The sequence below is a fragment of the Nonomuraea sp. NPDC049655 genome, assembly GCF_044465465.1.
GTDB lineage: Bacteria > Actinomycetota > Actinomycetes > Streptosporangiales > Streptosporangiaceae > Nonomuraea.
Genome location: NZ_JBITLS010000003.1, coordinates 365,996 through 422,949, shown reverse-complemented (window position 1 = coordinate 422,949; position 56,954 = coordinate 365,996). Strand labels below are relative to the sequence as shown.

The 56,954-nt window shown below is 70.9% G+C and carries 53 protein-coding genes (1 of these 53 cut by a window edge); 20 read left to right on the top strand and 33 right to left on the bottom strand.

What is annotated here, in order from left to right; all coding sequences use genetic code 11:
• A protein-coding gene (locus tag ACIBQ6_RS11670) for a LysR family transcriptional regulator (RefSeq protein ID WP_397211429.1) crosses the window boundary here: on the top strand, position 1 shows a 1-nt sliver of it. The gene continues 896 nt to the left of window position 1, outside the view; only 1 of the gene's 897 nt is visible here; the start codon falls outside the window, past its left edge; only part of the stop codon is in view: it crosses the left edge, with 1 base visible at position 1.
• Between the two features lie 44 nt (positions 2-45).
• Here ACIBQ6_RS11670 and ACIBQ6_RS11665 read toward each other — a convergent pair whose 3' ends face one another.
• The 3 genes from ACIBQ6_RS11665 to ACIBQ6_RS11655 all read right to left on the bottom strand — a co-directional run bounded on the left by ACIBQ6_RS11665 (position 46) and on the right by ACIBQ6_RS11655 (position 3,337).
• Positions 46-1,377, bottom strand: coding sequence for a serine hydrolase domain-containing protein (locus tag ACIBQ6_RS11665; protein WP_397211427.1), 1,332 nt, complete (start codon positions 1,375-1,377; stop codon positions 46-48).
• Positions 1,378-1,457: 80 nt separating this feature from the next.
• Positions 1,458-2,120 (bottom strand): response regulator, encoded by a 663-nt coding sequence (locus tag ACIBQ6_RS11660; RefSeq protein WP_397211425.1) that lies wholly within the window; start codon positions 2,118-2,120, stop codon positions 1,458-1,460.
• The gene (locus ACIBQ6_RS11655; protein WP_397211423.1) at positions 2,117-3,337 is read right to left on the bottom strand and encodes a sensor histidine kinase; all 1,221 of its coding nucleotides are present in this window, start codon (positions 3,335-3,337) and stop codon (positions 2,117-2,119) included. The genes ACIBQ6_RS11660 and ACIBQ6_RS11655 overlap by 4 nt, the downstream gene beginning before the upstream one ends.
• A 202-nt stretch (positions 3,338-3,539) precedes the next feature.
• Between ACIBQ6_RS11655 and ACIBQ6_RS11650 the strand changes: the two genes are divergently transcribed.
• The 3 genes from ACIBQ6_RS11650 to ACIBQ6_RS11640 are packed head-to-tail and all read left to right on the top strand — an operon-like array spanning position 3,540 to position 6,516.
• Positions 3,540-4,511 carry an ABC transporter ATP-binding protein gene (locus ACIBQ6_RS11650; protein ID WP_397211421.1) on the top strand — a complete coding sequence of 324 codons (972 nt, stop codon included), beginning with the start codon at positions 3,540-3,542 and terminating at the stop codon, positions 4,509-4,511.
• Positions 4,508-5,305, top strand: coding sequence for a hypothetical protein (locus ACIBQ6_RS11645; protein ID WP_397211419.1), 798 nt, complete (start codon positions 4,508-4,510; stop codon positions 5,303-5,305). The genes ACIBQ6_RS11650 and ACIBQ6_RS11645 overlap by 4 nt, the downstream gene beginning before the upstream one ends.
• 20 nt (positions 5,306-5,325) lie before the next feature.
• Positions 5,326-6,516, top strand: coding sequence for an alpha/beta hydrolase family protein (locus tag ACIBQ6_RS11640; RefSeq protein ID WP_397211417.1), 1,191 nt, complete (start codon positions 5,326-5,328; stop codon positions 6,514-6,516).
• Between the two features lie 69 nt (positions 6,517-6,585).
• Here the strand turns inward: ACIBQ6_RS11640 and ACIBQ6_RS11635 are convergent, their stop codons facing one another.
• The 8 genes from ACIBQ6_RS11635 to ACIBQ6_RS11600 all read right to left on the bottom strand — a co-directional run bounded on the left by ACIBQ6_RS11635 (position 6,586) and on the right by ACIBQ6_RS11600 (position 14,819).
• On the bottom strand, positions 6,586-7,752 hold the full coding sequence (locus ACIBQ6_RS11635; RefSeq protein WP_397211415.1) for an alpha/beta hydrolase family esterase: 1,167 nt from the start codon (positions 7,750-7,752) through the stop codon (positions 6,586-6,588).
• Between the two features lie 122 nt (positions 7,753-7,874).
• Positions 7,875-8,183, bottom strand: a complete 309-nt coding sequence (locus ACIBQ6_RS11630) for a MiAMP1 family antimicrobial peptide (RefSeq protein ID WP_352329610.1) — start codon at positions 8,181-8,183, stop codon at positions 7,875-7,877.
• Between the two features lie 225 nt (positions 8,184-8,408).
• A complete protein-coding gene (locus tag ACIBQ6_RS11625; protein ID WP_397211413.1) occupies positions 8,409-9,602 on the bottom strand; it encodes an Ig-like domain-containing protein in 1,194 nt (397 codons plus the stop codon).
• Between the two features lie 169 nt (positions 9,603-9,771).
• A complete protein-coding gene (locus ACIBQ6_RS11620) occupies positions 9,772-11,985 on the bottom strand; it encodes an ATP-dependent RecD-like DNA helicase (protein ID WP_358286724.1) in 2,214 nt (737 codons plus the stop codon).
• 569 nt (positions 11,986-12,554) lie between these two features.
• On the bottom strand, positions 12,555-13,076 hold the full coding sequence (locus ACIBQ6_RS11615) for a hypothetical protein (RefSeq protein WP_397211411.1): 522 nt from the start codon (positions 13,074-13,076) through the stop codon (positions 12,555-12,557).
• Between the two features lie 559 nt (positions 13,077-13,635).
• A complete protein-coding gene (locus ACIBQ6_RS11610; protein ID WP_397211409.1) occupies positions 13,636-13,878 on the bottom strand; it encodes a hypothetical protein in 243 nt (80 codons plus the stop codon).
• Positions 13,879-14,094: 216 nt separating this feature from the next.
• Positions 14,095-14,472, bottom strand: a complete 378-nt coding sequence (locus ACIBQ6_RS11605; protein WP_397211407.1) for a hypothetical protein — start codon at positions 14,470-14,472, stop codon at positions 14,095-14,097.
• Complete coding sequence (locus ACIBQ6_RS11600) at positions 14,472-14,819, bottom strand: hypothetical protein (protein WP_397211405.1); 348 nt, start codon at positions 14,817-14,819, stop codon at positions 14,472-14,474. Before ACIBQ6_RS11600 ends, ACIBQ6_RS11605 begins: the two co-directional genes overlap by 1 nt.
• A 191-nt stretch (positions 14,820-15,010) precedes the next feature.
• On the opposite strand from ACIBQ6_RS11600, the gene ACIBQ6_RS11595 reads away from it, so the two are divergent.
• A complete protein-coding gene (locus ACIBQ6_RS11595; protein ID WP_397211403.1) occupies positions 15,011-15,508 on the top strand; it encodes a GNAT family N-acetyltransferase in 498 nt (165 codons plus the stop codon).
• A 9-nt stretch (positions 15,509-15,517) separates the two neighbouring features.
• On the opposite strand, the gene ACIBQ6_RS11590 is transcribed toward ACIBQ6_RS11595, so the two are convergent.
• The gene (locus ACIBQ6_RS11590) at positions 15,518-16,471 is read right to left on the bottom strand and encodes a radical SAM protein (RefSeq protein ID WP_397211401.1); all 954 of its coding nucleotides are present in this window, start codon (positions 16,469-16,471) and stop codon (positions 15,518-15,520) included.
• Positions 16,472-16,545: 74 nt separating this feature from the next.
• On the opposite strand from ACIBQ6_RS11590, the gene ACIBQ6_RS11585 reads away from it, so the two are divergent.
• Genes ACIBQ6_RS11585 through ACIBQ6_RS11575 form a run of 3 tightly spaced genes read left to right on the top strand, consistent with a single transcriptional unit; the run spans position 16,546 to position 17,772 of the window.
• Positions 16,546-16,869, top strand: a complete 324-nt coding sequence (locus tag ACIBQ6_RS11585; RefSeq protein WP_397211399.1) for a DMT family transporter — start codon at positions 16,546-16,548, stop codon at positions 16,867-16,869.
• A gap of 52 nt (positions 16,870-16,921) precedes the next feature.
• Positions 16,922-17,476: a GNAT family N-acetyltransferase gene (locus tag ACIBQ6_RS11580; protein WP_397211397.1), complete on the top strand. Its 555-nt coding sequence runs from the start codon at positions 16,922-16,924 to the stop codon at positions 17,474-17,476.
• Positions 17,473-17,772: a DUF952 domain-containing protein gene (locus tag ACIBQ6_RS11575; RefSeq protein ID WP_358286707.1), complete on the top strand. Its 300-nt coding sequence runs from the start codon at positions 17,473-17,475 to the stop codon at positions 17,770-17,772. Before ACIBQ6_RS11580 ends, ACIBQ6_RS11575 begins: the two co-directional genes overlap by 4 nt.
• On the opposite strand, the gene ACIBQ6_RS11570 is transcribed toward ACIBQ6_RS11575, so the two are convergent.
• Positions 17,760-18,062 (bottom strand): STAS domain-containing protein, encoded by a 303-nt coding sequence (locus ACIBQ6_RS11570; RefSeq protein ID WP_397211395.1) that lies wholly within the window; start codon positions 18,060-18,062, stop codon positions 17,760-17,762. The two genes, ACIBQ6_RS11575 and ACIBQ6_RS11570, sit on opposite strands and share 13 nt — an antisense overlap.
• Before the next feature lie 345 nt (positions 18,063-18,407).
• Positions 18,408-18,698 (bottom strand): hypothetical protein, encoded by a 291-nt coding sequence (locus ACIBQ6_RS11565; RefSeq protein ID WP_358286705.1) that lies wholly within the window; start codon positions 18,696-18,698, stop codon positions 18,408-18,410.
• Between the two features lie 456 nt (positions 18,699-19,154).
• Here ACIBQ6_RS11565 and ACIBQ6_RS11560 point away from each other — a divergent pair, with 456 nt between their 5' ends.
• Positions 19,155-19,727: an SGNH/GDSL hydrolase family protein gene (locus ACIBQ6_RS11560; RefSeq protein ID WP_397211393.1), complete on the top strand. Its 573-nt coding sequence runs from the start codon at positions 19,155-19,157 to the stop codon at positions 19,725-19,727.
• 45 nt (positions 19,728-19,772) lie between these two features.
• On the opposite strand, the gene ACIBQ6_RS11555 is transcribed toward ACIBQ6_RS11560, so the two are convergent.
• From ACIBQ6_RS11555 to ACIBQ6_RS11545, 3 genes are all read right to left on the bottom strand, one after another.
• The gene (locus ACIBQ6_RS11555; RefSeq protein ID WP_397211391.1) at positions 19,773-19,973 is read right to left on the bottom strand and encodes a hypothetical protein; all 201 of its coding nucleotides are present in this window, start codon (positions 19,971-19,973) and stop codon (positions 19,773-19,775) included.
• Between the two features lie 34 nt (positions 19,974-20,007).
• Positions 20,008-20,523 carry an SET domain-containing protein gene (locus ACIBQ6_RS11550; protein WP_397211389.1) on the bottom strand — a complete coding sequence of 172 codons (516 nt, stop codon included), beginning with the start codon at positions 20,521-20,523 and terminating at the stop codon, positions 20,008-20,010.
• Positions 20,524-21,010: 487 nt separating this feature from the next.
• Positions 21,011-21,385: a nuclear transport factor 2 family protein gene (locus ACIBQ6_RS11545; RefSeq protein ID WP_352326029.1), complete on the bottom strand. Its 375-nt coding sequence runs from the start codon at positions 21,383-21,385 to the stop codon at positions 21,011-21,013.
• 298 nt (positions 21,386-21,683) lie between these two features.
• Here ACIBQ6_RS11545 and ACIBQ6_RS11540 point away from each other — a divergent pair, with 298 nt between their 5' ends.
• The 4 genes from ACIBQ6_RS11540 to ACIBQ6_RS11525 all read left to right on the top strand — a co-directional run bounded on the left by ACIBQ6_RS11540 (position 21,684) and on the right by ACIBQ6_RS11525 (position 27,048).
• Positions 21,684-23,432 (top strand): enoyl-CoA hydratase-related protein, encoded by a 1,749-nt coding sequence (locus ACIBQ6_RS11540; RefSeq protein WP_397211387.1) that lies wholly within the window; start codon positions 21,684-21,686, stop codon positions 23,430-23,432.
• A gap of 16 nt (positions 23,433-23,448) precedes the next feature.
• Positions 23,449-24,978 carry a UDP-N-acetylglucosamine 1-carboxyvinyltransferase gene (locus ACIBQ6_RS11535; protein WP_352326032.1) on the top strand — a complete coding sequence of 510 codons (1,530 nt, stop codon included), beginning with the start codon at positions 23,449-23,451 and terminating at the stop codon, positions 24,976-24,978.
• Positions 24,979-25,090: 112 nt separating this feature from the next.
• Positions 25,091-26,119 (top strand): tyrosine-type recombinase/integrase, encoded by a 1,029-nt coding sequence (locus tag ACIBQ6_RS11530; RefSeq protein WP_397211385.1) that lies wholly within the window; start codon positions 25,091-25,093, stop codon positions 26,117-26,119.
• 92 nt (positions 26,120-26,211) lie between these two features.
• Positions 26,212-27,048 (top strand): dienelactone hydrolase family protein, encoded by an 837-nt coding sequence (locus ACIBQ6_RS11525; RefSeq protein ID WP_397211383.1) that lies wholly within the window; start codon positions 26,212-26,214, stop codon positions 27,046-27,048.
• A gap of 43 nt (positions 27,049-27,091) precedes the next feature.
• Here ACIBQ6_RS11525 and ACIBQ6_RS11520 read toward each other — a convergent pair whose 3' ends face one another.
• Complete coding sequence (locus tag ACIBQ6_RS11520) at positions 27,092-27,343, bottom strand: helix-turn-helix transcriptional regulator (RefSeq protein ID WP_358286695.1); 252 nt, start codon at positions 27,341-27,343, stop codon at positions 27,092-27,094.
• A gap of 79 nt (positions 27,344-27,422) precedes the next feature.
• Entirely contained in the window at positions 27,423-28,676 is a 1,254-nt protein-coding gene (locus ACIBQ6_RS11515) for an alpha/beta hydrolase family protein (RefSeq protein ID WP_397211381.1), read from the bottom strand.
• Positions 28,677-29,036: 360 nt separating this feature from the next.
• Here ACIBQ6_RS11515 and ACIBQ6_RS11510 point away from each other — a divergent pair, with 360 nt between their 5' ends.
• A complete protein-coding gene (locus tag ACIBQ6_RS11510) occupies positions 29,037-30,275 on the top strand; it encodes a sensor histidine kinase (RefSeq protein ID WP_397211379.1) in 1,239 nt (412 codons plus the stop codon).
• A gap of 75 nt (positions 30,276-30,350) precedes the next feature.
• On the top strand, positions 30,351-31,013 hold the full coding sequence (locus ACIBQ6_RS11505; protein WP_397211377.1) for a response regulator: 663 nt from the start codon (positions 30,351-30,353) through the stop codon (positions 31,011-31,013).
• On the opposite strand, the gene ACIBQ6_RS11500 is transcribed toward ACIBQ6_RS11505, so the two are convergent.
• Positions 30,980-31,909, bottom strand: coding sequence for an alpha/beta fold hydrolase (locus ACIBQ6_RS11500; RefSeq protein WP_397211375.1), 930 nt, complete (start codon positions 31,907-31,909; stop codon positions 30,980-30,982). The two genes, ACIBQ6_RS11505 and ACIBQ6_RS11500, sit on opposite strands and share 34 nt — an antisense overlap.
• Positions 31,910-31,979: 70 nt before the next feature.
• On the opposite strand from ACIBQ6_RS11500, the gene ACIBQ6_RS11495 reads away from it, so the two are divergent.
• Positions 31,980-34,226: an ATP-binding cassette domain-containing protein gene (locus ACIBQ6_RS11495; RefSeq protein ID WP_397211373.1), complete on the top strand. Its 2,247-nt coding sequence runs from the start codon at positions 31,980-31,982 to the stop codon at positions 34,224-34,226.
• Between the two features lie 103 nt (positions 34,227-34,329).
• Here ACIBQ6_RS11495 and ACIBQ6_RS11490 read toward each other — a convergent pair whose 3' ends face one another.
• The 8 genes from ACIBQ6_RS11490 to ACIBQ6_RS11455 all read right to left on the bottom strand — a co-directional run bounded on the left by ACIBQ6_RS11490 (position 34,330) and on the right by ACIBQ6_RS11455 (position 44,082).
• Positions 34,330-35,820 carry an alpha/beta fold hydrolase gene (locus tag ACIBQ6_RS11490; RefSeq protein ID WP_358286681.1) on the bottom strand — a complete coding sequence of 497 codons (1,491 nt, stop codon included), beginning with the start codon at positions 35,818-35,820 and terminating at the stop codon, positions 34,330-34,332.
• 373 nt (positions 35,821-36,193) lie between these two features.
• Positions 36,194-37,795: a CotH kinase family protein gene (locus ACIBQ6_RS11485; protein WP_397211371.1), complete on the bottom strand. Its 1,602-nt coding sequence runs from the start codon at positions 37,793-37,795 to the stop codon at positions 36,194-36,196.
• 9 nt (positions 37,796-37,804) lie between these two features.
• Entirely contained in the window at positions 37,805-38,491 is a 687-nt protein-coding gene (locus ACIBQ6_RS11480) for a DUF4956 domain-containing protein (RefSeq protein ID WP_358286677.1), read from the bottom strand.
• Positions 38,488-39,369, bottom strand: a complete 882-nt coding sequence (locus ACIBQ6_RS11475) for a polyphosphate polymerase domain-containing protein (protein WP_358286675.1) — start codon at positions 39,367-39,369, stop codon at positions 38,488-38,490. Before ACIBQ6_RS11475 ends, ACIBQ6_RS11480 begins: the two co-directional genes overlap by 4 nt.
• Positions 39,370-39,460: 91 nt before the next feature.
• A complete protein-coding gene (locus tag ACIBQ6_RS11470) occupies positions 39,461-40,924 on the bottom strand; it encodes a sensor histidine kinase (protein WP_397211369.1) in 1,464 nt (487 codons plus the stop codon).
• A complete protein-coding gene (locus ACIBQ6_RS11465) occupies positions 40,921-41,622 on the bottom strand; it encodes a response regulator transcription factor (protein ID WP_397211367.1) in 702 nt (233 codons plus the stop codon). The genes ACIBQ6_RS11470 and ACIBQ6_RS11465 overlap by 4 nt, the downstream gene beginning before the upstream one ends.
• A gap of 107 nt (positions 41,623-41,729) precedes the next feature.
• Positions 41,730-43,184, bottom strand: a complete 1,455-nt coding sequence (locus ACIBQ6_RS11460; protein ID WP_397211365.1) for an alpha/beta hydrolase — start codon at positions 43,182-43,184, stop codon at positions 41,730-41,732.
• Positions 43,185-43,278: 94 nt separating this feature from the next.
• Positions 43,279-44,082: a MerR family transcriptional regulator gene (locus ACIBQ6_RS11455; RefSeq protein ID WP_397211363.1), complete on the bottom strand. Its 804-nt coding sequence runs from the start codon at positions 44,080-44,082 to the stop codon at positions 43,279-43,281.
• Positions 44,083-44,111: 29 nt separating this feature from the next.
• On the opposite strand from ACIBQ6_RS11455, the gene ACIBQ6_RS11450 reads away from it, so the two are divergent.
• Positions 44,112-44,867: a MerR family transcriptional regulator gene (locus tag ACIBQ6_RS11450; RefSeq protein WP_397211361.1), complete on the top strand. Its 756-nt coding sequence runs from the start codon at positions 44,112-44,114 to the stop codon at positions 44,865-44,867.
• A gap of 72 nt (positions 44,868-44,939) precedes the next feature.
• Here ACIBQ6_RS11450 and ACIBQ6_RS11445 read toward each other — a convergent pair whose 3' ends face one another.
• The gene (locus ACIBQ6_RS11445) at positions 44,940-45,968 is read right to left on the bottom strand and encodes a DUF4037 domain-containing protein (RefSeq protein WP_397211359.1); all 1,029 of its coding nucleotides are present in this window, start codon (positions 45,966-45,968) and stop codon (positions 44,940-44,942) included.
• Between the two features lie 114 nt (positions 45,969-46,082).
• Between ACIBQ6_RS11445 and ACIBQ6_RS11440 the strand changes: the two genes are divergently transcribed.
• Positions 46,083-46,679 carry a dihydrofolate reductase family protein gene (locus tag ACIBQ6_RS11440; RefSeq protein ID WP_397211357.1) on the top strand — a complete coding sequence of 199 codons (597 nt, stop codon included), beginning with the start codon at positions 46,083-46,085 and terminating at the stop codon, positions 46,677-46,679.
• Positions 46,680-46,701: 22 nt separating this feature from the next.
• Here ACIBQ6_RS11440 and ACIBQ6_RS11435 read toward each other — a convergent pair whose 3' ends face one another.
• Positions 46,702-47,490: a GNAT family N-acetyltransferase gene (locus tag ACIBQ6_RS11435; protein WP_397211355.1), complete on the bottom strand. Its 789-nt coding sequence runs from the start codon at positions 47,488-47,490 to the stop codon at positions 46,702-46,704.
• Entirely contained in the window at positions 47,487-48,917 is a 1,431-nt protein-coding gene (purB, locus tag ACIBQ6_RS11430; protein ID WP_387675298.1) for an adenylosuccinate lyase, read from the bottom strand. Before purB ends, ACIBQ6_RS11435 begins: the two co-directional genes overlap by 4 nt.
• Before the next feature lie 194 nt (positions 48,918-49,111).
• Here purB and ACIBQ6_RS11425 point away from each other — a divergent pair, with 194 nt between their 5' ends.
• Complete coding sequence (locus tag ACIBQ6_RS11425; protein ID WP_352350685.1) at positions 49,112-49,306, top strand: CsbD family protein; 195 nt, start codon at positions 49,112-49,114, stop codon at positions 49,304-49,306.
• A gap of 132 nt (positions 49,307-49,438) precedes the next feature.
• On the opposite strand, the gene ACIBQ6_RS11420 is transcribed toward ACIBQ6_RS11425, so the two are convergent.
• Positions 49,439-49,813: a hypothetical protein gene (locus tag ACIBQ6_RS11420; protein ID WP_397211353.1), complete on the bottom strand. Its 375-nt coding sequence runs from the start codon at positions 49,811-49,813 to the stop codon at positions 49,439-49,441.
• Between the two features lie 371 nt (positions 49,814-50,184).
• Positions 50,185-55,956, bottom strand: a complete 5,772-nt coding sequence (locus tag ACIBQ6_RS11415; protein ID WP_397211351.1) for a LamG-like jellyroll fold domain-containing protein — start codon at positions 55,954-55,956, stop codon at positions 50,185-50,187.
• 448 nt (positions 55,957-56,404) lie between these two features.
• Here ACIBQ6_RS11415 and ACIBQ6_RS11410 point away from each other — a divergent pair, with 448 nt between their 5' ends.
• Entirely contained in the window at positions 56,405-56,836 is a 432-nt protein-coding gene (locus tag ACIBQ6_RS11410; protein WP_397211350.1) for a hypothetical protein, read from the top strand.
• Positions 56,837-56,954 lie beyond the last annotated feature (118 nt).

Genomic DNA, 56,954 nt, shown 5'->3' with positions numbered 1-56,954 from the left:
ACGCCGTCGGCGTCCGGCCCGGTCCGGGTGGGACGGCTGGGCGGGTCAGGCGTGCCAGCCGGCCACCCCGCCCGGCACCGGCGCGGCCGGGTCGTAGGGCTCGCGGGTGAAGACGAAGGTGTTGAGGTCGAGGTGGTCGGCGGCCACGCGCAGCCTCTCGCCGGCGTAGTAGCCGTCCAGCCCGAGCCAGGTGCCGTCGTCCTGGGGCACGAACCGGGAGGCGCGCCCGCTGCCGTCGACGGGCGCCAGCGACAGCCCGCGGTCGGGCAGCAGCCGCAGCGCGTACGGCTTGGGCCCCCAGTGCCACAGCCCGGTCAGCGCCAGCAGGTCGGGGTCGGCGGGGGCGGGCCGCCATTCCTCGGGCAGGCGCGGCTCGTGCTCGTCGAGGATGTCGAGCAGGTCGGTGGGCAGGGAGCCGGTCATGCCGCTGGTGGTGTTGGCCATGAACAGCACGCCGACGCGTTCGGCCGGGTCGGCCCACACGGTGGCCAGGAAGCCGGGCATGGACCCGGTGTGCCCGGCCAGGCGGCGCCCGCCGACGCGGGCCAGTTGCAGGCCGAGCCCGTAGCCGGCGGTCCAGGAGTCGCCGTCGGCGACGCCGGCCGGTTCGCGCATCTCGGCCAGGGTGTCGGGCGACAGCACGCCGCCGGTGTCGCCGCCGACGAAGGCGGCCCAGCGGGCCAGGTCGTGCGGGGTGGACCACAGCTGCCCGGCCGGCCCCATGGCCACGGCGTCGTGCTCGGGCTCGGTGAGCACCGTGTCGGCCCACGGGTGGACGGCATAGCCGGTGGCGTGCGGGGCGCGGGGGCGGGCGGTGGTGGCGCTCATCTCCAGCGGCGCCAGCACCTCCTGCCGCACGGCCTGCTGCCAGTCGGTGCCGCGCAGCCGGGCCACCAGCTCGCCCAGCAGCGCGAACCCGACGTTGGAGTAGTGGTAGAGGCGGCCGGGCCGGTGCCTGACCTGGTCGGGGCCCACCCGCTTGAGCAGGTCGGGCAGCTCCAGGCCGGGGGTGCGCTCCCACCAGTCGGTCGGCGGTTCGGCGGTCAGGCCGGAGGTGTGCGACAGCAGCTGGGCGATGGTGGCCTGCCCGGCGGCGGTGCCGGGCAGGTGACGCTCCAGCGGGTCGGTCAGCGCGATCCTGCCCTCGTCGCGCAGCCGCATGACGGCCACGGCCACGATCGACTTGGTGATCGATCCCAGCCGGTACTGGGTGGCCGGGGTCGGCGGGCCGTCGCCGACGCGGCCGCGGCCGCCGAACCACACCGTCCGCCCGTCGCGGACGATCGCCGCCGTCAGCGACGGCACCCTGCACTCGGCCTGCTCGACGGCCAGCCTGCGCAGCAGCGCGCGGGCCGTCACCTGTCCCACCTGACTCATGGGCGACAACACTAGCGGCGTCGGGTGGCCGCCAGGTGCGTACCTGCCGCCTCGCCGCGGCCGGCCGGGCCGCCGGGCTGTCATCGATCGTGGTGCGGGGTGACCAGGCCGGCGTCGTAGGCGGCGATGACGAGCTGGACCCGGTCGCGGGCGCCGAGTTTGGTGAGCAGGCTGGCGATGTGGGCCTTGGCGGTGCCGGGGCTGATGTGCAGCTGGGCGGCGATCTCGGCGTTGGACAGGCCGCGCCCGGCCAGGGTCAGCACCTCGCGTTCGCGCGCGGTGACGCCCAGCGGCTCGCGCGGCAGCGGGCGGGGTTCGGGGCGGCCGGCGAACTCGGCGATGAGGCGGCGGGTGACGCTGGGCGCGATCAGCGCGTCACCGGCCGCGACCACGTGGACGGCGGACAGGATGTCCTCCAGCGCCATGTCCTTGACCAGGAACCCGCTGGCTCCGGCCCGCAGCGCGGCGTGGACGTTGGCGTCGTCGTCGAACGTGGTGAGCATGATCACGCGGGTGGCGGGGGATTCGGCGGTGATGGTCTGGGTGGCCTCGATGCCGTCCATGCCGGGCATGCGGATGTCCATCACGACGACGTCGGGGCACAGCTGCCGGGTGAGCTGGACGGCTTGGGCCCCCGTCCCGGCCTCCCCGGCGACGACGACGTCGGCGGTGCCGTCGATGACCATGCGCAGACCGGCGCGGATCAGCGGCTGGTCGTCGGCGAGCAGGACGCGGACGGTCACCGTGCCTCCACGTGCGTGCTGCGGCCGCTCTCGCCCACCGGGGCGTGCCGCGGCAGCGGCAGGGCGGCGGTGACGCGGAAGCCGCCCTGCGGGCGCGGCCCGACGCTGAGGCGGCCGTCGAGCAGGACGGCTCGCTCGCGCATGCCGGCGATCCCGTACCCGCCGCCGGTTGAGCCCGCGCCGGTTGAGGCGGTGCCGGGTCCGTCGTCGGTGATGTCGAGGCGTAGTTCGCCGGGCGCGTAGTCGAGGACGACCTGGCAGTGGCGGGCGCCGGAGTGGCGGACGACGTTGGTCAGCGACTCCTGGACGATGCGGAAGGCGCACCGGTCGACGGCCGGGGGCAGCTCGCGTGGCGTGCCTCGGCGGCGCACGTCCACGTGGAGGCCGGCGGCCGTGGTCGTCGCGGCGAGCCGGTCGAGGTCCGCCAGCCCCGCCGGCAACCCCGACCCCGACCCCGCCCTCGTTTCCGACCCCGACCCCGACCCCGGCCCTGGCCTCGCCCACGTTTCCGGCTCTCCGGCGGCCGGGGGCTCGCGGAGCACGCCGAGCATGTGCCGCAGCCCTTGCAAGGTCTGCCGGCCGGCGGCCTCGATCGCGCCGAGCGCCTGGCGCGCCTGGTCCGGCCGGGTGTCGATCACCCGGGCGCCCGCGCCGGCCTGGATGGCGATGACGCCGATGCTGTGGGCGACCATGTCGTGCAGCTCTCGCGCGATGCGCAGCCGGTCGGCCGTGACCGCCTGAAGCTCGGCCTGCGCACGCAGCGCCTGCCCGTACTCGCGTCGTTGCCGGAGCGTCGTGCCCGCCGTCCAGGCGACCACGACGCCCAGGCCGAGCAGCAGCGACAGCGCGAGGAAGCCCGGCGCGGCGGCGCGCAGCCCCTGGGCCAGCAGGGTCCCGTGCCAGACCGCCTGCTGCACGATCAGCGTGGCGGCCGCCGCCACCAGCCCCCTCCGGCGCGTACGGGTGGCCGTGATGAGGCAGACCAGCAGGTCGGCCGCCGGCAGCAGCGGCCAGATCCGCTCGGCGGGCTGCGCCGAGGCCACGGCCACGACCAGTTCGGCCAGCAGCACCGCCAGCACCGCGCACGGCCGCCGCCGGGCCCACACCATCGGGACCGCCATCGCGGCGGCGAACCCGATGTGTGCCGCGCCCACCGGCAGCGGGCTCTCGCCGTCGGTCAGCGTCACGACGTACAGCAGCGGCAGGCAGGCCACCACGACAGCGCCGTCCGCACGCCGTGCGGCAGCCGCTGCGTCAAGGGTGGCCTGGGCGTTGGTTCGCGCACCCGGCCGATCGTAGTCACCGGTCGCCGCCGCGGGCATCGGCCCGCCGGCCTATGCCCGCGGGCCACCCCACCGGCAGGCGAACCGGCCTGCGGCCAGATGTGCCGCCTGCCCGGCCTGCGACACCGTTGGCCGGGTGATCGAAGTCAACCAACTGACCAAGCGTTACGGCGCGGTGAGGGCCGTCAACGCGCTGACCTTCACCGTGCGGCCGGGCTGCGTCACCGGGTTCCTCGGCCCGAACGGCGCCGGCAAGAGCACCACGATGCGGATGATCCTCGGGCTGAACAGGCCCACCAGCGGCACCGCCACCATCGGCGGCCGCCCGTTCGCCCGTCACCGCGCCGGCCTGCGGCACGCCGGCGCGCTGCTGGACGCCGGTGACGTGCACGGCGGGCGCACCGCGGCGGCGCACCTGTCGGCGCTGGCCCGCGGCAACGGCCTGCCGCGCCGCCGGGTGGGCGAAGTGCTGCGGGAGGTGGGCCTGGAGGGCGTGGCCCGCCGCCGGGTGGGCGGTTTCTCCCTGGGCATGCGCCAGCGGCTCGGCATCGCCGCCGCCTTGCTGGGCGACCCGCCGGTGCTGCTGTTCGACGAGCCGGTCAACGGCCTGGACCCCGAGGGCGTGCGCTGGGTGCGCGGCCTGTTCCGCCGCCTGGCCGCCGAAGGACGCACCGTGCTGGTCTCCAGCCACCTGATGAGCGAGATGGAGCACACCGCCGACCGGCTCGTCGTCATCGGCCGGGGCGAGTTGATCGCCGAGGAGAGCGTGGCCGAGTTCGCCGCCCGCGGCACCGGCTCGTCGGTGACCGTACGCTGCGGCGACCCCGCCGAACTGGCCGCCGTGCTGGCCCAGGCAGGCGCCCGCGCGCAGCAGAGCGACGACGGCGCGCTGACCGTCACCGGGCTGAGCGCCGCCCGCATCGGCGAGCTCGCCTTCGAGCGGCGCATCGTGCTGCGGGAACTCGCTCCGCACCGGGCCTCGCTGGAGCAGGCGTTCATGGAGCTGACCGCCGACCGCGTCGACCACCGCGTCGACCACCGCGTCGACTCCCGCGTCGACTCCCGCGCCGACTCCCATGCCGACTCCCTGGCAGGTGACCGGCGATGACGGCCGCCCGCTTGCGTGACCTGCTGGCCGCCGAGTGGATCAAACTGTGGTCGTTGCGCTCCACCCGCTGGCTGCTCGGCCTCGGCCCGCTGGCCATCGTCGCCTTCGCCGCCCAGAGCAGCCTGAACGCCTACCGTGAGTGGCCGAGCTTCCCGCCGATGCAGAAGGCCACGTTCAGCCCCTTGAACGAGGCGTTCAGCGGGCTGTCGGCCACCATGTTCATGATCGGGGCGGGCGGCCTGGGCGCGCTGACGATCGTCGGCGAGTACGCAACCGGCCTCATCCGCACCACCCTGACCGCCGTCCCGGCCCGTCACCGCGTCGTGGCCGCCAAGCTCGCCGTCGTCGGCGGCGTGCTGCTGGCCATCGGCGTGCTCGTCTCGGCCGCCACCTTCGGCGTCAGCCAGGCCATCCTGTCCGGCCGCGGCGTCGCCGTCGCCCTCGGCGATCCCGGCGTGCTGCGCGTGCTGGCCGCCAACGCGCTCCTGGCTCCGGTGTCAGGGCTGGTCGGCATGGGGATCGGCGCGCTGGTTCGGCACACCGCGGCCGCCGTCGTGTCCGTCTGCGCGGTGCTGGTCATCGTGCCGACGTTCTTCCGGCCGACCGTCCACCAGTGGCTCAACGACCTCTACGCCCTGGTGCCCTTCTACGTCTGGCGTACCTGCCTGGGGCTGCCCCAGCTCCGTGACGATCCCGCCCTGCCCACGGTGGCCGGATCCTGGGCCGTGTTCGCGGCCTGGCCGCTGGCCGCCGCCGTCCTGGCCGTGCTCCTCGTGCACCGCCGCGACGTCTGACCGCTCCTGAGAGGAATCCGATGAACTCCCTGCTGTTCCGGCCGCTGGCGGCCTGCCTGGCCCTGGCCGTCACGGCCTGCGCCACGCCGACCGCCTCGGCCACTCCCTCCGGCCCCTCCACCCCCGCCGGCCCGGCCGCCACCGCGTCCCCGGCCGTTCCCCGGCTGGAACTGCCGCGCCCCACCGGCCCCGATCCGGTCGGCCGCGACGTGCTGTACCTGGTCGACACCAGCCGTAAGGACCCGTGGGTCCCGCGATCGGGCCCGCGCCGGCTGATGGTCTCGATGTACTACCCCGCTCGCTCGGCCACCGGCGCCCCGGCGCCCTTCATGACGGTGGAGGAGGCCGCGTCCCTGCTGCGGCGCAAGGCCCCCGGCTCCGACCTGCCCGCCGAGATCGTCAGCGGCATCCGCACCTACGCCCACACCGGCACGCCTCCCAGGCGCGGCCGCCGCCCGCTGGTGGTGCTCTCGCCCGGCCTCGGCCTGCCGCGGGCCAGCCTCACCTCCCTGGCCGAGGACCTGGCCAGCCGCGGCTACGTCGTCGCCTCGCTCGACCACGCCTACGAATCGTCGGGGACCGTCTTCCCCGGAGTCGGCCTGCTCACCTGCGCACCCCTGTGCGACCAGCCCAAACCCCCCGAAGGCGGCAAGGCCGCCATCGCCCGGAACCGCGCCAAGGACGTCTCCTTCGTCCTGGACCGGCTGACCGGCCGCCACCCGGCCTGGAAACGCGCCGACCTGATCGACTCCAGGCGCGTCGGCATGGCCGGCCACTCCCTCGGCGGCGAGGCCGCCTCCACCACCATGGCGACCGACAAGCGCGTCAAGGCCGGGATCGACCTCGACGGCACCATCAGCGCGACCCTCCCCGCCACCGGCCTGGGTGATCGCCCGTTCCTGCTGATGGGCAGCCAGAGCGACCACAGCCCCGGCAAGGACGACACCTGGGACAGCGCCTGGCGGACCCTGCGCGGCTGGAAGCGCTGGCTCACCCTCGCCCAGGCCCAGCACGGCAGCTTCACCGACCTGGCCATCCCGCAGAGCAGGATCGGCCCGCCGGCTTCCGGCGTCATCGCCGCCGAACGCGGCCTGGCGCTCACCCGCGCCTACGTCGCCGCCTTCTTCGACCAGCACCTGAGGAACATCAGACGGCCCCTGCTCGACGGGCCCACCCCGGACAACCCCGAAGTCGGCTTCCACAACCCGTGACCCGGCACCGGGAGACGCACGCGCCGGCTTTCCTGTCCGCCGCCTCCCCCTGATCGCGTCCGGGGCCGGTCAGCGGGTGGGGGCGCGGTCGAAGGCGTCGAGGATGAGGCGGCTGGCGTCCAGGTCGCGGGCGGTGTCGCCGAGGCCGGGCACCTCGATGGGGCCGGGCCAGGTGTGGCCGCCGCCGTCCACCGTGTACAGGCGCAGCGTGGCTCCCCGCGCGCAGGACGTCCACAGGCGCAGGCGGACGCGGCGCAGGGGGTGGCTGGTGGCGGGGGAGGAGCAGTGCTGGGCGGCGGCCCAGGCGTCCATGGTCTGCTCGACCGGGGGCAGCACGACGAGCGCGGCCAGGTGCCGCAATTGGCCGCCGGGCTCGGGGTGGCCGCCGTCGTAGGGGACCAGGCGGTCGGCGGTGCCGTGGAAGGCGACGATCGTGGTGGGGACGGGCTGGGCGCAGGGCTGGGCGATGGGGATGCCGGCCACGGCGGCCACGCCGCTCAGGCGTCCGTCCAGGGCGCAGACGAGCGAGGCGGCCAGGCCCGCGCCGTAGGACAGGCCGGCGGCGAACTCGCGTCCGGGGTGGGCGCACTGGTGGCGTTCGACCTCGTCCAGCAGGGCGGCCAGGTAGGCGGTGTCGTCGGGGCCGGCGGTGTGCGGCAGGGTCCAGGCCAGTCGTCCGGGCGCCGATCGGGGGGTGATGACGATGTAGCTGCGGCTTGGGCCGATCTGGGGCAGGCGGCTGTAGGCGGCCTGTTCGGCGGCGTTGGAGCCGAGGCCGTGCAGGTTGAGCAGCACGGGGTGGGGGCCCGGCCCGTCGGGCACGGCCAGCAGGTAGCGGCGGGTCAGACCGGCGGTGGTCAGCTGGTGAGCACCGGAGGTGAGCCGGCGGGCCGTGGCCGCGCATCCACTGCTCGCCACACCCCGCCCCCGCATCCGGCCCAGCGCGCGGTCCTGCGCCGGGCCTTGCGTCCGCGGGGGAGTCGCCTTCTGGGACGATCGAGGAAGGGGTGCCACTGCGGAGGGCGGCGAGGAGACCTGACCGCCGGCCGAAGGCGACCGTTCGCCTGCGCCCGGCAGAGAGGGCACCGCGCAGCCGGACAACACCGCCATCACCAGGAGCGACATCAACGCCAAGACCGTGGTGCCCGCGGCGGTGGTGCCCGCGGCGCTGGTGGTGGTGGTGCTTGCGCCGGTGGCCGTGCTGCTGCTCGCGGTGGTGCCTGCGCTCTTGCCCATCTGGCCCCCCGCGCGTGCTGATGGTCGTACTGGCAAGTGTGCCTCGCACGGCCGTCCGTACGCGCGCATGCCGAAACCGGCCGCCCCCTGTGCCCGGGGGACGGCCGGTCAGGGGCGGCGGGTCAGCACACGATGAAGATGCTCTTCCAGCCGACGGGGGTGCGCTGCTCGGCGTTGCGGTTGGAGGCCAGTTCGAAGTGCATCACGCCGGAGGCGTTGGGCTGGTTGTACATGCGGCCGCTCTGGCCGTCGCCGTACCACTTGTAGGAGCCGTGGTAGGGGATGTTGGACACGCCGCAGGCGTCCAGGACGACCGAGCGGCCGGTGAAGCCGGGGCCTTCGTAGGCGACGTACTGGGAGGCGTACGCGGCGCCGGCCGAGGCGAGGACGAACCCGGCGGTGATCGCGGGGACGAGAAGGATCTTCTTCAACGTGTACTCCTTCGAGGGTTCCTGACGAATGCCCACGGTGGGTAATCGTATGGCAACCCTTCGTACACGTCGAGGCGTTTTCGCTGATGGCGAGGGCGAGGGGCCGTCGAGGACGGTCCACGGCAGCGGTCCTGGCCGTCGAAAAAGCCGCTCACCGCCGCGCCTGCCGGCGGCGGTGAGCGGCTGGAAGCCGGCCCGGAGAAGGGAGGGGGAGCGGGGGAGCGGTCAGGACTTGGCGTGCAGGGCGCTGCCCTTCTTCCACTGCGAGAAGGGCAGCTGCCAGTAGCCCCAGCCGTTGTTCCACTCCAGCTCGCGGTTGGTGCCGGTGATCTCCACGACGTCGCCGCGCTGGAAGTTGTCGTAGAACCACTTGGCCTGGTCGGGGCGGGAGTTGATGCAGCCGTGGCTGACGTTGCGCACGCCCTGGGCCCAGACGTTGTCCTTGGCGTGGACGTACTCGCCGGAGTTGGAGATGCGCACGGCGTGGTCGATCATCACGTCGTAGTAGCCGGGGTCGCCCTTCTTGCGGCCGGGGGAGATCATGCGCACCGGGTTGCCGCGTTCCATCGTCAGGTGCACGCCGGAGGTCGTGGTGTACTCGCGGGTGGTGGCCATGCCGGCGCTGATGCGCATGGTCTGCACGCGCTTGTTGTCCTTGTAGACGTACATCATGTGGGTCTTGGTGTTGACCTTGCTGATGACCTTGGCGCCGATCTTGAGGCTGGCGGAGTAGTCCTTCACGCCGTACAGGCCCTTGCCGGCCTTGACGCCGGTGATGCGGGCGTTGAAGGTGACCTTCTGGTGGGCGGGCCAGTACTTGGCGGTGCGGTAGATGACGGTGGTGTCGTTGATCCACCGCCAGGCGCCGGTGACGGGCTTCTCGGCCTCCACCTCCAGGGCGCGCTCGACGGCCGCCTTGCCGGTGACGGGCTGGTTGAAGGTGACGATGATCGGGGCGCCGACGCCGAGCGTCTCGCCCTTGGCGTTGGGGGTGACGTCGGCGACCTGCAGCTCCCGCTCGGGCTTGACCGTGGTGAAGGTGCTGGTGGCGGCGGTGACGCCGGCCTTGGCCGAGACGTTGTAGTTGGTGGAGGGCTTCAGCGGCGTCCGGGAGACCCATTTGGTCTTGTCGGCGTTGAACCTGCCCTCGACCGTGTGGCCGCCGCCGTCGACGGTCACCTCCTCCAGCGCGCCGCCGGCGGCGGTGACCACGACCTTCTTGTCGGGGCTGACCTTGGCGCTGCCCTCGGCGGGGCTGATGGTGACGGTGGGCGCCTGCGGGGTGGCCACGGTGGTGGCCTCGGGCGCTTCCGGCCCGCGCGAAGCGGCGTTCCCGCTCGAGCAGGATGCCGTCAGGGCCGCGACCGCCAGCAGCGCGAGGCCGGCGGCAGACTTCGTCCATGCGGGCGCAACGTTCAAGACTGTCCTCTCCCCCAGGGCGGCAAACCCACCCCAAAGACTTTAATGCTCCTGCATGTATGACGCAGAAGCATTTAGGAGAGTTCGGTCACATTTGCATCACTAATTGCTGTCAACCCCAGGTCAACCTGCGTCAACGCGACGATCAACGTTCTTGCCCGTGAGGGGTTCAGCGCCGCTCCAGGCGGTGGGTCAGGCTCGTGTGCCGCCGTCCGGCGCCCTTGGTCCGTACGGCCTGGGCCAGCGCCCGCCGCGACCCCACGATCACCACCAGCCTCTTGGCCCGCGTGATCGCGGTGTAGAGCAGATTGCGCTGCAGCATCATCCACGCGCTGGTGGCCAGCGGGATCACCACCGCCGGATACTCGCTGCCCTGACTGCGGTGGATGGAGACGGCATAGGCGTGGGCCAGCTCGTCCAGCTCGTCGAAGGCGTAGTCGACCTCCTCGTCCTCGTCGGTGCGCACGGTCAGGCTGTGGTCGTCGGGACGGATGCCGGTGACGATCCCCACCGTGCCGTTGAACACCCCCGCCGCGCCCTTGTCGTAGTTGTTGCGCAACTGGGTGACCTTGTCGCCCACCCGGAACACCCGCCCGCCGTACCGGCGTTCGGGCATGCCCTCGCGGGCCGGCGTCAGCGCCTCCTGCAACGCCATGTTCAGCGCCCCCGCCCCGGCCGCGCCGCGGTGCATCGGCGCCAGCACCTGCACCTCACGCCGGGCGTCCAGCCCGAACCTGGACGGGATGCGCCGCGCGACGACGTCCACCGTCATCGCCGCGATCTCCTCCGGCTCCTCGCACGGGAACAGAAAGAAGTCCGACATGCCGGCCAGCACCGGATGGTGCCCGGTGTTGACCCGGTGGGCGTTGGTCACCACCCCCGACTCCTGCGCCTGACGGAAGATCTGCGTCAGGCGCACCCGCGGCACGTCCACCGCGGCCAGCAGATCCTTCAGCACCTCCCCGGCCCCCACCGAGGGAAGCTGGTCCACATCGCCCACCAGCAGCAGATGCGTGCCCGGCGCCACCGCCTTGAGCAGCTTGTTGGCCAGCAGCAGATCCAGCATCGAGGCCTCGTCCACCACCACCAGGTCGGCGTCCAGCGGGTTGTCACGGTCGAAGGTGGCCTCCCCGCCCGGCCTCAGCTGCAACAACCGGTGAACCGTGGTGGCCTCGTGCCCGGTCAGCTCCGACAACCTCTTGGCCGCCCGCCCGGTCGGCGCGGCCAGGATCACCTTGGCCCGCTTGGCCCTGGCCAGCGTCACGATCGACCGCACGGTGAAACTCTTGCCGCACCCCGGCCCGCCCGTCAGCACCGCCACCTTGCACGTCAGCGCCAGCCGTACCGCCTGACGCTGCTCCGGCGCCAGCTCGGCGCCCGTCTGGGCCGCCAGCCACGACTCGGCCCGCTCCCAGTCGACGTCGGCAAAGGACCGCAGCCGGTCATGGCCGCTGTTCAGCAACGACAACAACCCGCCGGCCAGCGACAGCTCGGCCCGGTGGAAGGGCGGCAGATACACCGCCGGCACGCTGTTGTCCCCGGCGGGCACCTGCTCGCGCACCACCCCCTCCTCGGCCGCCAGCTCCTCCATGCACCGCGTGGCCAGCTCGGCCGGCACGTCGAGGATCTTGACCGCGTCGGCCACCAGGTTCGGCGCCGGCAGATAGCAGTGGCCGTCGTCGGCCGCCTGCGACAACGTGTACCGCAGCCCCGCCTTGACCCGCTCGGGACTGTCATGGGGGATCCCCACCGCCTGGGCGATCGTGTCGGCCGTCTTGAACCCGATGCCCCACACCTCATCGGCCAGCCGGTACGGCTGCCCGCGCACCACCGAGATCGACGACTCCCCGTACTGCTTGAAGATCCGCACCGCGATCGAGGTGGACACCCCGACCCCCTGCAGAAAGATCATCACCTCCTTGATGATCTTCTGCTCCTCCCACGCCGCCGCGATCATCTTCGTCCGCTTGGGACCCAGCCCCGGAACCTCCACCAGCCGCTGCGGCTCCTGCTCGATCACCTCCAGCGTCCCCGTACCGAAATGATCGACGATCCGCTCGGCCATCTTCGGACCGATCCCCTTGATCAGCCCCGACCCCAGATAACGCCGGATGCCCTGAACCGTGGCCGGCAACACCGTGGTGTAGGACCACACCTCGAACTGCCTGCCGTACCGCGGATGCGACGTCCACCGCCCCCGCAACCGCAACGACTCTCCGACCTGCGCCCCCAGCAGCGGCCCCACCACGGTCAGCAACTCCGCCCCCGACCGCTCGGTGGCCACCCGCGCGATCGTGTACCCCGTCTCCTCGCTGGCGAAGGTGATGCGCTCAAGCACCGCATCGAGGGACACACCGAGCGAACCGTTGGCGTCAGGCTTCACGCAAACCCCTCTGTTGCCTGTTTTGAAGGCAAGGGTAGAGCAGCAGGCAGACAAGGACGGGGGAGCCGCGTGCACCCCCGGCAGCCCTGCGCCTCCGGGCTTGTGTGGTTTGTGTCGATTACGTGACTCGTATGAGAACGACAGTGATCACGAGGACCCGCGCCGAGATTCCCTGTCTCCCGAAGAGGCCGCACGGGCCGCATTCGCGCCCGGCGGGCCGATCGTGGAGGAACTGGCCGCCCTCGGTGAGGTCGACCACCATCTCATCGCCGACGTCCTCGCAGGTCAGAAGTGACAGCTCTGCGGCACCGCCATGGCGATGGCACGCCCGGGGAACTTCGGCAGGGGATCAACTCGCCCCGGACCGGACCGCGGCACGTTCGGAGGGGGGGCACCCTCACCTCTCTGACGCACCACCGGCGTGCGGCGGCCAACGTGCTGCTGTACGCCCCCATGCCAGTTGCTCACGTGGCCCGACATGGGCCGAAACGGTCGAGATCAATGCGAGTGCCGTGCCCCGAAGGTTTCAGGGCACGGCAAGCGGCGTCAGCGGATCAGACCCTGTCGACTCAGTGGGGCGGCGTGATGTCGAGGAAGGGGCTGCAGTTGGCGGGCCAAGGCCGCGTCGCCATGGTGCCCGGAGGCGGGAAGACGGTGCACGTGCTCTGCGCTATGCGGGAGTGCGCGTTGAGGACAGTGACATGCACGGTCGTCCCCTCGTCGGGCGCAGCCAGGGTGATGTCGACCAGGCGGCCGAAGTTCCTGGGCAGCCGTGAGGACAGGTCGTGCCATCGTGGCGTCGTCCGCGGGTCCCTGATCAGTACCTTGTCCTCCCGAACGACCCCGACGAACTTGGTCGGCGGCCTCTCCTCGTCCTCGGGGTCCCCTTGGAAGGCCGAGTCGATCGCGACAGCGTTGTCGTCGTCCATCCCGCCGGGGAAGGAGCGATTCTTTGCTTTCACGACCTTGGCATCCGCGAGGCCGTGGACGCCGGCGACCGATGTCGTGTGGACGCCGGCAAAGGCTGGCGCTGGAACTGAAAGAGCCGTGAGTGCGCTGGTTGCCGTAGCGGCTAGAGCAAACGCCAGCACGCGTGTGATGCCGAGTGGGTGCGAAGCGCGCCCGCTCTGGTATAGAGCCACGTGTTTCCCCTGTAGATGCCAGATTCGAACGAAAGGGGCCAATAGCCGCCCCTAAATGGTTGCAAATTTGAAACTACCCCTTCGATGAAGCGATAAAGCGCACATGTTTTCTGCGGAAGGTAAGGAGTATCGAAAGACAAACAAAAAGCAATCGTTTCAGATATTTAGCAGCAAATAGGGGGAGGCGTGCATATTTGCGCACGATGATCCCGGACAGGGCGAGTGAACTCCGGGGCTGCACGTACGGGCACAGACGCGACGGCCCGCCCCGGGCTCCGCCTCGCGCCCCGGGGGACGAGCTGTACGCGCGGGTGAAGCGGGAACCCCGGTCAGACGACGTGACGGCGGCTACGGCGTCCACGGCCCGGAGTCGAAGGCCGTGCGCGCCGGCTACCGGGACAAGGGCGGTGCGACGCCGACCGGCGTCATCGACGAGACGACCCGGGATCCGACCTGGTCGTGGAGACCTGCGTAGCTGCCCGCTCGACTCCCGACGCCCCGAAGACGCCTAGAAGAGCACGACCCCCGTGAACGTGGTCAATGTCGCAGCCCACAACAGCCAGCCAGCGAAGAAGCCCTTGTACTGACTTCGGAACAGGCCCACCAGTCCCGCGCCCAGAAGAAACACGCAAACCAGCAGGAACCCGACGGGCACGCCGACGGCCAAGCTACTGAACGCCAGCAACATCAGCGAACCGACTCCGGTCAGGAACAACCCGGCTGCGACATGCACTGCCTTGCCGATCGCCACGACGGCACTCCTTGATCCACGAGCAAGACGAACTCGCGATGAGAAGCACAGCGGCGTCAGATATCCGCGCTTCGCCGATCAAGAGCCTACAGATGTGCCGTCCCCAGCGAACTGGGCCCCCTTCTTCCGCCGAATCAACCACTTGCCGAACAACTCCCAGCGTCCGCCCTCCTCGCAGTGGGCGCCTCCGCACAGCAGCACCCTGTGGAGGAAACCTCAAGTGCCGCGTGGCCAATCGCCATCAGCGATGTCGCAACCCTCGCGCACGGCACATGCGCGGATGGCGCTCCCGGACGGCCGAGGCGGCGCCGCCGAGTCGAGCCCCCTGCCGATCCGGGCGCCCAGCGAGCACAAAGCCTGCCTGAGCTCGGCCGGTTCGATGTGTGCGAGATCGGCGTCGAACGTGAGCAGCAGCCCCGCCAGCCCCGGCCATGACCACGCGCCGAGCGTGAGCCGGCACGCGCCCTCGGAGACGTACTCCACCGTCGACCCGCCCGGAGCGAACCGGGCGACCGTGGCAGCGGGCAGAGCCAGAACAGCCGAACCGCGACACGGCCACTCAGCGGCGGCATCCCCACGGTCGTGCGCCGTCATCACGAAGACGACAGGATCACCGTGCGGGACGTCACGCCGGTCGAAAGGGACGTGCGTGGGCGGGTGCGGCGTGCAACATCAAAGACGGCAACCAGCCCGGCTACTGGCCCCTCGCGCTCGCGCTGCTCGCCGGCGGCCTCGGACTCGGCCTCGCCGCCCCCATCCTCGTCAACGTCGTCCTGGCAGGCGTCCCCGGACGCAACGCAGGCGCCGCGAGCGGGGTCCTGTCCACCGTCAACCAGATCGGCGGCGCGGCCGGCATCGCCGTCCTCGGCACCATCTTCTTCACCACCGCCACCGCCACCCCACCAGCCGCCACACCACCGGCGCTGCCCGCCTACAGTCACGCGCTCAGCATCGTCCTGATCGCCTCCACCGCGCTCTACCTCATCACCGCAACTCGTGATGCTCGCACTCCCGAAAACCGCAACCACGAACGCCCCATAGAGACGACCCCCAGACGGGGGAGCGGGAACCACACCACGAACCCGGCCCCCGTCAGCACCCAACCCACCCACCACCCCTTACAGTGTCACCGGTGAAGATCAGAGAAGGCCGCCCCGGCGACGACGCCGTCCTCCTGACCATGTTCGACAGCGCCGTGCAATGGCTCGTCAGCCAGAACCGCACCGGCCAATGGGGCACCCGCCCCTTCACCGGCGACCCCCGCCGCACCCAGCAAGCCGCCGACTGGCTCGCCGGCGGCGGCATGCGCATCGCCGAGATCGACGACCAACCAGCCGGCTGCATCGTCGTCGGCGACGCCATGCCCTACGTCACCCCCGCCACCGAACCCGAGCTCTACGTCCAGGTCCTCGTCATCGACCAACGCCACGCAGGACGATCCGTCGGACGACACCTCCTGCAATGGGCCCTGCAAGAAGCCCGCGACCGCGGCCTCGGACTCCTCCGCGTCGACTGCTACGCCGGCGACGACGAACGCCTCGTCTCCTACTACGAAAGCTGCGGATTCACCCGCGACCAGCCCTTCACCGTAGGGGAGTGGCCCGGCATGATCCTCCACCAACGCCCCTGACCCCGCAGATCACACCAGCGACAACTGAGCCACCGACGGCCCCCGACCCACCGGCTCCGGCGCACCGCACCGCATCCCATAAACCCGGCACAACTGCGCGATCTGCCCCGTGATCCGCTGCTCATAGCCGGGGGAGGGGAACCCCGCCCGATCGTAGAGCTCCTCATAACGCTCCACCAGATGCGGATGCGCCCCAGCCAACCACCGCAAGTACCACTGCCGCGTCCCCGGCGGCAACCGCAACACCACCGGCTCCACCGCCACCGCCCCCGCACCCGCGATCCGCCGCACCGTCGCCGTCAACTGATCAGCCGCATCACTCAGCAACGGCAACACCGGAGCCATCAACACCCGGCACTCCACCCCGGCCTCCACCAGCGCCGACACCAACTCCAACCGCGCCTGCGCCCCCACCGCACCCGGCTCCACCGCACGCCTGATCCGCTCGTCCACGAAAGCGATCGACACCGCCACCCGCGCACCCGCCCGCGCCAGCACCTCCGCATCCCGCAACACCAGCGCACTGCGCGTATACACCGTGAACGGCACCCCCGCCGCCCCCAGCGCCGCCACCACCCCCGGCATCAACCGATACCTCTCCTCAGCAGGCTGATAACCATCGCCCGCCACCCCCACCGCCAGCGGCTCGCCCTCCCACCGCCCCAACTCCGACCGCAACCGCTCCACCACATTCGCACGGACCACGATCCGCGCATCGAAATCAGCCCCCGCATCCAACCCCAGCTTGCGATGACCCGCCCGCGCCCCACACCCCAGACACGCATGCGCACAACCCCGATAAGGCGAAACCGCCCACCGCTCGACGATGCCCACACTCCCAGGCACCCGCTCGATCACCGTACGGGCCTGCGTCTCATAAAAACCGTCACGCACCACCGCGCGCCGCTCGATCAGCGGCCGCTCATCGACCGCCTCGACAAGCGCCAGCGCATCCCAACCCACCCAACCAGTGGAACACGCATTCGACTACCTTTTCAAGCGGAACCCGCAACACCCACACCCCGAAGGAACCCCCCATGGCCTGGATCCTGCTCGCCCTCGCCATCGCCTCCGAAGTCCTCGCCACCACCGCACTCAAACTCAGCAACGGCCTCACCCACATCGGCTGGACCATCGCCGTCGCCACCGGCTACATCACCTCCTTCGTCCTGCTCGCCCGCGCCCTCAAACTCCAACTCGACATGGGCACCGCCTACGCCATCTGGTCCGGCGCCGGCACCGCCGCCATCGCCCTCATCGGCGCCACCCTCATGGGCGAAACTCTCACCCCCCTCAAGATCAGCGGCATCCTCCTCATCATCGGCGGCGTCATCGTCCTCAACCTCGCCGGCAACCACTGAACCCCACCAAAAACGCATTGAACACCCCCCACCCCCTCCCTACACTGCCCCCGTGCTCACACCCGAATACCCCCTCACCACCCCCCGCCTCCACCTACGCCCCTTCACCCCCGACGACCTCGACGCCCTCCACGCCTACGAATCCCGCCCCGACGTCGCCCGCTACCTCTACTGGGAACCCCGCGACCGCCAAACCACCCGCACCTCCCTCGACAAAAAAATCACCCGCCACACCCTCCACGACGAAGGCGACGCCCTCGACCTCGCCATCACCCTGCGCACCACCGGCCAACTCATCGGCAACGCCCTGCTCATCTGGACCAGCACACAACACCGCCAAGGCGAAATCGGCTACGTCCTGCACCCCGACCACCACGGCCACGGCTACGCCCCCGAAGCCACCCGCCCCCTCATCCACCTCGGCTTCACCCAACTCGGCCTCCACCGCATCACCGGCCGCCTCGACGCCCGCAACAAACCCTCAGCCCGCGTCCTGGAAAAACTCGGCATGCGCCACGAAGCCACCCTCCTCGACAATGAAATCGTCAAAGGCGAATGGACCAGCGAAACCATCTACGCCATCCTCGAAACCGAATGGACCCCATGACCGTCCTCCACCACCTCGCCCTGCAAACCGACTGGCAACACGCCCAGCAAGCAGGGGAGTACCGCATCTCCACCCTCGGCCACACCCTCGACGACATCGGCTTCATCCACCTCAGCCACGACCACACCCAACTCCGCACCGTCCACGACACCTACTACACCGCCGTCACCCAACCCCTCCTCATCCTCGACATCGACCCCACCGGCCTCGACATCCGCACCGAGAACGGCTACCCCCACCTCTACGGCCCCCTCCCCGTCACCGCCGTCACCGCCACCCACCCCTACGCCCCCTGACCACCCGTCCACCCCATCGCCCGCAACAACCGCAACACATGCGGCGGCGTCCCCACCAACTGCGTACGCCCCGCCCGGCACGACACCACCAGCAACCGCGCCCCCTCCACCCCCAGAAAATCCAGCCCGCTCACATCCACCACCAGCGACTCGTCGATCCGCCGCGCCCGGCCCAACGTCTCGGCCAGCGCCACCTGATTCGTCGCGTCCACCTCACCCACCAACCGGATGATCGACGGACCCGGCATGGGGCAGCATGTGATGCGCAACTGGTGATCGACATAGAGCAAATGGGGGAGGGACGCACGCCCGAGGGGGTCCGGGGTATTCACGACAAAGCCGCCATTCCCGGGCTCTCACATGCCCGGTGTCGGAAGGGGGGAGTGGACCGTGGACCGTGCGGCCGGTGACGTACGCCGGGACCGCCGACCCCCCTGGACCAAGGCGGCCCCGCCGAGGCCGGAGGGGTTTCACGCCCCCTGTTCACACACCCGCACCCCGACAGCATAGAGCAGCCGTCCGACCGCCGTGCGTAATCACGGGGATCTCCAGAGCCTCCCGACCAGCCCTTTTGCGGACGAATTACCCAAACCACACAGAATCCACGTTCTGTACGGTATGAGCAGTCTGTCCGGCTAGAGGCGGTTCACGAAGCGGGAGGCGGCACGCTGGCTCATGCCGGTCTCGCCGCGTACCAGGAAGACGGCTTCCTGGATCTGGCCGAGGGCCTTGAGCTCCCGGGCCTGGTCCACCAGGTCGACGCTGGGGTTGGGGCGATTGCGGGGGCTTTTGGTGAACCGTACGGCCAGAATGATCAGCCAGATGGCGGCGGCGACGATGACGGCGGTGAGTGCGACGAGGCCGGCCGTCGAGGCGGCCAGAGCCGGCGGGGCGGCGAGGAACTGGCTGGACGTCAGGCTGGGCATGGTGGAAATCTGCCCGGCGGGTGACTGTTCATGCGGGGTGTTTTTGCTGCGTCGTGGCGTTGGCTGGTTGCTCGATAATGAACATTATGTCAAGTAGACCTGATCGAGAGCCTCCTCCGCGCTTCCGGTCGCGGGTGGGTGTGCCGTCGCGGTGGGTGGGTCGGCTGCGTACGGCAGCTGTGTGGTCGAACTCGGGTGCGATCGCTGTCGTGCTCCCCGCCGGCGGTCTGCGCGTACGGGGCGGATGGGCGACCCGCTTCCGGCGCCTGAGGCTTGGCGGCGCGGTTCGGCCTCCCCTTTGCGGACGAGACCGATGGGCGGCTGTGTCGGCGGCGCTGCCTTCCGATGGTTGTCCAGCGTTGGTTCGTGGCGCTACTCCCCCGTGCAGGGTGGTGGGGGCGGTGATCGTCTAGCCTTTCGTGCGGCATTGTCGTCGTCTGGGGTGTGGTGATCGGGATGAGCACGGTGTGGTTGTTCACGGGTGACAGCGTGACTCAGGGGGCGTTGCACACGTTCGGGTGGCGTGACTACACGCAGTTGTTCGCCGAGCGGGTGCGGTTCGAGCTGAACCGGCCGTCCGATGTGGTGATCAACACCGGGGTGAGTGGTCAGAAGGTCTGTCAGCTCGATGTGGAGAACGCGGTGTTGCGTCATCGGCCTGATGTGGTGGTGCTGATGTTCGGGCTGAACGACTGTGTGGCGGGGCCGGCGGGTCTTGCGGCTTTTGCCCGTGACTATGCCGCGGTGGTTTCCCGGGTGCGGGAGGCGGGGGCGAAGGTGGTGCTTCAGACGCCCAATCGGGCGCCGGCGTCCGGCTGGGCTGATCTGCCGGCTTATGCCGAGGTGGTGCGCTCGCTGGAGGCGGATGTGTTGGTGGATCATCATGCGGCCTGGGACGGTGGCGAGCATTGGATGGGGTCCGGGTGTCATCCCAATGAGTACGGGCATCGGGCGTTGGCGAGGAATCTGCTGCGGACGCTCGGCCTGTGGGAGCCGGTGGGGGTGAGTGGGTCTTTGTTCATCCCGTGAGGGGTGCTGGGGTGGTGGGGCCCGCGCGTGGCGGTTGGGCGTTTGTCAGGACGGGATGGGTGGGCACTCGAGGACTTCGATCGAGTTGCCGGGCATCAGGGCGATGTGAGGGTGGTCGCTGAAGAGCTGTGCCGCGTCTTCGTGGGTGTCGGCCTCCACGATCGCGTATGCGGTCTTGGCGTCGGTGAAGTCCTTCTTGTCGGCGTTGTCGGCGGCGCCGTTGAGGACGGCGAGGAACTTGGCCATGGGCGGAGGTAGCCCACGGGCACGGAGGCGTGGGCTAGGTGCGCGGTTGTTCCTGGTTGGTGCGGTTGAGCAGGGGTGGGCTCCAGTGGGTGCCGTAGGTGAGTTGGAGGTGCGGCAGTCGCCAGTCGTCGCCGGTGACGGTTTCCCGGCAGCTGGGTGTGGCGCAGTGGCAGGTCATGGACCAGGTGGCGAGGCCGCTGTGGGTGGCGTAGTCGATGGTGAGCTCTTGGCCGGGGGTGATGGGTGTGCGGGCGGTCAGGGTGGTGGCGTCGGTGTGCCAGAGGTTGGGTTCGCAGGAGTGGTTGCCGTAGCGCGCCGGGTGGTCCGGGTCGAGGAGCAGGTGGAGGTTTTCCTCGACGGTGAGGCTGCTGTAGGGCGGGGTGAGGGTGGCCAGGGTGTGGTTGTCGATCAGGTGGCCGCCCAGCCGCATGACGATTTCGCCTTCGTGGATGTGTTCGCGGGCGAACAGGCCGGTGCCGTGGATGGGTGAGGGGGTGGCGTGGGCGTGTGGCGTGAGCCAGGACTGGGGTGGATAGGGGTGGCTCGTCATCGGTGGTTCCCTGGTGTTGCTTGTGGGGTTGGTGGGAAGTTTTTTTGGGTGTTTCCGCCTTCATTGTGATCTTGGCGGGTGAATTGGGGATGGGGGTGTGATCTGGGGTTTTGTGGGGTGGTGGGGTGGTGTTGTGGGGCTCTCCTGGGGGCTGACGGGGGCTTTGACGGCGTGTTGATTCACTGTCTTTGTCATGTTCGGGGGTTTTAGGGTAGAGCTCCTGCTATTCGCTCAGCGAGAGGAGCAGCACGTGGGGAACCAGTCGGTTTTATGTCCGGTGTGTCAGGGGGTTCTGCCTGCTTCCGACAGGGAGGCGTACACCCCGCTGCGGGGGCGGTTGATCCTGACGAACGGGTATTGCGGGGGTGGGCACGCCGAGCGGCGTGCGGAGGTGGCGGAGGTTGAGGAGACGCGGCAGGTGGCGCGTCCGTTGCCGGTGCCGGGGGTGGTGGCGCCGGTGCCGATGGGGCGGCGCTGATTTCTCTGCTTATCGGTGGCCTGGGGTGGTGTGCCAGTAGTCGCGGGTCTGTACGGCCAGGCCGTCGGGGTTGAAGCGGGCGAAGACGCAGCCCGCGAGGGTGATGGGGTGGCCGTTGTCGAGGGCGTGGACCCGGTATTCGATGGCGGCCTGGTCGCCGTCGACGATGGGGGTGGTGAAGGTGACGTGGGGGTCGCTTTCGCCGGTGAAGGATTGCCGGATGTAGTCGGCGATGGCGTCTTTTCCGTGGTGGGGTGGGCGGAAGGGCATGCTGGTGTGGGTGGCGTCGTCGCTGTAGAGGGCGATGATGGCGGTGGTGTCGTGGTGGGTCCAGCCGTGTTGCCAGGTGTCGGCGAAGTGCTGGGCGGCGGCGCGGGTGTCCATGTGATCCATTGTGGGGTGGGTTGTCCCTTGCGGTGGGTTTCGGGTGGGGTTCCTGGTCGGGGTTGAGGTGTCTCCCCCGCCAGGATTTTTCCGGGCATATCAGGGCAATTTGGCTGCTCAGCCTGGCTGTCTGTGGTGATTTGTCAGCATCGGTGGAAGATTCGTGTCAACATCTAGAGATGCCTGGGCCTTATGGGACTGCCGTTAATGCCGGTACTGGTGGTGTTCGTCCGCTCGCGATCGGTTGACGCCTCTCCCCTGCCCGCTGCCCTTGACGTCTTGAGAAGGAAGTTCCGCGTTGCGCATCCTGCTCCTGTGTTCCTCGTTCAACGGCCTGACCCAGCGTGCCTGGCTGGAGCTGCGGCGGGCCGGCCATGATGTGAGCGTCGAGCTGGCGATCTCCGAGCGGGTCATGGTGGAGGCGGCCGAGCTGGTCAAGCCGGACCTGGTCATCTGCCCGTTCCTGAAGGAGCGGGTGCCGGAGGCGTTGTGGCGCGGGCACCGTACAGTGATCATCCATCCGGGGCCGCCCGGGGACCGGGGGCCGTCCTCGCTGGACTGGGCGATCGCCGAAGGCGAGCGCGAGTGGGGGGTGACGGCGCTGCAGGCGGTGGAGGAGATGGACGCCGGCCCCATCTGGGGGTGGCGGACGTTCCCGATGCCCTCGGAGCCGCCGCGCAAGTCGGCGCTGTACAACGGGCCGGTGGCCGACGCGGCGGTGGAGCTGGTGGCCGAGGTCGCGGGCAAGGCGGCCGATCCGTTGTTCGCGCCGGCGCCGCTGGACTACCGCTCCCCCGAGGTGACGGGGCGGCTGCGGCGGCCGATGCGGCACGCCGACCGGGAGTTCTCCTGGGAGCAGCCGGCCGAGGAGATCGTGCGGCTGGTGCGGGCGGCTGATGGGGCGCCGGGTGGCCGGGCCCGGTTGTGCGAGTTGCCGGTGCGGGTGTTCGACGTGCACCGGGGTCCCGATCTGGCCGGGGCGCCGGGGGCGGTGGCGGCCCGGCGTGAGGGTGCGGTGCTGGTGCACACCGGTCAGGGGACCGTGTGGGTGGGCCACCTGCGTCTGGAGGCGGGCGCAGAGGCGGGCACGGAGGCGGGCTCGCAGGCGGGCTCGCAGGTGAGTGGCGTGAAGCTGCCGGCGACGATGGTGCTGGGTGAGCGGCTGGCGGGTGTGGGTGAGCGGGCCGGCTACAGCGAGATCACCTACGAGCGCGGCGAGGAGGTCGGGGTGGTGAGCTTCGACTTCTACAACGGCGCGATGTCCACCGACCAGTGCCGGCGGCTGGCGGCGGCGTTGCGGTACGCGGCGGCGCAGGACACGCGGGTGCTGGTGGTGCGCGGCGGCGAGGTGTTCTCCAACGGCATCCACCTGAACGTGATCGAGGCGGCGCGTCATCCGGAGCTGGAGGCGTGGATGAACATCAACGCGATCAACGCGGTGTGCCGGGAGATCGTGGCGTGCACGTCGCAGCTGGTGGTGACGTCGATCGCGGGGAACGCGGGGGCGGGCGGGGTGATGATGGGGCTGGGCGCCGACCGGGTGATCGTGCGGGAGCCGGTGGTGCTCAATCCGCATTACCGGACGATGGGGTTGTTCGGCAGTGAGTTCTGGACGTACGTGCTGCCGCGGCGGGTGGGGGCGCAGGCGGCGGCGGAGCTGACCGGGCGGGCGTTGCCGGTGGGGGCCGCCGAGGCGGTGGAGCTGGGGCTGGCCGATCGGGTGGCGGGCGGGTCGCGGCAGGAGTTCGAGCGGCGGGTGGTGGACTTCGCGCACCGGCTGGCCCAGGACTCCTCCTACGAGGCGTTGCTGGCGGCGCGGCGGCAGGCGCGGGAGGCCGACGAGCGGCGCAAGCCGCTGGACGCCTACCGGGCCGAGGAGCTGGCGGAGATGAGCCGGGACATGTTCGACGACCGCAACGGGTTCCGGGAGGCGCGCCGGGCGTTCGTGGGCAAGGCGCGGGCGCAGGCCACTCCCCCGCATCTGGCGGGTCATCGGGAGCTGTCCGGCGCGTCGGGCCCCGGGGTCGCGGCGGCATCTCATATGTGAGATATGGTCGTGTGTTGTGGCAGATGATTACCTTGTGCGGATCGGTCGGCTCATCCGGGATGCGCGTCAGCATCGCGGTTGGACGCAGCTTCAGCTGGCCGATGCGCTGGCGACGAGTCAGAGCGCGGTCAACCGGATCGAGCGCGGCAACCAGAACATCAGTCTTGAGATGATCGCCCGGATCGGGGAGGCGCTCGACAGCGAGATCGTGTCCCTGGGGTATGCCGGTCCGATGCATCTGCGGGTGGTGGGCGGGCGCCGGCTGTCGGGCAGCATCGACGTCAAGACGTCCAAGAACGCCTGTGTGGCGTTGTTGTGTGCGTCGCTGCTGAACAACGGCCGCACGATCTTGCGCAAGGTGGCGCGGATCGAGGAGGTCTACCGGATCCTGGAGGTGCTGGCCTCGATCGGGGTGCGGGCGCGGTGGATCAACGAGGGCAGTGACCTGGAGATCGTGCCGCCGGCCCGGCTGGAGCTGGAGGCGATGGACACCGAGGCGGCCCGCCGTACCCGCAGCGTGATCATGTTCCTGGGGCCGTTGATGCACCGTACGGGGGAATTCCAGATCCCGTACGCGGGCGGCTGCGACCTGGGCACGCGTACCGTCCAGCCGCACATGTCGGCGCTGAAGCACTTCGGGCTGGACATCACCGCGACGGGCGGCTTCTACCACGCCAAGGTGGACGGCGGCGCCGCGCCGGCGCGGCCGATCGTGCTGACCGAGCGCGGCGACACCGTGACGGAGAACGCGCTGCTGGCCGCGGCCCGGCATCCGGGGGTGACGGTGATCCGCAACGCCTCCTCCAACTACATGGTGCAGGACCTGTGCTTCTTCCTGGAGCAGCTCGGCGTGCGGGTGGAGGGCATCGGCACCACGACGCTGACGGTGCACGGGCTGGCCTCCATCGAACGCGACGTCGACTACTCCCCCTCCGAGGACCCGGTCGAGGCGATGAGCCTGCTGGCGGCCGCGGTGGTGACCAGTTCGGAGCTGACGATCTGCCGGGTGCCGGTGGAGTTCCTGGAGATCGAGCTGGCGGTGTTGGAGGAGATGGGGCTCGACTGCGACCGCACGGGCGAGTACTGGGCGGCCAACGGGCGTACCCGGCTGGTGGACCTGACGGTGCGGCCCTCCAAGCTGGTCTCCCCCATCGACAAGATCCACCCGATGCCGTTCCCGGGGCTGAACATCGACAACGTGCCGTTCTTCGCCGCGATCGCGGCCGCGGCGCAGGGCTCGACGCTGATCCACGACTGGGTCTACGACAACCGGGCCATCTACCTGACCGAGCTGACCCGGCTGGGCGCCTCGGTCAAGCTGCTGGACCCGCACCGGGTGCTGGTGGAGGGGCCCACGCGGTGGCGCAGCGCCGAGATGATGTGCCCGCCGGCGCTGCGCCCGGCGGTGGTGGTGCTGCTGGCCATGATGGCGGCCGAGGGCACGTCGGTGCTGCGCAACGTGTACGTGATCAACCGCGGCTACGAGGACCTGGCCGAGCGGCTGAACGCGTTGGGCGCGCGCATCGAGACCTTCCGCGACATCTGATTTTCGTCGGTGGCGGCCGCTACCGTCTCCTCTGCAAGCTGCATCCCTGCGCGCGGCGTCGTCCGCGGGTGGGTGCGTTCGGTGCGTCGCCGAGATGTGAGGAGGGGAGCCGGTGCGGCCCGCGGAGCTCGACAGGTTGACGGTGGGACAGGCGGCTGACCGCTACGTGGAGCTGGTGGTGGCCAAGACGTCGACGGGCGCGCTGTCCCCGGCCACGGCCGAGGTCTACGCGCGTGACGTGGCCACGCTGGTGGCGCTGGCCGGCGCCGACGTGGTGCTCGACGACCTGACCGGCGAGGACGTCGATGCGATCTTGCTGGCGTTCGCGCGCAAGCCCGACGCGCGGCAGGCGGGCGGGTCGGGGGCGGGGCAGTCGCCGTCCTCGCAGGCCCGGTTCCGGCGGTCGATCTCGGCGTTGTTCAAGCACGCCACCCTGGCCGGGTGGGTGCAGATCAACCCGATGACGGCGGCGACGGTGACGGCCAAGCAGCGAGGCGGGCTGCGTCCGGAGCGGCGGGCGCTGACGCGGGAGCAGGCCCAAGGGCTGATCGGCGCGGCGCGGCAGTTGCGGGAGGCGCCCGAGCAGGAGGGCAAGCGCCGCGACCAGCGCACGCAGTTGCGTGACGCGGTGATCGTGCTGCTGCTGTCGACGGTGGGGCCGCGGGTGTCGGAGCTGGTGCGCGCCAACGTGGAGGACTTCTACACCAACGACGGGGTGCGCTACTGGCGGATCTTCGGCAAGGGCGGCCGTACGCGTGACGTGCCGCTGCCCGACGACGTGGCCGAGGTGTTGCAGGCCTACCTGGCGCGGGGTCGCAGCCAGGTGGCCTGCGCCGACGACGGCAAGGCGCTGCTGCTGTCGTGGCGGGGGCGGCGGCTGGCGCGGGGCGACGTGCAGGCGGTGATCGACCGGGTGCAGCGGCACGTCGATCCCGATCAGCGGCGTTCGGTGACGCCGCACGGGTTGCGGCACACCACGGCCACGCATCTGCTGGCCGACGCGGTCGACATGGACGCGGTGCGGCGGGTGCTGGGGCACAGCGACCTGTCGACGCTGGGGCGTTACCGTGACGAGCTGCCCGGGGAGCTGGAGGTGGCGATGCGGTCGCACCCGCTGTTGCGTGACAAGCCGTCGCGATAGGGCCTGGGCCCCAGGGGGCGATCGGGGTCGTGATGGCGGCCATCGGGGTCGTGATTGGCCGGGGGCGGGCGGGGGCTGGTTAGCTCGGCCGCGTGAACGGACAGATCACCACCGGATGGGTGGACATCGCGGGCATGGCGGCCTACACGGCCCTGCCCGTGGGGGTGCGGCGGCCCGTGGGCGTGCTGGTCGCCGGTGAGATCTTCGGGGTGAGCGGGTACGCGCGGCGGATGGCCGACAGGCTGGCGGGGTTGGGGCATGCGGCCGTCGTGCCCGACTTCAACCACCGGCACGAGCTGCGGCCCTTCCCCGCGGGCTCTTCGGCGGGGCTTGTGCCGGAGGGGGTCGAAGCGGGGGTCGAAGCGGGGGTCGGGGTGACGGTTGCCGGGGATGCGGTGACGGGTGGCCCGCTGGGGCGGGTGGTGGAGTTGCCGGTCGATGCGGCCGGCCGGGAACGGGGGCTGGAGCTGGCCTGGCTGCTGCGCCGGGAGCAGGTGCTGGATGACGCGCGTGCCGCGTCGGAGCACCTGCGGCGCGTGGGCGCCCGGCCCGCTGCGGCGGTCGGGTTCAGCCTGGGCGGGCACGTCGTGTGCTCGGTGGCCGGTGAGCTGGGGCTGGCGGCGGCGGTGGCGCTGTATCCGGGCTGGCTGACGGGCACCGAGCTGCCGCTGAGCCGGCCGGAGCCGACGCTGGAGCGGGCCGCGCGGGCGCCGGGGCGGCTGGTGGTGCTGCTCGGCGCCGACGACCCGATCATCGACGGCGCCCAGCAGCGGGCGATCGCCGAGCGGCTGGAGACGGTGGTGTATCCGGGGGCGAGCCACGGGTTCGCCGCCGACGAGCGTGACACCTTCCACCCGGCCGCGGCTCAGGACGCCTGGCGGCGCATCGAGGACGTGCTGGACGAGGTACGCCGCTCCCGTACGGAATGACCCCGGCCCGGACGGTCAGGCCTGGACGGTCAGGTGCGGGCGGTCAGGTGCGGGCGGGGGTGGCGCGGACGGCCAGGCGGTCGAGGGAGATGCCCAGGACGTCGGCCAGTGAGGCGATGGTGAAGAACGCCGGCGTGGCGATGCGCCCGGTCTCGATCTTGCGGAGGGTCTCGGCGGACATGCCGGCCGCGGCGGCGACCTCGACGATGCTGCGCTCGCCTCGGGCCTGGCGCAGCATGTGGCCGAGCTGCTCGCCGCGCAGCCGCTCCTCGGGGGTCAGCGGGGATCGCACCATGCCGCCCACCCTACACCCGCGGGATACTTATACCGGTATTGTTATCGCCCCTGGGCAGACCCCCAAGCCGGCCTCAGGGTCAGGGGATGCGGGACACCTCGGGGAAACGGCTGTCGGGCTCCTGGAACAGGCGGGTGGGCTTGCCCAGCAGGTGCAGGTCGAAGAACGCCCCGACGTAGGCGCGCTGGGCCGCCACCGATCGTTGCGGATCGATCGTGCCGACGAAGTCGGCGACCGGCACCCCGCTCTGCTTCTCGTCCTGCTTCTCGTCCTGTGCCTTGGGCAGCGCCGCGGCGATCTGCGGCAGCAGCGCCTGCAGGTCGGTGAACGAGCCGTGCGCGGCGCCCTTGAACCGCAGCTCCCGCTTCCACCCGGTCGAGGCCCGCCAGAACGATTTCCAGCTCGGCTCGCTGTCGCGTGTGTGTGTCTGGGCCGCCAGTTGCAGGAACGGCCTGGGCACGCCGGTGGCGGCGACCGGGCCGACGTAGCCGCCGTCGAGGTTGACCCCGGCGTCCACCCGCGGGTCGTCGTGGACGAGCTGGGCCGCCACCGACCCGCCCAGGGACTGCCCCAGCGCCCCCACCCGCGTCAGGTCGGGCGCGCCGCGCAACCCGGCGGGCATCTCCCCGCCGCCGATGGCCCGTCCCTGCCCCAGGGCCGTGACCTGGTTCAGCACGAACCGCATGTCGGCCAGCCGCGCCCGCGCGTGCCGCTCCAGCAGCGCCTCGATGACGCGCGGGGTGAGCTTGGCCGGCAGCGGCAGTGCGCGCACGACCCGCCCGCCGGGGAACTCCACCTGGTCGGCCTCGTAGGTGTGGTCCACGGTGACGACGAGGTAGCCGCGCGAGGCCAGGTCCTGCACGAGCGTGGTGCCCAGCGTGCGCGGCCCGCCGTCGCCGGAGCCGAACAGCACGACGGGCAGCCGGCCAGCGCCGCGCTCGACCGGCGCGCCGGTACGGGCGGCGGTGCGGGTGGCGGCCCAGTCGACGGCGCCCTTGGCGATGCCCATGGGCGGCGCGGAGCGGCGGTCCCAGTCGGCGGCGGCCAGGGGCGCCATGTGGGGGGCGAGCGGCTGCGTGCCGCCCTTGGCCGGGTACCACAGGCTGACCATCAGCTCGCGGTACGGCTTCGACCGCACCAGGGGGTCGCGGCGGGAGCGGTCGACCAGGCGCAGGGCGACTGTTCCCACCGGGTGGGGGCCGCCGGGCGCGGGCAGGGCGACCGTGACCGCCTGCCGCGCCTGCTGTGCTTGTTGCGCGTGCAGGGGGACGGTGACGGGCGTGAGGGTCAGGGCGGCGACGGCCAGAGGGGCCGCGTACGTCTTCACGGGCATGCCGGTGTTCTCCTCGAACGGGACGGAAGGCGGGGGGTGTGGTCCGAGGCTGGCAGGCGGGCTCGCGGGCGGGCCAGCGGCCAGGGGCTGACCTGCGGGTACGACTTTCGGATGAGGGGCCGAGATGTTCCTCCTCGCGGAGGATGGGGGGCGCCGGGGCGCGGCCTTTAGGGTGGGCGCATGACTCCGGCCGCCCGCTCGACCGCGCCACCCCGATCGACGGTCGACTCAACGATCGACTTGGCGGTCCGCCCAGTGGTTCGCTCGGTGATGGGTTCGGCGGTCCGCCCAGTGAGCGGCTCGACTGTCGGCTCGGCGATCCGTTCGGTGATCGGCTCAGTGATCGGTTCGGTGCCGCCTGTGGCTGCCGACGCGTTGCTGGCTGCTGTGATCTTCGTGGTCACGCTGGGGCCGGGCCGGGTGGCCGAGGGCGGCCCTGCGGTGCTGGCCCTGCAGGTGGCTCTGGTGGCGCCGCTGGCATGGCGGCGGCGCGCCCCGCTGCTGGTGCTGTGCGTGATCGGCGGCACGGCCGCCCTGCAGTGGGCCATCGACGTGCAGCTTCCGGCCGACGCGGCGCTGCTGGTCGCGCTCTACACGGTGGCGGCCCGCCGTTCGTGGGGGGCGACGCTGGCCGCCGCGTTCGTGCTGGAGGCCGGGGTGGTGGCGGCCGCGGCGCGGTGGGCGCCGCCTGGCCGGATGCCGTTGACGGTGGCGGCGCTGAGCGCGATGTCGGCCGCCGCCCTGGCAGCCGGGCTGTGGGCGCGGGCCCGGCGGGCGTACGTCGCCTCCCTGGAACGCGACCGCGACCAGCGGGCACGTCTGGCGGTCGCCGAGGAGCGTGCCCGGATGACGCGCGACATGCACGACATCGTCACCCACAACCTGTCGGTCATGGTGGCGCTGGCCGACAGTGCCGCCTACGTCCACGACCGTGCGCCCGGTCAGGCTGTGGCCGCGATGGCGCAGATCGCCGACACCGGCCGCCAGGCGCTGCGCGACATGCGCCGCTCCCTCAACACCGACCAGGACACCGACCGAGCCGCCTATCAAGCCACTGACGGAAGCGCCGACCGAGCCGCCGACGGATCCGCCGGTCAGGGCGTCGAGCGAGGTGTTGACGGAGGCGTTGACGGAGGCATCGGCCAGGGCGTCGGCCAGGAGCAGGAGCCGGGCATCGCTCCGTCGCACCCGGCGCCCGGTATCGCCGACCTCGGCCCGCTGGCCGACCGGATGCGCGCCGCCGGCCTGCCGACCCGGCTGCGGGTCGACGGCGACCCCGCCGACGTCCCGGCCGCCGCGCAGCTCACCCTCTACCGGCTGGCTCAGGAGGCGCTGACGAACACGCTGCGGCACGCCCCAGGCGCTCGCGCGCACGTCCAGGTGCACCTGACCCGCCGGCGGGCCGACATCGAGATCACCGACGACGGCGGCCGTCCGGCGCCCCTGCGGCCCGCCGGACGGGGGCTGGCAGGGATGCGCGAACGCGTCGCCGCCTACGACGGCACCCTGCACGCCGGCCCGGCCCCCGGCGGCGGCTGGCGGGTCGCGGCCGTCCTCGACCTGACCGGCCCGGACACGAGCGGCCCGGACACGCGATGAGCCTCGACCTGACCGGCCCCCACGCGAGCGGCCCGGACGCGCCATGAGCCTCGACCTGACCGGCCGGGACGTGCCATGACCATCCGGCTGCTGATCGCCGACGACGAGGCGCTGCTGCGGATGGCCTTCCGCATGGTGCTGGACGCCGAACCCGACCTGCACGTCGCCGGCGAGGCCGCCGACGGCGAACAGGCCGCCCTGCAGGCCCGCCGGCTGCGCCCCGACGTCGTGCTCATGGACGTCCGCATGCCCGGCCTGGACGGCATCGAGGCCACCCGCCGGATCGTCCGCGACTGTCCCGCCTCTAAGGTGCTCATCCTGACCACCTTCGACCTCGACGAGTACGCCTTCGCCGGGCTCAAGGCCGGCGCCGCCGGGTTCCTGCCCAAGAACACCCCGCCCGCCGACCTGCTCACCGCGATCCGCAACGTCGCCGCGGGCGAGGCCGTCCTGTCGCCGCGCGTCACGCGTCGCCTGCTGGACAGGTTCGCCCCCCAGCTCACCCCCGGCCCCCGCGAACAGCACCGTCTGCTGGACCTGCTGACCGCCCGCGAGCACGACGTGCTCGTCCAGGTGGCGCGCGGCCTGTCCAACGCCGAGGTCGCCGCCGCCCTGCATCTGGCCGAGGCGACCGTCAAGACGCATCTGAGCCGTGTGCTGCTCAAACTCGGGCTGCGTCACCGCGCCCAGGTCGTGGTGTTCGCCTACGAGAGCGGCCTGATCCGCCCCTCCTCGTGATCCCTCTCCGCCCGGTGGACCAGCGCGGCGATCCTGGCGCTCACCTGCCGCCACACCCCCGGCGGGAACCCGTGTCCCATCCCCTCGACCAGCAGGAACTCCGCGCCCGGGATCGCCTGCGCCGTGGCCCGCCCACCGGCGGGGTCGGCGGCGGCGTCGGCCGCGCCGTGGATCACCAGCGCCGGCACCTCCAGCCGAGACAATCCTTCCCGCCGGTCGCCCGACCCGATCACCGAGGCCGCCTGCCGCAGCATGCCGGCCAGCGACCAGCCGCGGTCCCAGGCCCGCTCGGCCACCGCCCGTACCGCCTCCAGGTCGGCGGCCACGCCGCGGGCGCTCGCGCCGGCCACCATGCGCGCCACGTACAGCTCGCGCGTGGTCGGCGGCGGCCCCGGGACGCCCCGCGTGGCGCCGGGGCGCGCCGGTGGGGGTGTCATCCGGTCGCCGTGCGTGGACATGATCGAGGTGAGCGACCTGACCCGCCCAGGCTGGGCGACGGCGACCGCCTGGGCGATCATGCCGCCCAGTGACGCGCCCACCAGGTGGACGCTGTCCAGGCCCAGGACGTCCAGCAGCCCCACGGTGTCGGCGACCAGATCGGCCAGCGTGTAGGCCAGCGAGGACAGGTCACCGGCCAGCGCCGCGGTGAAGTCCGGCTCGCCGGCGCCGTCGAAGTGGGTGGAGCGCCCGCAGTCACGTCCGTCGAACCGGATCAGCTGCAGGCCGTGCCCGGCCAGCTCGGCGCACAACCCGTCGGGCCAGTTGATCAGTTGACCGCCCGCCCCCATGATCAGCAGCACGGGCGGCGCGGCCCGGTCGCCCAGCCGCTCGTACACGATGTCCAGCCCGGCCGGCCCGACCCCGGACGCCGTCTCCTCGCCCACTTCCTGGCCCACTTCCTCGCCCCCCTTCCGCCCCTTCCCGGCACGGACGGAAACTGTCGGCGCCCGTCGCTACCGTGACCGCATGGACGACAGCATCGTCATCACCGGCGCGCGCGTGAACAACCTCAAGAACCTGTCCCTGCGCATCCCCAAGAACCGGCTCGTCGTCTTCACCGGCGTGTCCGGCTCCGGCAAGTCGTCGGTCGTCTTCGACACCGTCGCCGTGGAGTCCCAGCGCCAGCTCAACGAAACCTACTCCTGGTTCGTCCGCAACCGGCTGCCCAAACACGAGAAACCCGAGGCCGAGGCCATCGACAACCTCGGCGCCGCCATCGTCGTCGACCAGAAGCCGGTCGGCGGCAGCTCGCGTTCCACCGTCGGCACCATGACCGACATCCTGCCGATCCTGCGCGTGCTGTTCTCCCGCTACGGCACGCCCAGCGCCGGCTACTCCTACGCCTACTCCTTCAACGACCCCCACGGCATGTGTCCCGGCTGCGACGGCCTCGGCCGGGCCGTCCGCCTCGACCTCGACGCGCTGCTCGACCCCGGCAGGTCCCTCGACGAGGGCGCCATCCGCTTCCCGCTGTTCGGGGTCGGCACGTGGCAGTGGCAGATCTACGCCCGTTCCGGCACCTTCGATCCGGCCAAACCCGTCGCCGACTACACGGAGGAAGAGCGCCACCTGCTGCTGCACGGCGGCGGCTTCACCGTCGAGGTCCGCGGCAAGAACGGCACCCTCAACAAGGTCGACTACGAAGGCGTCGCCGACCGTTTCACCCGCCTCTACCTCAAACGCGACCTGTCGGGGCTCAGTGACAAGACCCGCGAGGCGGTCCTGGCCTTCGTCACCGAGGGCACCTGCCCCCAGTGCCGGGGCGCGCGTCTCAACCAGGCCGCCCTGGCCACCATGATCGGCCCCCACAACCTCGCCGACCACGCCGCCATGGAGATCACCGACCTCATCGGCGTCCTGACCGGGCTCGGCAACCCCGTCGCCGACACCGCGGCCGCGGCGTTGCGCCGCATCGACCAGATCGGCCTGGGCTACCTCACCCTCGACCGCGAGACCACCACCCTGTCCGGCGGCGAGAGCCAGCGTCTGAAGACCGTCCGCCATCTCGGCTCCAGCCTCACCGGCATGACCTACGTCTTCGACGAGCCCAGCGCCGGCCTCCACCCGGCCGACGTCGGCCGGCTCAACACGCTGTTGCTGGCCCTGCGTGACAAGGGCAACACCGTCCTGGTGGTCGAGCACGACCCCGACGTCATCGCCGTCGCCGACCACGTCATCGATCTCGGGCCGGGAGCCGGTCTGCACGGTGGCACCGTCGTCTACGAGGGCTCCGTCGAAGGGCTGGCGCGCTCCGGCACCCTGACCGGCCGCCACCTGCGGGCCCGCACCCCGCTCAAGAGCGCCGTGCGCCGCCCGACCGGGCACCTGACCATCACCGACGCCGCCCTGCACAACCTCGACCATCTCACCCTCGACGTGCCGACCGGTGTGCTGACCTGCGTCACCGGCGTCGCGGGGTCCGGCAAGTCGACTCTCATCGGCGAGGTGTTCACCGCCCAGCATCCCGGCGCGGTCGTCGTCGATCAGGGCGCCGTGAACGTCTCGGCCCGCTCCAGCCCGGCGTCCTTCATCGGTGTCCTGGATCCGGTCCGCCGTCTGTTCGCCCGCGCCAGCGGCACCCAGCCGGGCCTGTTCAGCTACAACTCCACCGGCGCCTGCCCCGCCTGCGAGGGCCGCGGGGTCATCCACACCGACCTGGCGTTCATGGACCCGGTCACCGCCGTGTGCGAGATGTGCGGCGGCAGCCGCTACAACCCCGAGGCCCTGCGGCACCGGCTGCGCGGGCACACCATCGTCGACGTCCTGGCCCTGACCGCCGAGCAGGCCGCCGCGTTCTTCACCGAACCGGCCATCCGCGACCGCGTCACCACGCTGGTCGACGTCGGCCTGGGCTATCTCACCCTCGGCCAGCCCACTTCCACGCTGTCGGGCGGCGAACGCCAGCGGATGAAACTGGCCGGCGAGCTCACCAAGACCGGCGCCGTCTACGTTTTGGACGAGCCCACCACGGGCCTGCACCTGTCGGACGTCGACACCCTCATTGACCTGCTCGACCGCATCGTCGACGCCGGCAACACGGTCATCGTGGTCGAACACCACATGCAGATGGTCAAACGGGCCGACTGGGTCATCGATCTGGGGCCGGGCGGCGGCAAGCACGGCGGCCGCCTGATGTTCCAGGGCACCCCCGCCGACCTGCTGACCGCTTCGGGGTCCCGTACCGCCGAGCATCTGGCGGCCGCGCTTGCCTGACCGGCCGCGGGAGGGGTTGGGCTGATCGTGCCGGGGGCGGCACGATCAGCCCTGGGGGCAGCCCAGTGTCAGCCCTGGGGGCAGCTCTGAGGTCAGCCCGGTGTCAGCCCTGGGGTTCCTCCGCCGGGCAGCCGATGCCCTTGGCGGGTACGGACGCCGAGATCAGGTAGCTGTCCATGGCGGCCGTGGTGCAGGTGGTCATGCCGTAGACGCCGTGGCCCCAGCCGTCGTAGGTGAGCAGGGTGGCCTTGGGGCCCAACTGACGGGCCACGTTGGCCGACCACGCGTACGGCGTGTCGGGGTCGTGCCTGGAGGTGGCCACCAGCAGCGGCGTGCTGCCCTTGTACCGCAGCGGGTGCTGGGGGTTGTTGACCGGATGGCCCTGGCAGATCGGCATGTCGCCCATCGGCATCGGGTTGTAGCGCATGTCGGGGGCCACCGCGTTGGAGGCGCGCATCACCTCGGCGTACTCGGCGTAGCCCCGCAGCGACAGGTTCCAGTCCTGGCACAAGATCGCGGTGGGCAGTTCGGCGTACTGGCCGTTCACCGGCCAGTTGCCGGGAGGGCCGGGCATGTCCTCGGGCACCGGGCCGCCCGCCAGCGCGAGCAGCACCTTGGCCTCCAGCCGCCAGGCGGGCGCCTCGTTGAGCACCACGCCCAGCCACTGCAGGTTGTGCGCGCTCACCGGGCGGCCGTCGCCCGGCCACAACAGCTGACCGCGGCCGGCCTTGGCCAGCAGCCCCTTCCACAACGCCCGGATGTCGCGGCCGCGCAGGACGCAGTCGCTGTCGCGCTCGCACCAGGCGATGAACTCCTCGAAGCTGTCCTGGACGGTGGCGGCCTCGCTCACCTGGAACGCCTTGACGTCCAGGCTGTGGTCCATGTTGCTGTCCAGCACCATGGCGCGGATCCGGCCCGGGAACAGCTCGGCGTACATCTGCTGGGCCAGCGTGCCGTAGGAGACGCCGTAGGAGGTCAGTCTGTCCTCACCCAGCGCGGCGCGGATGGCGTCCATGTCGCGGGCCACGTTGACCGAGTCGAGGTGGTCGTACAGGGGGCCGGTGAGCTTGCGGCAGTCGGCGCGCAGCCTGTTGTCGAAGGCGACCCACGTCAGGTAGTCGGCCTGGCTGGTCATGACCGGGTAGGGCATCTGGTTGTACACCGAGGCCGAGCAGGTCACCGAGCGGCTGCGGGCGACGCCGCGGGGGTCGTAGCCGACGATGTCGAAGCGCCGCTGGATGTCCTGGCTGAAGCCGGAGGGGCGCAGGATGTCGTTCACGCCGGAGTTGCCGGGCCCGCCGGGGTTGGTCAGCAGGGAGCCGATCCGCGCCGACGGGGTGGTGGCCTTGCGGCGGGCCAGGGCCAGGTCGACGGTCGGCCCGTCGGGCTCGGACCAGTCGATGGGCACGGCCAGCGTGCCGCACTCGACGGTGGGTTCTTCCTCGCACGGCCCCCAGGTGATGCCGCGCTTGCCGACGGCATCCGTGACGTCCTGCCGGGTCACCGCCGCGCCGGCCGTCCCCGCCATGGGGACGGCTAACAGCGTCGCCATCGCCATGAGGGCGGTGGCGAGCAGGGATGTTCTTCTCAGCACATTGCTCCTATCGTCGATCGGCACGTCGATCGGCGGGCGGGGCTGCTCGCACGGCGCGTGATCGGGCCCCCTGGCCTGGCCGCGGAGCATCGCCCGTCCTGCCTCAGCGGTCTGTTGCGGGGCCGCTGCCGCGCCTCTCCTTGATCACGACTCGGAATCTAACAGGCGAAGGCCGCGCCGGTGGACATTACGTCAGAATCTGGACAAATGCGGGGGGGGCAGGGTCTTACGGACGTGACCCGTTCGGCTCCATGGCGCGACGGTGCGGACCCGACCTCCGGCTCGTGACCGTTCGCCACCTCGGGCGCTTCCCCGGGCACCTGGTGACGGGTCCAGCCTGGCAGGGCCCGCCGAACCCATCACCACGTGCGAGTCAGGCGCCGGTGATCGCCTCGTCCGAGCGCAGGGTCTCGGTCCGGGTCCGCAGGAACGTGCGCAGGGTCTTCGCCTCGGCGTCGACCTCGGCGGTGTCGGCGCCGTCGTTCAGCTTGTAGGCGGCGACGAGGTCGACGAGCAGGCCGGAGGCGGCGCCGCTGCCCAGCAGCTTGGTGTACAGGGCGCGGTACTGCTCCTCGTACATCTTCTTGAAGGTGGCGTTCTTGAGGAACTTCTCCTTCAGGGGGTGGCTCATGCCCATCATGCCGCCGCCGGGACGCCCCTGCCCGCCGCCGGGCGCGGTGAGGCCCTGAGGCGGCTGCCCCTGCCGGGGTTGCGCCGGCTGGCCCTGCGGCTGGCCCTGCTGCTGGTTCTGCGGCTGGTTCTGCTGGGGACGCCCAGGGCCGAAGCCGCCCATCCCGATCGTGTCGTGCACGCCGCTCTTGGCGTCGCCGTTGAAGGCGAGGTTGAGGTCCCAGGTGATGACCTTGAACTTCCTGGTGGCCGTGTCGTACCACAGGTAGTAGTTCTTGCCGGGGCCGGCCATGTCGTCGAAGTTGACCATGATGTGCTGCAGGGCCAGGTAGCGGGCGAACGAGGTCACGTCCAGGCGGTCGGCCAGGCCCTCGGCGAACTCGGCGTCGGAGGCTTCGCCCGTCCACCTGACCAGGTCGATGACCGGCTGCAGGTCCTTGCCGCCGACCTTGTTGATCTGCTTGAAGTCGCCGGCGTACTCGGTCTGGTCCTCGCCCTTGTAGGTGAAGGAGCCGGTGGCCAGCGACTTGTACAGCACCCCGTCGCCGAGCTCCGCCGCGTAGCCCTCGTCCAGGTACTCCACCACCAGGCGCGGGGTGGACGCGCGGCCGTTGACGGTGAACGAACTGTAGGCCGAGCGCTGGGTCGGCTCACCGGAGGCGCCGACCAGCGCGATGCCGAGCGCTTCGTTCAGCATCGTCGTCGAGCCCATCGCGGCCGGCCGTACGGCGACCTGGGTCCGCCCCTGGTAGCGGCGGCCCTCCACGAACTCGTCGAAGCTGATCAGCCAGGGCAGCTTCTCCGGCTCCTCGGCCTTCAGGGAGGCGCCGGGCATGCCGCCGCCGCCCTGCGGCTGCCCGTTCCGGGGTTGCCCGTTCCGGGGTTGCCCGTTCCGGGGTTGCCCGTTGCCGGGCGGCTGGAAGCCGCCGGGCACGGCCCGCCGCTTGGACTGCCCCTTCCAGGTCAGCTGCCCCAGCGTGGAGTTGCCCTTGAGACGGACGCCGACGCTCGGGACGCGGGTGCCGTCGATCGTCAGGTCGGCTTCGACGTACTTCTTCTCGCCGTCCTTGAAGTACTCGCTCAGCATGTCCTGGTAGGCCTCGTCGGTGAAGGTGAGCTCCACCTCGTGCGCGGTGGAGGCGTCGAACAGGTCCTTGGTGCCGGTCAGGTTCGTGGTGACGGTCCTGGCCTCGGCGGCCTGAGCGTTGGTGACGTACGGACGGATCGTGCCGCTGCCGAAGACGCCCCAGCAGGCGGCCAGGAACGCCGCGCACAGCGCGACGAGCCTCCAGTTCTGCCGGAGCCTGACGGGGACACGGTGCTTGAGCCGCTTGGTCTGTGCCATGTGCCGGGCCTACAGGTCGGTCTGGTCGTACCCGGTCAGGACGGTGACCGACTGGCCGTGGTTGCGCTCGCGCAGGGCGGTGATCAGGTCACCCGGCTCACTACCCTTCTTGATCTTGACGGTGTACATGAGCTCGGTGAGGGCGCCCGCCCTGATCGACTCCATGCTGACCAGCTCGAACTCGTCGGTGTGCCGGACGAGCACGTCCTGGATCGAGGCGGCGAGGTCCTCCTGCGAGGGAACCTGGACCTTCACGACCTGACGCCGCACGTCCAGCTGGAACCAGTCGAACCGGTGCATGACCATGACGATCAGCGAGATGGCGACGGCGGCGACGACGCCCAGCAGGTAGAAGCGGGTGCCGACGGCCATGCCGACGCCCATCACCAGGAAGATGAACCCGACGTCGCGGGTCTCCTTGATGGCGTTGCGGAACCGCACCACCGACAGGGCGCCGACCAGGGCGAAGGCGCGGGCGATGTTGGACCCGACGACCAGCATGATCAACGAGATCAGCATGCCCAGGACGACCAGCGTCTGGACATAGGACTGGCTGTAGGACACGTTGCGGTGCGTGGCCCGGTACACCCAGCCGATCATGGCGCTGAGCACGAACGACAGGGCCATCGCGACGGCGATGTCGGCCACGCTGAACGTGCCGGACAGGTCCTGGAAGGAGAAGTCCATCGGGGTCATGCCTCCGGAAGAACGGTCGACGGGACGAGATCGTGGTCGGGAACGTGGAAGATCGAACGCGGCGCCAGCCCGTGGGCCTCGACGCTCTGGCAGTACTTGGAGACCCGCACCACCTGCAGGTTCCGCTTGGCGGTCAGATCGGTCAGCCAGTACGGCACGCGCTCGTCGGCCTTGACCTCCACGATCGACTTGCCCGCCGGGACGATGAACCGGTTCTCGGCGTCGGCGCCGAGGTGGAAGTCCCGGTCACGGCCGCGGATGCGCCGGTCGAACGTCACCCGCAGGCCCACGTCGGCGTCGCGGCCGAGGTAGGCATGCCGCTGGTAGCCGGTCATCGCGACGGGCCGCAGGTCCAGGCGCAGCACCAGGTCGAGCACCTCCTCCAGGAAGGCCCGCTGGGACGGGTCGTGCTCGACCATCTGCCGCCCGTCGCACAGGCGCAGCGCGTCGGCGTACGCCAGGGACACCCGCCGCTTCTGGGTGACCCGGTTGACCCGCTGCTTGATCTCGACGAACACCGGCGTGGCGCCGTCCACGCGCCAGCGGTCGCCGTAGTGGCGCACCCGCAGCTTCCTGCGGAACTTCAGCCCTTCGATCTTCTCCCAGTAGAAGCGCAACTGCCGGGTGTCGTAGTAGACGCTCCAGATGCCGTAGCCCGCCTCGCCGCTGTGCTGGTCGCGATCGAGCCGCTGCTCGATCTCCTCCCGCAGCGCGACCGCCTCCCAGGCGTCCACGAGGTACTTGATCTCGTAGCGGTTGAAGGCGTGCAGCTTGCTGGGGGCCCGCAGCCGGTGGCCCTGGTCACCGACCGCCTCCGACGGCGGCTGACCGGCCTGCTCAGCTGCGGAAACGGCTGATTTGCGGAACCTTTTCAGCAATGTCCCTCCCTTCGTCAGCACACATCTGACCGCACGAAGCTGGGAGCAATGTGTGAACCGCACCTGACGAGAGGATGAACGGCCGGAGTGCTCAGCCGTCGCGATGCTGCTCAAGGGGCAGCAGCACACGGAAGGCGGTGCCGCGCCCCGGAACGCTGGTCACCTCGATCCGGCCGTCGTGCGCCTGCACGAGCGCCGCGGCGATGGCCAGGCCCAGCCCCGTTCCACCACTGTCACGGGAACGGCCGGGATCGGCCCGGTAGAAGCGGTCGAACACGTGCGGCAGATGACCGGCCTCGATGCCCTGCCCTTCGTCGCGCACCTCGACCAGCGCGGCCCTGGCGTGCGGAGCGGGCCCGCCGCCGACGTGCACCACCCCGGCCGCGGGAACCCCGGCCACGGCGCGAGGGGCCACCTCCACCCGGATCTCCGCCTCCGCAGCCGTGTGCCGCATCGCGTTGCCGACCAGATTGGCGATGACCTGGTGCAGCCGATGTTCGTCGCCCAGCACGAACACCGGCTCGGCCGAGACGACCAGCCGGATCGGCCGCTCGCGGTCGCGGGCCTGAGCGGCATGAACGACATCCCCGGCCAGCACGTGCAAATCCACGACGGTGGGCGCCAAGGCGGGCTCCTGGTCCAGCCGCGCCAGCAGCAGCATGTCCTCCACCAGGACGCCCATGCGCTCGGCCTCGGCCTCGATCCTGCGCAGCAGCCGCTCGGCCACCGCGTCCCGGGGGCCCTGGCCGTGATGGTAGAGCTCGGCGAAGCCCCGGATGGAGGTGAGCGGGGTGCGCAGTTCATGGGAGGCGTCGGCGACGAAACGGCGCAGCCGCTGTTCCGACCACCGGCGGGCGCGCAGAGCGGCCGACAGTCGCTCCAGCATCGTGTTGAGCGTCTGGCCGAGCCGCCCGATCTCGGTGCGCGGATCGGCATCGGCGACCCTCCGGTCCAGATCACCGGCGGAGATCGCCCGCGCCGTGCGCTCGACGCGCGTGAGCGGGCGCAGGCCCAGCCGCACCACCGCCCAGGCCACGGCACCCAGCAGCACGAGCACCAGCGCTCCCGCGGCCGCCTCGATGACCAGCAACTGCCGCACGGTGGCACGGTTGGCCTCCAACGACATCGACAAGGCGACGCGCTCGCCGTTCGGCAACTGCCTGAGCAGCACCCGCCAGTCCTCCCGCCCACTCCGGTCCTGCACCGTGAACGGCCGGTACGGCACCGACCTGACCGCCTCGGCCGGGACCTGCGGGCCGCCCGTCGCGTCCGCGGGGACCAGCCGAGCCAATCGCCCGGCACGGTCATAGACGGCGATCCGGAACTGGGTCGGCAACTGGACGCTCCCGGGCGGCGGCGGAGGCCCGATCGGCGGCCGGCGGGCAGAGGTGGTCGCGGAGAACTCGGCCAGCTGCGCATCCACGCGCGACAGCAGCGACTGCTCCAGCATCACGGTGCCGGCGACCGCGAAGACGGCCAGCCCCGCCGCCGCCAGGCCGAGCAGAGCCACCAGCAGCCGCAACCGCAACGGCCACGGACGGCGAGCCACCCTCACGACGTGCTCTGCAGCCGGTAACCCACGCCACGCAGAGTGTGGATCAGCGGCGGGCCACCGGCGTCGATCTTCCGCCGCAGGTAGCTGATGTAGGACTCGACGATCCTGCTCTCGCCGTCGAAGTCGAAGTCCCACACGCGGTCGAGGATCTGCGCCTTGCTGACCACCCGTCCCGCATTGATCATCAGGTACCTGAGCAGGCTGAACTCCGTCGGCGACAGGTGGATCGGCCGCCCGGCCCGGCGCACGGTATGGGCCTGTACGTCCAGCTCCAGGTCCGCATACCGCAGGACGCCGTCGTCGGCCTGCTCCTCCGGCGGGCGCGTCCTGCGCAGGATCGCCCGCAACCGCAGCACGACCTCCTCCAAGCTGAAGGGCTTGGCCACGTAGTCGTCGCCGCCGGCCGTCAGCCCCGCGATCCGGTCAGGCACCGCGTCCTTGGCGGTCAGGAAGAGCACCAGAGGACTGTCACCGGCCTCACGAAGCCTGCGCGCCACCGTGAACCCGTCCAGGCCGGGCATCATCACGTCCAGCACGATGATGTCCGGCCGCTCCCGGGCCACCTCCTCCAGCGCCCGGCGGCCGTCCGAGACCGCCCGCACGGCGAAGCCGTTCAGCTCCAGGGCCTCCGACAGCAGCTCACGGATGTTCGGCTCGTCGTCGACCACCAGCACCCTCGCGGCGGATTGTTCGTTCACCACATCGTTCTACCTGCACATGGTGAGAAAAACGTGTGAGCGTCCGCCGCGCCATCGGCACAGCCCCTGGGGGCCGCCGAACGGCGACCCGACCGCAGAGCTGTGCCTCAGCAGCTCAGGTCACGCTCGGGCAGGCGGCCCGTCACCAGGAAGTCGGTGACGGCACGGTCACCGCAGGCGTTGCCGTTGGCCAGATACACCCCGTGACCACTGGAGTCCACCGCGACCATCCGGGCCCGCTGCCCGAGCGCCGCACGCATCTTCAGCGCCCCGCTGTAGGGCGTGGCCGGATCCCGCAGATTCTGGATCAGCAGGACGTTGGCCGGACCCCGCGAACCGATCCGCGTGGCTCGCTCGGCAGGCCGGAACGGCCAGTACGCACACGGCCCCAGATTCACCGGCATGCCCGCCGTCAACGGGTAGGCGGCCCGGCTGCGCCGCACCTGCTGCTCGTGCCGGGCGAGCGAGCTCGGCCACACCACGTCGTTGCACATCGTGGCACCGGCGTGCGCGGCGGTGTTCTGCAGAGCGGCCTGCGGCGGCTGGTTCGGCGCGGGCAGCTCGTCGCCGCTCAGCGCGGCCTTCAACAGCCCGGCCAGCATCGGGTAATTCGCCCGCGAGTACAGCGCGTTGAGCAGGGTCTCCCGCAGCAGGTTGCCGGTCAGCCGCTGCTCCGGCCCGGACCCCGGCCAGGCGAGCGGCTCACGGTCCAGCCGGGCGGCCAGCTCCAGGAACGTCCGGCGCACCGCGGCCACGTCGGCGCCCAGTCCGTAGTCGCCGTCACGCGCGGCCGCCCACGCGCCGAAGTCGGGGAAGGCGTCCTGCACACCGACGGCGTAGTTGGCCAGCCACTGGCGCGCCACCTTGCGCGGATCGGGGTCGTCATTGCTGTCGAGGATCACCCGATCGGTGGTGCCGGGGAACATCGTGGCGTGCACGGCGCCCGCGTAGGTGCCGTACGAGACGCCCCAGTAGGAGATCTTGTCCTCGCCGAGCGCCACCCGGATCCGGTCGATGTCCCTGGCGTGGTTGCGGGTGCTGATGTGCCGGATCAGCGGCCCGCCGTTACGGGCGCACGCCTCGGCGATCCGGCGCGACCACGCCGCGTTCCCGGCGATCCCGCCGTCGGCGTCGGGGTAGGGCTTCAGACGCGTCAGCGACAGGTCGGCGGGCGCGAGCCCGCACGAGACCGGCGAGCTCTCACCGACGCCACGCGGGTCGAACCCGACGATGTCGAAGCGGTCGAGCACGTCCTTGGGCAGCTTCTTCACCAGGGTGCTGGGCCGGTTCAGCCCCGGGCTGCCCGGACCGCCCGGGATGATCAGCAACACGCCACGGCGCACGTCGGGGCGAGCCGTCCTGATCCTCGACACCGCCAGCGTGACCGACGGGCCGCCGGCGACGGAGTAGTCCATCGGCACCTCGATCGTCGTGCACTCCTGGCGGGGATCGACGCCCTCGCCCGGCCGGCAGGAGCTCCACGAGGTGACGGCGGCATTCGCCGGAGCCGCCAGAAGGGTGGCCGTCAGGGCGGACGCGGACAACAGGGCAAGGGATTTCATCAGGGGCCTTTCGGTTCCGGTGGGGACGTCCACGACTCTGCCGGGTCGTTGATCGCCGAACCAGAGACCTCGTCACCGGCCGCCCGTGACCTCATCACGAAACCGACAAATCACCCACCACCGGAACCAGTACATCCGTCACCAACTCCCCAGGAGGCGTGCACCCCGGATCCGACACATACACCTCCCGCACCGCACCCCTCACCACCAGCCGCCGCTCAGCACACCACGCCAGCACAGCATGCACCGTCAACGCGATCTGGTCATAAGGCCCCACATGAGTCGCCCGCGCGAACACCCCACCCGGCAACACCCCCACCTCGAACCCCTGACCGACCTCCCCATCGTCGTCCAGCAACAACGCCACCCGGACGTCCACCACCTCACCCACATCAACCGGAAACAACCCCACCAACCGCACCGGCCCGAACCCCTCCGGCAACCCCGCCACCAACCGCGCCACCGCCGCGGACGTAGCCCGCCCCACATCCTCCAACCCCGCCGCCCGCTCACCCACGAACGCCGCCCGCCCCCCGCCCTGCCGCACCACATCCACCTCAGCCGCCGGCAACCCCACAGCCAGCACCCGCTCCAACGACGCCAACGTCCGCCGCCGCCGCGCCAACTCCACCTCCAACGACACCCGAACCGACTCCAAAGCCCCCACCTCCCCCGACAACACCCGCCCCACCACCGCCAACGGCACATCCAACGACCGCAACAACCCGATCGACAACGCCTCCCGCGCCTGATCGGCCCGGTAATACCGGTAACCCGTCACCTCATCCACATACGCCGGACGCAACAACCCCAACTCGTCGTAATGCCGCAACTGCTTCACACTCAACCGACCAAGCCGCGCAAACTGCCCAATCGGCAGCAACTCCTCATCCACCACCACACCCACCCTCACGTAACGTCAGACCCATGACCCTGTCCATCGGCCAAGTCGCCAAACTGGCCGGCATCACCGTACGAACCCTCCACCACTACGACGAAATCGCCCTCCTCACCCCCAGCCAACGCACCACCGCCGGCTACCGCCGCTACACCGACGACGACCTCCTCCGCCTCCAGCAAATCCTCCTCTACCGCGAACTCGGCTTCCCCCTCGAACAGATCACCGACATCCTCGACCACCCCCACACCGACCACCTCACCCACCTCCACCGCCAACACCAACTCCTCACCCGCAAAGCCCAACGCCTCCACCAGGTCATCACCAATGTCGAACGCGCCATCCAAGCCCACACCCACCACCTCCCCCTCACCCCCCAAGAACGCTTCGACGTCTTCGGCCACTTCACCCCCGAAGACCACCACGCCGAAGTCCAACGCCGCTGGGGCCACACCGACGCCTACGCCGAAAGCCGCCGCCGCGCCGCCGCCCACACCAAGACCGACTGGCTCCAGCTCACCGCCGAAGCCACCGCCATCGACGACGACATGCGCGCCGCCCACGCCCGCGGACTCGCCCCCGACCACCCCGACGTCATGGACATCGCAGAACGCCACCGCGCCCACATCACCCGCTGGTTCTACGACTGCACGCCCGAACTCCACCGCGGCCTCGGCGACCTCTACGCCACCGACCCCCGCTTCACCGCCACCTACGACGACCGCGCCCCCGGCCTGGCCGCGTACTACCGCCAGGCCATCCACGCCAACGCCCGCCGCGCCTGACCTGGTTGCAGGGTTTTTCTGGTTGGAAGAGCTGGATTGTGTCCAGACCCGACACCTTTACAATGTAGATTTCTAAGCTGGGAGGTCCAGCGCGGCCGCCGTCAGTGCGCGCGCCCGGCGGGGCGAGGTCAACAGCTCCACCGTGTCCGACAACTGGTCCACGCACCCCGCCACCGGCAGCCCCCTGACCACCGGATCCGTCACCGACGCCATCAGCGACCGCGCGAACCGCTCCCCGCCGATCACCCGGAACGGCCGGTCGTGGAACCCCCGCACCCCCTCCTCCAGCCGCTCGGTCAGCGCCATGCGGTTCTGCAGCGCCGCCAGCCGTCCGTACGCCGCCGTCAGGCCCTCCTCCCGCTCGCGCCACGACCGCGCCGCCATCGCCGCCCCCAGCGCCTCGCCCAGCTCGGCCGAGCCCGGCAGCCGGGTCAGCGCGCTGCCCAGCCATTTCGGGTACGGCGGGTAGCGGCGCCGCAGCAGCAACGCCAGCCGCATCACCTCCCGCGCCAGCCGCGCCCCCACCACGGCCGACCCCAGCTCGTCCCCCACCTCCGCGCACCGCCCCGGGAACGGCTCCTCCTGGCCGATGCGCTGCCACTGGCAGGCCAGCACGTACCGCCACACGTCCTGCGGATACCAGCGCAACGCCTGCCGGGCCGCCTCCAGCCCCACACCCGGCAACCCGTCGCAGAAGACCTCACCGCCCGTCACCTCGGCCAGCGTCTGCCACGGCACGGACAACCAGTCCAGCAGGGACACGCCCGCACGCGGATCGAACCCGAGCCGCCCGACCAGCCACTCCCCCAGCTCGGCGACCACCACCCCCGGCTGCCGCACCCCGTGGTACTCGAACACGGTGTCAAAACCCCCGAACCGGTCGGGCAGCCCCGCCGTCACCCGCTCCCGTACCGGCTCCACCTGACCGGCGGGCACGAACAGCAGGACCCGCGGCCCCCAGTCGTGGTCGGCCGAGCGGGCCGTGTCGAACGCGAGCACCTCAGACCCCGGGCCGATCAGCGCGGCGCTGTGCCGCACCCCGGGAAGCAGCGGCGCGACGACTTCGCCGTAGAAGGCACGAGAAAGCTCAATACCAGGCACAAAGTTGGACATCACGCCGTCAACTCTGCACGAGCACCGCCCGAACCTCACCCGGTTTTCCCAGCGCCGATGACAGCGTGGTGACCGACCGGACACGCCAGGGGGAGGGACCCGTTGAGCAAGGTCGTCGCCGACATCTCGGTATCGCTGGACGGCTACGTCACCGGCCCCGACCCCGGCCTCGAACACGGCCTCGGCACCGGCGGCGAACTGCTGCACGCCTGGGCCCGCCGGCCCACCGACGTCGACGCGCGCGTCCTGGGCGGCGCGGTCCGCGCCACCGGCGCCGTCATCATGGGACGGCGCACCTTCGACGTGGTCGACGGCCCCTACGGGTGGGGCGACCCGCTCGGCTACGGCTCGGCCCACGAGCAGGCGCAGGCCACGCCCGTGTTCGTCGTCACCCACGTCCCGCCCTCAGCGGTACGCCGGCCCGAACTGTTCACCTTCGTCACCGACGGCCCGGCCGCGGCCGTCGAGCACGCCCGCACCGTGGCCGGGAACGGCGACATCGTCTTCATGGGCGGCGCCGACCTGATCGGCCAGGCCACCGACGAAGGGCTGCTCGACGAGCTGCGCCTGCACCTGGTGCCGCTGCTGCTCGGCGCGGGCACCCGCCTGTTCGCCCAGGTGCGCCCCCGCCAGTGGGAGCCGGTCGAGACGCACTTCTCCCCCCTGGCCACCCACCTGACCTACCGCGCCATCACCTGACCCGCCGCCTTCGAGCGGGGGGTCAGCCGGCGACGTGGCAGGCCAGCACCAGGCGCCGGCGGTAGCCGATCCGCTCGTACACCTTGATCGCCGCAGCGTTGACGTCGTCCACCATCAGCGCCGCGCGGCCGTGCGTGGCCACGAGCTGGGACGACATCCAGCCGCACACCCGCTCGGCCAGCCCCCGCCCGCGGAAGCGGGCGGCCGTCGCGACCCCGGCCAGCAAACCCACCGACGGCGCCGACCACGCGTCGGCCGCCACCGCCGCCAGCTCGCGCCCCACCCGCACACCCGCCCAGCGCCGCACCCCGGCCGCGCCCGGCACCGCGTACGACGAGGGCGCGTCCCCGGCCAGCAGCGCCGTGATCTCCTGCTCGGCGTCGCCGTCCAGCCAGCCGACCACCGGCGGCGGGCCGGCGTCCAGGGGGGCGGCGTCCAAGGGTGCGGCGCCGGCCTGGCCGGTGCGAGCGCCGGCCGGCGGCCCCTGCAGGCTCATCCAGGAGAACGCGCCGCTCTCCCGCACGCCCTCCAGCCTCGCCGCGACCCGCCGCATCAGCTCCCGCTCGCCCAGCGGCCGGTAGGTGGGCCCCAGCTCGGCCAGCGCGTGCCGGACCAGCTCGGCCGCGTCGCCCGGGTCGCCCCACACCGCCAGCCGGTCGTGCCGGGCGATGCCCGGGGCGGCGGCCACCACCGCCTGCCGTAACGCCCAGGCGCGGGCCTGACCGCTCAGGTCCTGGGCCGTCCACACGACCAGGTCGTCGTCGCCGCACGCGGCCCGCAGCGCGCCCGGGTCGCCGAGCCGGTGGATCACAAGATCTCGCCCGGCCGGTACGCGGCGGCCTGCGGGTGCTCGGCCACGACCTGCCCCACCTGCCGCACCACCTCGGCCACCTGCGCCGCGGCCGCGCCGGTGAAGGAGACCCGGTCGGCCAGCAGCGCCTCCAGCTCGGCGCGGTCCAGCGGGAAACGCTCGTCGCCGCCCAGCAGGTCCAGCAGCTCGTTGGACGCGCCCCGCGACCGCATCGCCAGCGCCGCCGCCACCGCGTGCTCCTTGATCAGCTCGTGGGCCTGCTCGCGGCCCATGCCGGCGCGCACGGCGGCCATCAGCATCTTCGTCGTGCCCAGGAACGGCAGGTAGCGGCCCAGCTCGGCCGAGATCACCGCCGGGAACGCGCCGAACTCCTCCAGCACCGTCAGCATCGTCTCCACCAGCCCGTCGAAGGCGAAGAACGCGTCCGGCAGCGCGACCCGGCGCACCACCGAGCAGGACACGTCGCCCTCGTTCCACTGGTCGCCGGCCAGCTCGCCCACCATCGAGGCGTAGCCGCGCAGCACCACGGTCAGGCCGTTGACGCGTTCGCAGGAGCGGGTGTTCATCTTGTGGGGCATCGCCGAGGAGCCGACCTGCCCCTCCTTGAACCCCTCGGTGACCAGCTCGTGCCCGGCCATCAGCCGGATCGTCTTGGCCAGCGAGGACGGCGCGGCCGCCAGCTGCACCAGCGCCGAGACCACCTCGAAGTCCAGGGACCGCGGGTAGACCTGCCCGACGCTGGTCAGCCGCCGGGAGAACCCCAGGTGGGCGGTGACCTTCTCCTCCAGCTCGGCCAGCCTGTCCTGCCGGCCGCCCAGCAGGTCGAGCATGTCCTGGGAGGTGCCGACCGGGCCCTTGACGCCGCGCAGCGGGTAGCGGCCGATCAGCTCCTCCAGCCGGTGGTAGCCGGCCAGCAGCTCGTCGGCGGCCGAGGCGAACCGCTTGCCCAGCGTCGTCGCCTGCGCCGCCACGTTGTGCGAACGCCCGGCCATGACGGTGGCGGTGTGCTCCTCGGCCAGGGAGGCCAGGCGGGCCAGCAGCGCCACGACGCGGTCGCGGACCAGCAGCAGGCTGTCGCGGATCTGCAGCTGCTCGACGTTCTCGGTCAGGTCGCGCGAGGTCATGCCCTTGTGCACCTGCTCGTGCCCGGCCAGCGCGTTGAACTCCTCGATGCGCGCCTTGACGTCGTGGCGGGTGACGCGCTCGCGCGCCGCGATCGAGTCCAGGTCGACCTGCTCGACCACCTTCTCGTAGTCGGCGACCGCGCCCTCGGGCACCGCCACCCCGAGCTCGGCCTGCGCCCGCAGCACCGCCAGCCACAACCGCCGCTCAGCGATGATCTTGTACTCGGGAGACCACAGGCGGGCCAGCCCGGGTGAGGCGTAGCGGGCGGCCAGGACGTTCGGGATGCGCGGCTTGGAAGTCACGTTGGACAAGTCTATTCACACCCCGTCACCCCCACCGCATCCAGCCCGCACAGGCTTCCCGGCGGCCGCGTCCGCCCTCACGCAGGGGCGCTGACCAGCGCCGTCACGCGCCCGGCCGGACGCGCGCCATGTTTCCGCCCGCCCTGGCCGGTAAGTACAGGAAGTCGCGAGGACCCGACCAGAAAGGCATGAACATGAGCACCGACGACAAGATCCGCAACAAGGCCCAGGAGCTCAAGGGACGCGCCAAGGAGAACATCGGCGACGCCACCGACAACGAGAGCCTCCAGGCCGAAGGCCGCGCCGACCAGACCGAAGGCGGCCTGAAGCAGGCGGGCGAGAAGGTCAAGGACGCCGGCAAGAAGGTCAAGGACGCCTTCAAGAAGTGACCGCCGCGGCCTTGGGGGGCGGCGCGGCGGGTCGTTTCGACCTCGCACCGCACCGCCTCCCCCGCTTCCCGGTCACCGGCCCCCGCTACCGGGCCGGCCGGACCGTCGTCGGAAGCGCGGGCCCCGCGTCGGCTAGCTGTTGCACTCCCGGGACAGGACCTTGCCGGTCTTGGCGTCCGTGCAGGTCTTGCACGTACGGTCCGGGCTCCCCGTGATCGGCTCCTTGGTGGTCTTGCACTCGCGCTCGGTCGACTGCTCCGGCTGCTTGGTCTTCTGCTCGCAGTACTGCTTCTTGTACCCGCCGCCCTTCTTGTCGCGGCAGTAGTAGCACCGCTTGTTGCCTTCCTCCAGGTATTTGCACTTGGGCGCGTTCCCGGCGGCGCCGCCCGCGGCACAGTCGGCAAGCGCGGACGACGTGGCGGGCGTGGCGGTGGTGGCGTGGACTTTCTCCCCCAGTGCCTGCGAGGCCATCGAAGGGGCGAGGGCGGCAGCGACAAGGGCGCTCACGGCGCATGCTTCCTTGAACACGTTTCCTCCCACAGGACATCTTCCTCTGGCCCCTCCATCGTGACCCGTTATTACCGGCAACCGTCAAGGCATCCGCCCGGAATTTATTTTCCGGCCTCGAACGCATTTCTCCGCCCGAAACATCGGGCCGCCCGCTCATGACACCGCCGAGCCCGACGCCGAAAGCACGCTTTACTTTGTCCCCCTTCTCTTTGTCCGCGCTCGGCCGCGTAGCTTGTCGTTGTTTCCACGGTAGAGATGAGCATTGCTCACCATGACCGGCGGGGGCGCGCTCGGCCGAAAAACACGTGGGGCCTCCGCGTTCGGCCGGAGGCCCCACGTCAGCATGACCCGGAGTCGATCACCGACTGTCAGGTGCTGCCATATCGAGTTCCCTTATAGTAGTTCAGCCACCAGCTGTAGTACTGGTTCGACTGCCACGGTATGCATCGCGCCTGACGCGCCTTGACGTGATAGCAGAATGTCACTTCCGCCTTGAAGCCGTGCCGGTACGCGTCGATCGAGCAGTACTTCAGCAGAGTGTTGAAGCACTCCGACTTCGGTCGCTGCCGGTTCCACAGCGGCTGGAGTTCGAAGTCGTCCTTCGGGTTCGGGCTCGACGGCTTGGTCGGCCCGGTGGCCTCGTACGACTTGCAGGTGACTTCCCTGGAGCTGGTGTGGGTGGTCGTCACACCCCCGCTCGGCGCAAGCTCGCCGTCGACTTCGATGGCGGTGCCGAACTCGTTGTCGTACTTGGTGTTCATGAAGCACGCTTCGCCCATGCTCTTGAGGACGAGGTTGTTCCTGATGTATTTGGCTTCCGCGGAGTTCGCCTTCTTCTCCATCGGCCATACTCGGACATAGTTGACGAACGTTCCGCGATCGGAGGCGGGGAAGTTGTTGTCGTGGGCGAAATCCCAGACGTCTCTGGTGGGCCCGTGCTCAACGCTGTAGTTCCCGAACCAGTATGAGTGGGCGTCTACGGTGACACCCCACCCCTTGCGCTTCTTGCTGGTGCCGGTGTATTCGTTCGCTATCAATGTCTCCGATACTTTGAATCCCGGCTTCTCGGCGTTCCAGCATCCGTGGGGCGCGCCCTTGTTGAAGAAGCACTGCCCGACCAGTTTCTTGATGTCCGCATCGGGGTCCGAGTAGGGGTCGTTGGGGTCGTTCGAGCATGCTGACTGCGTGCTGAGCCCCCGGGAAAGGGAGCCGGGAATGGAGCCGGGGCAGGCGCCGGGGTCCATGTGATCCGAGGAGTCCTCGAAGCATTCGAGAGGCTGCTCGATGATGGTCAGGCCGCCGCATCTGTCGAAGACGAACACCGAGACGGTGAACTCGCTCGGCTCGACCTGACCAGACGCGCCGGACCCGATCGAGCGGGTTGCCGCCACCCGGCTCGCGCCGGCCGTCTGGGTCTGCCAGGTTCGCTTCGTCTCGACGGAGACGCGGACCGTGCCGTTGTCCCCGGCCGCTACGACCGCATTGCCGAGGGTCACGGCAGAACTCGCACGCGATTCACCCAGTGCCTGCGCTTCCGCGCGCTGGTCCAGGAGAAGGCTGTTCAGCAGCGAGAGCTGAGCGGTGATCGAAGCGGTCGGCACGACCCCGGGCGCGTCCCAGATGGTGGCGGCACGCCCCTCCAGCACCGCGTCTTGCGCGTCGTAGTAGGACTTGACACGAGCGATGTACTCCTGAGCCCCCGAATCACCGGCCGCCTGGGCGCCGACCGCTCTGCTGCCCTGTTCCAGGACGCACGTGTCCCTGCCCGTGGGGGGTGGAGGCACCGCCTTGGGCGTGACTGAGGCACTCTCCCAGTCACCGGTCCCCAGAGCGGTCTTGGCACGCACCTTCACCGTGTAGACCGAGCCGTTCGTCAGACCGGTGATCGCAGCGTACGGGTCCTTGACGTCGAGGGTCTTGACGACGGCGCCACCGTTGTCGGTCACCTCGACGTCGTAACCGTCGAGCATGGCCACACTGCCGTTGGTTTCGGGCAGCCCCCAGCTCGCGACAGCGCCGCCGTCCCCCGCCTGGGTGGCGAGGTTGAGCACTTTGCTCGGCGGTCCAGCCGGCAGATAGGTGAGAGCCAAGGACGGCTGCTCAGACGCTGTCGTCTCGCCGAAGGTGATCACCTCGTCCTTGTCGGAGGTGAGCAGGAGCCACTGGTACTCACTCCCCGCGATGTCAGCCTCTGGAGCGGACAAGGGCAGCGAGTCGGGGGTGCCGGTCGTATCGGCGTCGCCGGGAAGATCTGACCCTCTGCTGCTTCCGGTGACCGGGCTCTTCAACGGCGTCGCGGTGATGACCGCATCGGCCGGGCACGTCCCTCCTGCACAGGTAGGAGCCCCGAGTTTGAGCATGCCCTCGGACACGCCGGCCCCGTCGGGCAGTTCGTCCAGCTTGAATCCGATGGCAGCGGCCGTCTTGTCGGTGCCGGTGCCGCCGATCCGGATCACCGTGTCGTCGGTCACCGTGCAGGGCGCGCCGTCGCAGGCGGCCGGGTCGGTCTTGGCCGACTTGATGACGAAGTTGTCCTTGCCCAGGGTCAGGTGCCGCACGTCCTCCACCGGTGGTGGCGGGGGCGTGCCCGGGGTGGTGAAGGAGACCGGCGCGGTCTTGGGCGTGCAGACCTCCTCGAGCATCGGGGTGGTCGGCGTGGTGGGGTCGGTCGGCGTGGTCGTCGGGGTGGGGGTGGGCGTCGGGGTCGGGGGTGCGCCGACCGGGGCCTGCATGTCCGCCTGGATCTCGGCGGCGGTCTGCGCGCGGCTGTAGATGCGCAGTTCGTCGATCGCGCCGCCGAAGTACTCGCCCCAGTTGGTGTTGGCGCCGATCTGCAGGGCGCCGCCGGAGTCCTCCAGAGCGCCGACGGCCTTCTGCGCGACCTGTTGCCCGTTGACGTACAGGCGGGCGGTGGTGCCGTCGTGGGTGACCGCCAGGTGGGACCAGGTGCCGGTGGAGAGCGCCGCCGTGCCGTCGACCTGCTGGTGGACGCCGCCGGAACGCAGCCAGCTGCTGGGGGCCGTGCCGTTGGAGGCGTACAGGCCGTAGCCGACGCCGCCCGTGTAGTCCTTGAAGGCGACGCTGCGCCAACCGCTCACGCTGGTGGGGTTGACCCATGCGGACATGGTCATGCCCCGCGGCAGCACCAGGCCGGCGTCGTGCGGGACGGAGACCTTGCTGGACGTGCCGTTGAAGGACAGCGCCTTGCCGTACTTGCCGGCGGTCCAGGTCGTGTTCTGGGCGGTTCCGGTGTTGTTCTTGCCGGAGACGTCGCCGACGCTCGTGCCGGCGCCCTCGTTCATGCCGTAGGCCGCCACGAGCCCCTGGGGAAGCGGCGTGGGGGTCGGCGTCGGTGTGGGCGTGGGGGCCGGCGTGTCGCCCGGCGTCGTGGTGCCGCCCTGGCCGACGGCGCAGGCCACCATCTGCCACTTGTAGGTGCTGCCGGGCTGGACCGTGTCGGCCGGGATCTGGAAGGAGGCGCGTTCGCCGCCGCTGACGTTCCGGGTCCCGAGCGGAGCCGACCCGACCGGGGTTCCGGCGTTGTCGTACAGGTAGTACTTGGCGGTCACCGGCCCGCCGGAGGGGCGGTTGACCATGCCGGACAGGATCGGCTGGACAGGGTCGGCCATGCCGGTCTCGGTGTCGGTGGGCAGCGTCGCCGCGTCGGAGGTGATGCGGTAGGCCGGGCTCTCGTTGCAGGACGGCGGCGTCACCCCGGTCCGGCACGCCTTGACCACGAACTTGAAGCTGGCCGGATTGTCCAGCGAGAAGATCCTCTCCGGGATCTGACCGGCGGGCACGCCGTTGTTCGTCGTCGTGCCGGGAGCGGTGACCATCGTGCGCAGGTCGGCCGGCGACAGCACCCGCTGGTAGGCGTGGACGTCGTCGATCGCGCCGGTGAAGGGCGTGTGGTCACCGGCGATCTGCCCCTTGCCGAACTGGAAGGCGCCGCGGGCGTTCCAGTTCGCGGTGTGATCGCGTTCGTCGGCCAGCTCGCCGTCGACGAACAACCGGATCTTGTGAGCGGTCTGGTCGTACTGGACGGCCACATGGCTCCATCGGCCCACCCGGGCGATGTTCTTGGAGACCGCCCACTGTTCATAGATCCGATCGGGGATGTCCTGGGTGACCATGGTGAGAACCCACCGCTGATCGACCTCGGGCACCGTCGAGCGGGCGTAGGCCAGGGTGAAGGCGGGCTGGTTGACGCCCTGCTGGGAGAAGACCACCTGGTCCTCGGCGCTGTCCTCCAGCTTGACCCAGGCCGTCACCGTGTAACTCTGATCGGTGTTGAGCACCGGCCCGGCGGTGGCGCCGGTGCCGCCGGACAGCTTGAGAGCCTGGCCGACCTGCCCGGGGACGCGGCTGTAGGCGCCGGTCAGGGTGGCGTTCAGGTTGTGGCCGGAGGCGTCGGCCGCGGTGGCTCCGGACGTCTCGTCCAGCTTCCAGTAGGCGGCCTCGCCGGTGGGAAGCTGCGCGGGGGGCGGGGCCATGGTGGAGTCGTTGACGCTGACGGTGTAGTCGAGCGGGGTGGCCTCGGGCACGCCGGACTTGTAGGTGACCTTCACCGCCGTGGAGCGGGCGATGGCGTCATTGCCGCTCAGAGAGTCGATGGACTCGGCGGCCACAGTCGGGATCTCCGGCGGCAGCACCCAGTCCACGCTCAGCTTGGGCACGTTCTGGCCGAACATCTGCGCCCAGAAGTCGAAGTTCTCGCTGGCGTTGGAGGGGGGCGTGGTCTCGGTGCCCAGTTGCAGCATCAGCCCGTGGTTGGGGGTGCCGCCGGCCCAGGCCTGAGCCATCGCGGTCAGATCCCAGCTCCACACCGCCCCGGCGGTCTGCGGCTGGATGCACGGATTGATCGAGGAGCGTCCGTCGGGGGTGGTGGCGGGCTGCCTGCTCCAGAACGTGTCGTCGGCCACCCAGGCTTCGGTGATCCGGTGCGCGAAGATCGACTGGTAGTTGACCAGGCAGGAGCTGGCGTTGGCCCGCAGGGTCAGCTGCATGGTGGCCTTGAGCACGTTCCGGTTGGCGATCGACGTGGTGTCGAAGGCCATCAGCGCCCGCAGCGTCTCCGGCCTGTCGGCGCAGGTCTGGTTGGGCCACGTCCCGGTGCAGTACCGGTAGTTCTGGCGGCCGACCCTGCCCGGGGAGATCTGGGAGTTGGGCGACATGATCCCCACCTCTTGGGTGACGCCCAGAGTGGTGGTGGGATCAACGGTCACCGGGTACCGGGTGGCCGGGTCGGCCAGCCAGGCCGGGTCCGGCTTCAGCACCAGGACGGTCCGGCCGTCCTTGCTCTCCACGCTCGTCCTGACCTTGGCCTCGCGGCCCGGCCGGCCGTCGGCGGTGTCGGCCGCGGCGGCGTCCCACATCCGGGGCGCCGGAGCCGACAGGGCGGTCTTGCCCTTGCTGTTCTTCAGCGCCAGCCCGCCCCCCTTCGACATCGAGAGCGTCAAGCCGTCGGTCTCCACCGGCAGCCGGAACTCCACCGGCTTCGTGGGCCGCTCGCGCAGGACGACGTCGTGCCGGAACCCGGTGGGCAGGGCCGTGGCCACGAGATCGGCGCCGGGCCCGGCGGCGTCGGCGTACCGGGCCTTGTCGCCGGTGATCTCCGGGCGTGGCAGCGGCGCGCCCCAGGACAGGGCGACCCGCTGTTTCCCGTCATGTGCCAGTGAGGCGAACGGGCCGTCGCCCCCCAGCGAGAAGCTCACGTCGGCCTTGGCCAGCTTCGGCCTCAGCACGCCGTCCCGCTCCACCAGGCTCGTGTCGATCCGGCCCCAGCCGCCATCGGCCTGTTTGAGCTGCACCGGCCCGTCGTAGGCCTGGGTGGTCAGGTGCCCGTCGGGATAGGCCCACACGCGGGCGGACTCGGTGAAGGCCGCCTCCACCGGCACCGGCTGCCCCGACCTGCGCGCCTGGGCCACCGCCGCCCGCAGCGGCGCGTCCGGATCCTCCGGCTTGGGGAAGGTCGTCATCGACGGAGGAGCGGGGGTCGCGGTCGGAGCCGGTTCGGGATCGGCCGACGCCACCGTGGCGCCGGCCACCAGCAGCGACGCCGCCACCATGAGCGTCGCGGCGACGGCGAGGCGCCGAGGCGGCTTCCCGCTCACCATTGCCGCGCTGACTAACTTGTTCACTGACACCCACAATCTGTGCCGAGTCGGATTAGCAAACAAGATTTACCTACGGTCAAGATCGCCGGGCAACAAGATCAGGGATCACAATAAGGTAAACATAAAATCTGTAACGGCCGCCTTCTCCGGCACGATATACCTGGCCGAATTACTGGTAATTGCCATTCTCACAACACGCGGAGTGGCAAGGCGATCACGCCTGCAAAACCGGCCCTCCACGGCGCACTGTGGTGCCCGCGTCCCCCATAACCACCACAGCCCAGCCCGCTGTGGACCAAATGAACACGTTGCCGCCCGCCGACCGCAGAAATCACATATGAAGCACCTGGCCCCGCGCCAGAAAACCGAATTCCCGCAACGATAGGAACGGCGCATGCCCCATGCCGACGGAACACACCGCGACCGCCGCATTCTCCTCCGCCGGGCGGCAGCAGTGCTCAGCGCGCTCCTGATGAGCGCCTCTCTCGTGGCCGGCGCCACGACCCCCGCGCACGCCGCCGGCGGCTGCGCCGACAGGTCGCAGAACGGCTGGACCATCCGGCTCTGCGCCAGCAAGAACGGGCTCGACCTGATCTCCGACATGTACGTCATCGCCAAGGGACAGACCGGCAACGGCTGCAGAGGCGAAGGCCACGCCACCTCATCCGGCCAGCCGATGGGATACCTCGACCTCACCGGCTGCGCCAACATCGCCGTCAACGCCCACTACGTCATCGCCTCGCAATGGGCGGTCGGCGGCGCGCAGGTCACGCGGTCATCTTCGAGAGCCTCTACCCCTTCCGCACACTGTTCGACCAGAGCGCCTCCTTCAACGACGTGTGACGCCCCCGACCCGGTGAGGCCCAGCCGCACCCCGAACGGCCGGATGCCCGGCGCGAGGTGAGAAACCTCGCACCGGGCATCCACGACCCACCCCGGCCCCGGGGCCGCCCGGGGGGGGGGCCCGGGGGGGCCGCGCCCCGCGGCGGGGGGGGGGACCTTGGGCCGGGCGTGGGGGCGGG

What these genes read in the sequence shown, in the direction of transcription:
- ACIBQ6_RS11505 (WP_397211377.1), top strand. Translation starts at nt 30,351, where the DNA reads ATGACCATCCGGCTGCTGATCGCCGACGACGAGGCGCTGCTGCGGATG.
- ACIBQ6_RS11565 (WP_358286705.1), bottom strand. Translation starts at nt 18,698, where the DNA reads ATGCCCAGCCTGACGTCCAGCCAGTTCCTCGCCGCCCCGCCGGCTCTG.
- ACIBQ6_RS11665 (WP_397211427.1), bottom strand. Translation starts at nt 1,377, where the DNA reads ATGAGTCAGGTGGGACAGGTGACGGCCCGCGCGCTGCTGCGCAGGCTG.
- ACIBQ6_RS11545 (WP_352326029.1), bottom strand. Translation starts at nt 21,385, where the DNA reads ATGGACACCCGCGCCGCCGCCCAGCACTTCGCCGACACCTGGCAACAC.
- ACIBQ6_RS11425 (WP_352350685.1), top strand. Translation starts at nt 49,112, where the DNA reads ATGAGCACCGACGACAAGATCCGCAACAAGGCCCAGGAGCTCAAGGGA.
- ACIBQ6_RS11480 (WP_358286677.1), bottom strand. Translation starts at nt 38,491, where the DNA reads ATGACCCCGATGGACTTCTCCTTCCAGGACCTGTCCGGCACGTTCAGC.
- ACIBQ6_RS11585 (WP_397211399.1), top strand. Translation starts at nt 16,546, where the DNA reads ATGGCCTGGATCCTGCTCGCCCTCGCCATCGCCTCCGAAGTCCTCGCC.
- ACIBQ6_RS11605 (WP_397211407.1), bottom strand. Translation starts at nt 14,472, where the DNA reads ATGACGGCGCACGACCGTGGGGATGCCGCCGCTGAGTGGCCGTGTCGC.
- ACIBQ6_RS11515 (WP_397211381.1), bottom strand. Translation starts at nt 28,676, where the DNA reads ATGCCCGTGAAGACGTACGCGGCCCCTCTGGCCGTCGCCGCCCTGACC.
- ACIBQ6_RS11460 (WP_397211365.1), bottom strand. Translation starts at nt 43,184, where the DNA reads ATGAAATCCCTTGCCCTGTTGTCCGCGTCCGCCCTGACGGCCACCCTT.
- ACIBQ6_RS11645 (WP_397211419.1), top strand. Translation starts at nt 4,508, where the DNA reads ATGACGGCCGCCCGCTTGCGTGACCTGCTGGCCGCCGAGTGGATCAAA.
- ACIBQ6_RS11560 (WP_397211393.1), top strand. Translation starts at nt 19,155, where the DNA reads ATGAGCACGGTGTGGTTGTTCACGGGTGACAGCGTGACTCAGGGGGCG.
- ACIBQ6_RS11410 (WP_397211350.1), top strand. Translation starts at nt 56,405, where the DNA reads ATGAGCGCCTCTCTCGTGGCCGGCGCCACGACCCCCGCGCACGCCGCC.
- ACIBQ6_RS11450 (WP_397211361.1), top strand. Translation starts at nt 44,112, where the DNA reads ATGACCCTGTCCATCGGCCAAGTCGCCAAACTGGCCGGCATCACCGTA.
- ACIBQ6_RS11550 (WP_397211389.1), bottom strand. Translation starts at nt 20,523, where the DNA reads ATGACGAGCCACCCCTATCCACCCCAGTCCTGGCTCACGCCACACGCC.
- ACIBQ6_RS11635 (WP_397211415.1), bottom strand. Translation starts at nt 7,752, where the DNA reads ATGGGCAAGAGCGCAGGCACCACCGCGAGCAGCAGCACGGCCACCGGC.
- ACIBQ6_RS11520 (WP_358286695.1), bottom strand. Translation starts at nt 27,343, where the DNA reads ATGGTGCGATCCCCGCTGACCCCCGAGGAGCGGCTGCGCGGCGAGCAG.
- ACIBQ6_RS11495 (WP_397211373.1), top strand. Translation starts at nt 31,980, where the DNA reads ATGGACGACAGCATCGTCATCACCGGCGCGCGCGTGAACAACCTCAAG.
- ACIBQ6_RS11485 (WP_397211371.1), bottom strand. Translation starts at nt 37,795, where the DNA reads ATGGCACAGACCAAGCGGCTCAAGCACCGTGTCCCCGTCAGGCTCCGG.
- ACIBQ6_RS11575 (WP_358286707.1), top strand. Translation starts at nt 17,473, where the DNA reads ATGACCGTCCTCCACCACCTCGCCCTGCAAACCGACTGGCAACACGCC.
- ACIBQ6_RS11640 (WP_397211417.1), top strand. Translation starts at nt 5,326, where the DNA reads ATGAACTCCCTGCTGTTCCGGCCGCTGGCGGCCTGCCTGGCCCTGGCC.
- ACIBQ6_RS11555 (WP_397211391.1), bottom strand. Translation starts at nt 19,973, where the DNA reads ATGGCCAAGTTCCTCGCCGTCCTCAACGGCGCCGCCGACAACGCCGAC.